Annotated in this window: 49 protein-coding genes and 1 pseudogene (1 of these 50 cut by a window edge); 26 read left to right on the forward strand and 24 right to left on the reverse strand. The window is 68.6% G+C overall.

Annotation, left to right across the window (positions count from 1 at the left end; translation table 11 throughout):
* Positions 1-51: 51 nt before the first annotated feature.
* The 3 genes from SGCZBJ_RS07040 to SGCZBJ_RS07050 all read right to left on the reverse strand — a co-directional run bounded on the left by SGCZBJ_RS07040 (position 52) and on the right by SGCZBJ_RS07050 (position 2,688).
* Positions 52-1,266, reverse strand: a complete 1,215-nt coding sequence (locus tag SGCZBJ_RS07040) for an acyl-CoA dehydrogenase family protein (RefSeq protein ID WP_101717316.1) — start codon at positions 1,264-1,266, stop codon at positions 52-54.
* 122 nt (positions 1,267-1,388) lie between these two features.
* Positions 1,389-2,285: a nicotinate-nucleotide--dimethylbenzimidazole phosphoribosyltransferase gene (locus tag SGCZBJ_RS07045; RefSeq protein WP_101717317.1), complete on the reverse strand. Its 897-nt coding sequence runs from the start codon at positions 2,283-2,285 to the stop codon at positions 1,389-1,391.
* Between the two features lie 73 nt (positions 2,286-2,358).
* Positions 2,359-2,688, reverse strand: a complete 330-nt coding sequence (locus SGCZBJ_RS07050) for a hypothetical protein (RefSeq protein WP_101717318.1) — start codon at positions 2,686-2,688, stop codon at positions 2,359-2,361.
* A gap of 89 nt (positions 2,689-2,777) precedes the next feature.
* Here SGCZBJ_RS07050 and SGCZBJ_RS07055 point away from each other — a divergent pair, with 89 nt between their 5' ends.
* From SGCZBJ_RS07055 to SGCZBJ_RS07065, 3 genes are all read left to right on the forward strand, one after another.
* A complete protein-coding gene (locus tag SGCZBJ_RS07055) occupies positions 2,778-3,005 on the forward strand; it encodes a DUF1289 domain-containing protein (protein ID WP_101717319.1) in 228 nt (75 codons plus the stop codon).
* Between the two features lie 299 nt (positions 3,006-3,304).
* Complete coding sequence (locus tag SGCZBJ_RS07060; protein ID WP_101717320.1) at positions 3,305-3,814, forward strand: TIGR02281 family clan AA aspartic protease; 510 nt, start codon at positions 3,305-3,307, stop codon at positions 3,812-3,814.
* A gap of 98 nt (positions 3,815-3,912) precedes the next feature.
* A complete protein-coding gene (locus SGCZBJ_RS07065) occupies positions 3,913-4,845 on the forward strand; it encodes an AraC family transcriptional regulator (RefSeq protein ID WP_101717321.1) in 933 nt (310 codons plus the stop codon).
* On the opposite strand, the gene SGCZBJ_RS07070 is transcribed toward SGCZBJ_RS07065, so the two are convergent.
* On the reverse strand, positions 4,832-6,190 hold the full coding sequence (locus SGCZBJ_RS07070; protein ID WP_101717322.1) for a dicarboxylate/amino acid:cation symporter: 1,359 nt from the start codon (positions 6,188-6,190) through the stop codon (positions 4,832-4,834). The genes SGCZBJ_RS07065 and SGCZBJ_RS07070 overlap by 14 nt on opposite strands.
* Positions 6,191-6,724: 534 nt before the next feature.
* Here SGCZBJ_RS07070 and SGCZBJ_RS07075 point away from each other — a divergent pair.
* Both SGCZBJ_RS07075 and SGCZBJ_RS07080 read left to right on the forward strand, forming a co-directional pair.
* Positions 6,725-6,982, forward strand: a complete 258-nt coding sequence (locus SGCZBJ_RS07075; RefSeq protein ID WP_101713103.1) for a GlsB/YeaQ/YmgE family stress response membrane protein — start codon at positions 6,725-6,727, stop codon at positions 6,980-6,982.
* 126 nt (positions 6,983-7,108) lie between these two features.
* The gene (locus tag SGCZBJ_RS07080; protein ID WP_101717323.1) at positions 7,109-8,095 is read left to right on the forward strand and encodes a pectinesterase family protein; all 987 of its coding nucleotides are present in this window, start codon (positions 7,109-7,111) and stop codon (positions 8,093-8,095) included.
* A gap of 6 nt (positions 8,096-8,101) precedes the next feature.
* Here SGCZBJ_RS07080 and SGCZBJ_RS07085 read toward each other — a convergent pair whose 3' ends face one another.
* From SGCZBJ_RS07085 to SGCZBJ_RS07100, 4 genes are all read right to left on the reverse strand, one after another.
* A complete protein-coding gene (locus SGCZBJ_RS07085) occupies positions 8,102-9,349 on the reverse strand; it encodes a sugar MFS transporter (protein WP_240621442.1) in 1,248 nt (415 codons plus the stop codon).
* A 307-nt stretch (positions 9,350-9,656) separates the two neighbouring features.
* The gene (locus tag SGCZBJ_RS07090; protein WP_101717325.1) at positions 9,657-10,895 is read right to left on the reverse strand and encodes an FAD-dependent oxidoreductase; all 1,239 of its coding nucleotides are present in this window, start codon (positions 10,893-10,895) and stop codon (positions 9,657-9,659) included.
* Between the two features lie 119 nt (positions 10,896-11,014).
* Positions 11,015-13,180 (reverse strand): xanthine dehydrogenase family protein molybdopterin-binding subunit, encoded by a 2,166-nt coding sequence (locus SGCZBJ_RS07095; protein WP_101717326.1) that lies wholly within the window; start codon positions 13,178-13,180, stop codon positions 11,015-11,017.
* 5 nt (positions 13,181-13,185) lie between these two features.
* On the reverse strand, positions 13,186-13,650 hold the full coding sequence (locus SGCZBJ_RS07100; RefSeq protein WP_101717327.1) for a (2Fe-2S)-binding protein: 465 nt from the start codon (positions 13,648-13,650) through the stop codon (positions 13,186-13,188).
* Between the two features lie 222 nt (positions 13,651-13,872).
* On the opposite strand from SGCZBJ_RS07100, the gene SGCZBJ_RS07105 reads away from it, so the two are divergent.
* The 5 genes from SGCZBJ_RS07105 to SGCZBJ_RS07125 all read left to right on the forward strand — a co-directional run bounded on the left by SGCZBJ_RS07105 (position 13,873) and on the right by SGCZBJ_RS07125 (position 17,323).
* Positions 13,873-14,517 (forward strand): DUF47 domain-containing protein, encoded by a 645-nt coding sequence (locus SGCZBJ_RS07105; RefSeq protein WP_101717328.1) that lies wholly within the window; start codon positions 13,873-13,875, stop codon positions 14,515-14,517.
* 12 nt (positions 14,518-14,529) lie between these two features.
* Positions 14,530-15,531, forward strand: a complete 1,002-nt coding sequence (locus SGCZBJ_RS07110; RefSeq protein WP_101717329.1) for an inorganic phosphate transporter — start codon at positions 14,530-14,532, stop codon at positions 15,529-15,531.
* A complete protein-coding gene (locus SGCZBJ_RS07115) occupies positions 15,528-16,094 on the forward strand; it encodes an NUDIX hydrolase (RefSeq protein WP_101717330.1) in 567 nt (188 codons plus the stop codon). The genes SGCZBJ_RS07110 and SGCZBJ_RS07115 overlap by 4 nt, the downstream gene beginning before the upstream one ends.
* A gap of 63 nt (positions 16,095-16,157) precedes the next feature.
* Complete coding sequence (locus tag SGCZBJ_RS07120) at positions 16,158-16,880, forward strand: endonuclease III domain-containing protein (RefSeq protein ID WP_101717331.1); 723 nt, start codon at positions 16,158-16,160, stop codon at positions 16,878-16,880.
* A 17-nt stretch (positions 16,881-16,897) separates the two neighbouring features.
* Positions 16,898-17,323, forward strand: coding sequence for a hypothetical protein (locus SGCZBJ_RS07125; RefSeq protein WP_101717332.1), 426 nt, complete (start codon positions 16,898-16,900; stop codon positions 17,321-17,323).
* Between the two features lie 6 nt (positions 17,324-17,329).
* Here SGCZBJ_RS07125 and SGCZBJ_RS07130 read toward each other — a convergent pair whose 3' ends face one another.
* The 5 genes from SGCZBJ_RS07130 to SGCZBJ_RS07150 all read right to left on the reverse strand — a co-directional run bounded on the left by SGCZBJ_RS07130 (position 17,330) and on the right by SGCZBJ_RS07150 (position 22,280).
* Positions 17,330-18,292 carry a M15 family metallopeptidase gene (locus tag SGCZBJ_RS07130; RefSeq protein WP_101717333.1) on the reverse strand — a complete coding sequence of 321 codons (963 nt, stop codon included), beginning with the start codon at positions 18,290-18,292 and terminating at the stop codon, positions 17,330-17,332.
* A 16-nt stretch (positions 18,293-18,308) separates the two neighbouring features.
* Positions 18,309-19,805, reverse strand: a complete 1,497-nt coding sequence (locus tag SGCZBJ_RS07135) for a CoA-acylating methylmalonate-semialdehyde dehydrogenase (protein WP_101717334.1) — start codon at positions 19,803-19,805, stop codon at positions 18,309-18,311.
* Positions 19,806-19,894: 89 nt separating this feature from the next.
* Positions 19,895-20,419, reverse strand: coding sequence for a flavin reductase family protein (locus SGCZBJ_RS07140; protein WP_101717335.1), 525 nt, complete (start codon positions 20,417-20,419; stop codon positions 19,895-19,897).
* Between the two features lie 127 nt (positions 20,420-20,546).
* Positions 20,547-21,260, reverse strand: a complete 714-nt coding sequence (locus SGCZBJ_RS07145) for a DUF2786 domain-containing protein (protein WP_101717365.1) — start codon at positions 21,258-21,260, stop codon at positions 20,547-20,549.
* Positions 21,261-21,524: 264 nt separating this feature from the next.
* Positions 21,525-22,280: an SDR family oxidoreductase gene (locus tag SGCZBJ_RS07150; RefSeq protein ID WP_101717336.1), complete on the reverse strand. Its 756-nt coding sequence runs from the start codon at positions 22,278-22,280 to the stop codon at positions 21,525-21,527.
* Positions 22,281-22,399: 119 nt separating this feature from the next.
* Here SGCZBJ_RS07150 and SGCZBJ_RS07155 point away from each other — a divergent pair, with 119 nt between their 5' ends.
* A complete protein-coding gene (locus SGCZBJ_RS07155; protein WP_101717337.1) occupies positions 22,400-23,302 on the forward strand; it encodes a LysR family transcriptional regulator in 903 nt (300 codons plus the stop codon).
* Between the two features lie 11 nt (positions 23,303-23,313).
* Here the strand turns inward: SGCZBJ_RS07155 and SGCZBJ_RS07160 are convergent, their stop codons facing one another.
* The 7 genes from SGCZBJ_RS07160 to SGCZBJ_RS07190 form a co-directional block, all read right to left on the reverse strand.
* Positions 23,314-24,231, reverse strand: coding sequence for a hypothetical protein (locus SGCZBJ_RS07160; protein ID WP_101717338.1), 918 nt, complete (start codon positions 24,229-24,231; stop codon positions 23,314-23,316).
* A 10-nt stretch (positions 24,232-24,241) separates the two neighbouring features.
* Positions 24,242-25,162 carry a glycosyltransferase family 2 protein gene (locus tag SGCZBJ_RS07165; RefSeq protein WP_101717339.1) on the reverse strand — a complete coding sequence of 307 codons (921 nt, stop codon included), beginning with the start codon at positions 25,160-25,162 and terminating at the stop codon, positions 24,242-24,244.
* Positions 25,162-26,301 carry a GNAT family N-acetyltransferase gene (locus SGCZBJ_RS07170; protein ID WP_101717340.1) on the reverse strand — a complete coding sequence of 380 codons (1,140 nt, stop codon included), beginning with the start codon at positions 26,299-26,301 and terminating at the stop codon, positions 25,162-25,164. Before SGCZBJ_RS07170 ends, SGCZBJ_RS07165 begins: the two co-directional genes overlap by 1 nt.
* Before the next feature lie 69 nt (positions 26,302-26,370).
* A complete protein-coding gene (locus SGCZBJ_RS07175) occupies positions 26,371-26,868 on the reverse strand; it encodes a GAF domain-containing protein (RefSeq protein WP_101717341.1) in 498 nt (165 codons plus the stop codon).
* Positions 26,869-26,921: 53 nt separating this feature from the next.
* Positions 26,922-29,249 carry a methyl-accepting chemotaxis protein gene (locus tag SGCZBJ_RS07180; RefSeq protein WP_101717342.1) on the reverse strand — a complete coding sequence of 776 codons (2,328 nt, stop codon included), beginning with the start codon at positions 29,247-29,249 and terminating at the stop codon, positions 26,922-26,924.
* A gap of 239 nt (positions 29,250-29,488) precedes the next feature.
* Complete coding sequence (gene mfd / locus SGCZBJ_RS07185) at positions 29,489-32,953, reverse strand: transcription-repair coupling factor (protein ID WP_101717343.1); 3,465 nt, start codon at positions 32,951-32,953, stop codon at positions 29,489-29,491.
* 170 nt (positions 32,954-33,123) lie between these two features.
* A complete protein-coding gene (locus SGCZBJ_RS07190) occupies positions 33,124-33,417 on the reverse strand; it encodes an FAD assembly factor SdhE (RefSeq protein WP_101717344.1) in 294 nt (97 codons plus the stop codon).
* 89 nt (positions 33,418-33,506) lie between these two features.
* Here SGCZBJ_RS07190 and SGCZBJ_RS07195 point away from each other — a divergent pair, with 89 nt between their 5' ends.
* The 5 genes from SGCZBJ_RS07195 (at position 33,507) to mazG (ending at position 39,213) form a co-directional block, all read left to right on the forward strand.
* Positions 33,507-34,967, forward strand: a complete 1,461-nt coding sequence (locus SGCZBJ_RS07195) for a cobyric acid synthase (RefSeq protein ID WP_101717345.1) — start codon at positions 33,507-33,509, stop codon at positions 34,965-34,967.
* Between the two features lie 72 nt (positions 34,968-35,039).
* The gene (gene nhaA, locus SGCZBJ_RS07200; protein ID WP_101717366.1) at positions 35,040-36,227 is read left to right on the forward strand and encodes a Na+/H+ antiporter NhaA; all 1,188 of its coding nucleotides are present in this window, start codon (positions 35,040-35,042) and stop codon (positions 36,225-36,227) included.
* 29 nt (positions 36,228-36,256) lie between these two features.
* Positions 36,257-36,760, forward strand: a complete 504-nt coding sequence (locus tag SGCZBJ_RS07205; protein WP_240621443.1) for a hypothetical protein — start codon at positions 36,257-36,259, stop codon at positions 36,758-36,760.
* A gap of 271 nt (positions 36,761-37,031) precedes the next feature.
* Positions 37,032-38,429 carry an MFS transporter gene (locus tag SGCZBJ_RS07210; protein ID WP_101717346.1) on the forward strand — a complete coding sequence of 466 codons (1,398 nt, stop codon included), beginning with the start codon at positions 37,032-37,034 and terminating at the stop codon, positions 38,427-38,429.
* Positions 38,383-39,213, forward strand: coding sequence for a nucleoside triphosphate pyrophosphohydrolase (gene mazG, locus SGCZBJ_RS07215; protein ID WP_101717347.1), 831 nt, complete (start codon positions 38,383-38,385; stop codon positions 39,211-39,213). The genes SGCZBJ_RS07210 and mazG overlap by 47 nt, the downstream gene beginning before the upstream one ends.
* Before the next feature lie 15 nt (positions 39,214-39,228).
* Here mazG and SGCZBJ_RS07220 read toward each other — a convergent pair whose 3' ends face one another.
* Positions 39,229-40,335 carry an anhydro-N-acetylmuramic acid kinase gene (locus SGCZBJ_RS07220; RefSeq protein WP_165799268.1) on the reverse strand — a complete coding sequence of 369 codons (1,107 nt, stop codon included), beginning with the start codon at positions 40,333-40,335 and terminating at the stop codon, positions 39,229-39,231.
* A 198-nt stretch (positions 40,336-40,533) separates the two neighbouring features.
* On the opposite strand from SGCZBJ_RS07220, the gene tyrS reads away from it, so the two are divergent.
* The 7 genes and pseudogenes from tyrS to SGCZBJ_RS26475 form a co-directional block, all read left to right on the forward strand.
* Positions 40,534-41,862 (forward strand): tyrosine--tRNA ligase, encoded by a 1,329-nt coding sequence (gene tyrS, locus SGCZBJ_RS07225; protein WP_205685337.1) that lies wholly within the window; start codon positions 40,534-40,536, stop codon positions 41,860-41,862.
* A 107-nt stretch (positions 41,863-41,969) separates the two neighbouring features.
* Positions 41,970-42,434 (forward strand): peroxiredoxin, encoded by a 465-nt coding sequence (locus tag SGCZBJ_RS07230; protein WP_101717350.1) that lies wholly within the window; start codon positions 41,970-41,972, stop codon positions 42,432-42,434.
* A 49-nt stretch (positions 42,435-42,483) separates the two neighbouring features.
* Complete coding sequence (locus SGCZBJ_RS07235; protein ID WP_101717351.1) at positions 42,484-42,735, forward strand: CopG family ribbon-helix-helix protein; 252 nt, start codon at positions 42,484-42,486, stop codon at positions 42,733-42,735.
* On the forward strand, positions 42,735-43,010 hold the full coding sequence (locus tag SGCZBJ_RS07240; RefSeq protein WP_101717352.1) for a type II toxin-antitoxin system RelE/ParE family toxin: 276 nt from the start codon (positions 42,735-42,737) through the stop codon (positions 43,008-43,010). Before SGCZBJ_RS07235 ends, SGCZBJ_RS07240 begins: the two co-directional genes overlap by 1 nt.
* Before the next feature lie 214 nt (positions 43,011-43,224).
* Entirely contained in the window at positions 43,225-44,382 is a 1,158-nt protein-coding gene (locus SGCZBJ_RS07245; RefSeq protein WP_101717353.1) for a peptidoglycan DD-metalloendopeptidase family protein, read from the forward strand.
* Entirely contained in the window at positions 44,363-44,857 is a 495-nt protein-coding gene (locus tag SGCZBJ_RS07250; protein ID WP_101717354.1) for a bactofilin family protein, read from the forward strand. The genes SGCZBJ_RS07245 and SGCZBJ_RS07250 overlap by 20 nt, the downstream gene beginning before the upstream one ends.
* Positions 44,858-44,866: 9 nt before the next feature.
* Positions 44,867-44,953 (forward strand): annotated as a pseudogene (locus tag SGCZBJ_RS26475) (hypothetical protein); the annotation flags it as partial.
* Between the two features lie 81 nt (positions 44,954-45,034).
* On the opposite strand, the gene prfB reads toward SGCZBJ_RS26475, so the two are convergent.
* The 3 genes from prfB to SGCZBJ_RS07265 all read right to left on the reverse strand — a co-directional run bounded on the left by prfB (position 45,035) and on the right by SGCZBJ_RS07265 (position 50,175).
* Positions 45,035-46,157 (reverse strand): peptide chain release factor 2 gene (gene prfB / locus SGCZBJ_RS07255; RefSeq protein WP_101717355.1). Its coding sequence is split into 2 segments (ribosomal slippage): positions 45,035-46,087 and positions 46,089-46,157, totalling 1,122 coding nucleotides; the frame shifts between segments, so codons are not numbered across the junction.
* Positions 46,158-46,360: 203 nt separating this feature from the next.
* Positions 46,361-48,742: a penicillin-binding protein 1A gene (locus SGCZBJ_RS07260; protein ID WP_101717356.1), complete on the reverse strand. Its 2,382-nt coding sequence runs from the start codon at positions 48,740-48,742 to the stop codon at positions 46,361-46,363.
* Between the two features lie 236 nt (positions 48,743-48,978).
* Positions 48,979-50,175: an N-acetylmuramoyl-L-alanine amidase family protein gene (locus SGCZBJ_RS07265; protein ID WP_101717357.1), complete on the reverse strand. Its 1,197-nt coding sequence runs from the start codon at positions 50,173-50,175 to the stop codon at positions 48,979-48,981.
* A 539-nt stretch (positions 50,176-50,714) separates the two neighbouring features.
* Between SGCZBJ_RS07265 and SGCZBJ_RS07275 the strand changes: the two genes are divergently transcribed.
* The 3 genes from SGCZBJ_RS07275 to SGCZBJ_RS07285 form a co-directional block, all read left to right on the forward strand.
* Complete coding sequence (locus tag SGCZBJ_RS07275) at positions 50,715-53,393, forward strand: Rne/Rng family ribonuclease (RefSeq protein WP_101717358.1); 2,679 nt, start codon at positions 50,715-50,717, stop codon at positions 53,391-53,393.
* Positions 53,394-53,544: 151 nt separating this feature from the next.
* Positions 53,545-54,951 (forward strand): M48 family metalloprotease, encoded by a 1,407-nt coding sequence (locus SGCZBJ_RS07280; protein WP_101717359.1) that lies wholly within the window; start codon positions 53,545-53,547, stop codon positions 54,949-54,951.
* 41 nt (positions 54,952-54,992) lie between these two features.
* A protein-coding gene (locus tag SGCZBJ_RS07285; RefSeq protein WP_101717360.1) for a DsbA family protein crosses the window boundary here: on the forward strand, positions 54,993-55,533 show its 5' portion. 197 nt of this gene lie beyond the right edge of the window; the window shows 541 of its 738 coding nt (coding positions 1-541); the start codon lies at positions 54,993-54,995; the stop codon falls past the right edge of the window.

Genomic DNA, 55,533 nt, shown 5'->3' on the forward strand with positions numbered 1-55,533 from the left:
CCTGCCCCCTCCCCGCAAGGGGGAGGGGAACTGCAAATGATCAGGATCAGATCAAAGGCCCAGCACCATCTTGGCGATGATGTTGCGCTGGATCTCATTGGAGCCGCCGTAGATCGAGGTCTTGCGGACGTTGAAATAGGTCGGCGCGGCGCGGTGGGCGAAGTCGGGGCCGATCGGATGGGCGTTGTCGCCGTCCTTCGGGAAGCCGCGGAAATAGGGCGCGGCATAGTGACCCGAGGCCTCCAGGGCCAGTTCGGTGATCCGCTGCTGGATCTCGGTGCCCTTGATCTTCAGGACACTCGACTCCGGACCGGGGCCCTTGCCGGCCGCTTCGCCGGCCAGGGTGCGCAGCTCGGTGTATTCCAGCGCCGTCAGGTCGATCTCCAGGTCGGCGATCTTTCGCTTGAAGTCCGGATCGGTCAGCAGCGGCTTGCCGTCATCGCCCAGTTCTGTCGAAGCGATCTGGCGGATGCGTTCGATGCCACGCTTGGAACGGGCGACGCCGGCGATGCCGGAGCGCTCGTGGGCCAGCAGGAACTTGGCGCAGGTCCAGCCCTTGTTCTCGTCGAAGATGCGGTTCTCGACCGGCACCTTGACGTTCTCGAGCCAGACCTCGTTGACCTCATGCTCGCCGCCCAGGGTGATGATCGGGCGCACGGTCACGCCTGGCGACTTCATGTCGATCAGCAGGAACGAGATGCCTTCCTGGATCTTGGCGTTGGGATCAGTTCGGACCAGGCAGAAGATCCAGTCGCCGTGCTGGGCCAGCGTGGTCCAGGTCTTCTGGCCGTTGACCAGGTAGTATTCCTTGCCGTCGTCGCCGGTGAAGCGCTCGGCCTTGGTCTTCAGGCTGGCCAGGTCGGAACCCGCGCCCGGCTCGCTATAGCCCTGCGACCACCAGATCTCGCCCGACAGGGTCGGCGGCAGAAAGCGTTCCTTCTGCTCGGGCGTGCCGAAGGTGTAAATCACCGGCCCGACCATGTTGATGCCGAACGGCAGGATCGGCACGCAGTCGGCGCGGGCGGTCTCTTCCGACCAGATGTAGCGCTGCACCGAGGTCCAGCCCGGACCGCCGTACTTCTGCGGCCAGGCGGGGGCGACCCAACCCTTCTGGGCCAGGGTGCGGTGCCAGGAGAGGAAGTCCTCCTTGGACATCTCCTCGCCCTCTTCCTGGCGCTCGCGCAGGCCTTCCGGATAGTTCTGCGCGATGAAGGCGCGAACCTCGTCGCGGAAGGCCAGGTCTTCGGGCGAAAAATCGAGGTTCATTGCGCGCTCCCGAACAGGCCGGCTGAGCCGGCGTCTTGTTGTTTCGGGAGGATGATAGGGGTCGAACGAGCGTTTGGAAAGATGACGCGAAGGTCAACGTAAACGTCGTTCACCCATTACGGTCAGCGAACCTCGCAGGCCAGGCGCACCAGGGCCAGGGCCGACACGCCGCCGACGCCCTCCTCGTCATCGATCTCCAGCGAGACCAGCGGCGTCTTGCCCAGCGCCGCCAGCAGCCGCGCATGGCCCGGCCCGCCCACGTGGGCGGCGACGGCGTGGGCGATCAGGTCGGGATCGATCGCGTGAAGGACGGCCCCGGCGGCGGTCGCCGCATAGCCGTCCAGCAGGACCGGGATCTTCTGGACGCGGGCGGCGATGATCGCGCCGGCCACGGCGGCCGTTTCGCGACCGCCCAGCTGGCGCAGCGCTTCCAGCGGATCGGAAAGGTCGCTCTCGCCCCGGGCGCGCTCGACGGCCGCCGCGACGTCGGCGGCGACTTCGCCGGCCGCCCAGTCGGAGGCCTCGCCGCCGAACAGCGCCAAGGCGATGGCGGCGGCGTCACGATGGGCTTCGGCGGCGATGACGCCGGGAATCAGCAGGTCGGGCTGCTTGGCCAGGGCCTCCATGCCGAAGGCCATGGTGGCGGCGCATTCCTTCTCGCTCATCGAGGCCTTCTGGCGCGCGTCGGGCGTCGGGCGATCGATGGCCAGGTCGAAGGCTTCAAGGCCGGCGCCCTGCGAGCCGGCCATGCGGCTGACCGAAGCGCCGCCGGCGGCGATGGTTTCGAGGCGGTCGCGGGCGTAGCCTCGCGGGCCGATCCCCTGGCGCGCGCCGGCGTAAAGCGCCACGACCGGACGGTTGACCGACGGCGGGGTGCGACCGGTCCAGGCGGTGAGCCAGGCCGAGATCTCGGCGAGGCGGCCGCCGTCGGCCGGCGGTACGAAGACGCCCGGCGCCGGAAGATCGGCGGCCAGGCGGCGAATGTCGGCGAAGGGCGAGGCGGCGGCGGAAGCGTTCATGGCCGCCGACTTAAGCCAGTCCGCGCCCGATGCAAGCGCATAGGGCGCGGAACATGGTTCAGAAGGCGCCTGATCAGCTGGCGGCCAGGTCCTTGCAGGTCCCGTCGCGCTCCTGGATCAGGCTCGCCTTGGTGGCTTCGTCGGCCTTGGAGGCGGCGCGCTTGGCGTCGGAGCGGGCGTTGTCGGCGCGGTCCGAGGTGAAGACGTGGCGGCCCGAGCGCTGGTCCTTGATGAACTGCTTCAGGGCGGCCGGGTCGGCCTCGCCAAGGGCCTTGGCCTCGGTCAGGCCCAGGCAGCGGTTGGCCTGGATGAACTGGGCGTCGGTGACGCGCTCGGCGGCCAGGGCCGGAGCGGCGACGGCGGCGATCGAAGCGGCGGCGAGCAGGATGGTGGCGATACGCATGGTTGGTCCCTCTTGATTGAAAATCCGGGCGCAGAGCCGCATCGCGTCTGGCGACTTGCGCCCGACGCCGCGGATGGCGACATTCGGTCATGACTTCAGAAAACCGCCCGCCCCGCCCCATCGTCACGCCTTGCGTCAAGGTGTGCGCCGTGGATGGTGCGTCCGGTTTCTGCCTGGGTTGCCGGCGGACCCTGCAGGAGATCGCCGGCTGGTCGCGCTACAGCGACGAGGAACGGGCGAAGATCATGGCCGCCCTGCCCCATCGTCCCGATCCGATGGAAAGCCTGATGGCCGCCCAGTCGGGTGCGCATACCTGATTGGTCTTCAGGTTCTCGACAGCATTTCTTTGTTCTGCATCTAAGTTATCCCCGAAGCGTTCGTCTGACGAAGATGAAGATGACGCCCTGAGCTCAGGCTTTGAAGTTAAATCCAGTCCATGAACTTTATTACATGTTGCGCCATCAACGTTACGCCGAGTTAATTGGCGCAAAGCGCAGCATATTGTTAACCAAGTAAATTCGCCCTGCCATTCACCGCTTGCAAACGTCTTTCCGGCTAATGTCCCGGACAAGGGTCGTAGAAACGACCGAAAAGCCTGCAAGGCGGGGTGTCTTCGATGTTCAAGTTCACGGCGATCGCGATTGTCGGTGCGCTGTCGGCGGTGGGCGCGGCAAAGGCCGTGACCTCGCTGGACAGCACGTTCCGCCAATCGCCCCAGACCATGCCCGCCACCGCGGCCGCCGCGACGCTGGGCGACGCCGGATCCGCGCAACTGACCAAGGGCCCCGACGGCCATTTCTGGGCCGAGGCCAAGGTCGACGGCCGCGCCGTCCGCTTCCTCGTCGACACCGGCGCCACCGCGGTCTCGCTCAGCAAGGCCGACGCCCAGCGCCTGGGCATCGACGTGACCAAGCTGAACTACGAATACGATGTCGTCACCGCCGACGGCCGCACCCGCGCGGCCTCGGTGAAGCTGGGCAGCGTGGCGATCGCCGGCGCCAAGGTCGCCAATGTCGACGCCCTGGTGATCGAGAGCGGCCTGGAAACCTCGCTGCTAGGCATGAGCTATCTGGGCCGGCTGTCGCGCTTCGAGGCCACGCCGCGGTCGCTGATCCTGCACCCCTGACGTCGACGGGCGCATGATCGCCCGGAATTCTTGCACGATCCTGCAAGAGCACTTCCGCCCGCATGGGCGCCAGCGCGGTTTTGCGCTAACCTAGGGTCATGCTCATCACTTCAGCGCCGGCCCAGGCTGGCTGCCCTCGCCATCCGGCTCTGGCCGAGGCGATTGAACGATCCGTCTCGACCGACGGCGTTCACCCGACCGCGATCGGCGGCATGTGGCTGGCCCGCATGTCGCAGCCCAGCCCGCCGGTGCACGGCGTGCACGAGGCCGCCGTCTGCATCATCGCCCAGGGCCGCAAACAGGTGATGCTGGGCGAAGAGGTCTATGTCTACGACCACGCCCGCTTTCTCGTCGTGTCGGTGGACGTGCCCGTCGTCGGCCAGGTGATCGAGGCCAGCGCCGACGCGCCTTACCTATGCGTGCGCCTCGACATCGATCCGCGCCGACTGAACGAGCTGATCCTCGAGATCGACCCAGGCCCCGTGCGCAACGCGCCTGCCCCCAGCCTGGCCCTCAGCGCGACCACGCCCGAACTGTTCGACGCCGTCGTGCGGCTGGTGCGGCTGCTTGAGACGCCGGGCGACATTCCGGTCCTGGCGCCGCTGATCCAGCGCGAGATCCTCTATCGGCTGCTGCGCACCGACCAGGGCCCGCGCCTGCGAGAGATCGCCGCCTGCGAAAGCCGCCTGGGCCAGGTCTCGCGCGCCATCCACTGGCTGAAGACCAACTACCAGCGCCCATTCCGCATGGAGATCCTGGCCGCCGAGGCCCGGATGAGCCCGTCGGCGCTGCACCAGCATTTCAAGGCGATCACGGCGATGAGCCCGCTGCAGTACCAGAAGCAGCTGCGCCTGCAGGAGGCGCGGCGACTGATCCTGGCCCAGGGGCTGGACGCCGCAACGGCCGGCCACAATGTCGGCTACGACAGCCCCTCGCAGTTCAGCCGCGAATACAGCCGCCTGTTCGGGGCGCCGCCGCTGCGCGACGCCACGCGGCTGCGCACTCGGCCCGAACTCGTCAGGACTGCGTGACCGCGCCCCCTTCTTGAGAAACGGCCGGCGCTACGCCGGCGGCGGCGTCGTAGGCGGTCTGGTCCAGGATGCCTTCCTGCTTGGCCACCAGGGTCGGCACCAGGGCCTGGCCGGCGACGTTCACCGCCGTGCGGCCCATGTCGAGGATCGGATCGATGGCCAGCAGCAGGCCCGCGCCTTCCAGCGGCAGGCCAAGGGTCGACAGGGTCAAGGTCAGCATGACCGTCGCCCCCGTCAGGCCGGCGGTGGCGGCCGAGCCCAGCACCGAGACGGCGACGATCAGGGCGTAGTCGGTCAGCTCCAGCGGCAGGTGATAGAACTGGGCGATGAAGATCGCCGACAGGGCCGGATAGATGGCGGCGCAGCCGTCCATTTTCGTCGTCGCGCCCAGCGGCACGGCGAAGGCGGCATAGGCGCGCGGAACGCCCAGCCCGCCTTCCGTCACGGTCTCGGTCACCGGCAGGGTGCCGATCGACGAGCGCGACACGAAGGCCAGCTGGATGGCCGGCCAGGCGCTGGCGAAGAACTTCAGCGGATTGAGGCCGTGGGCGGCCAGCAGGATCGGGTAGACGACGAACAGCACCAGAGCCAGGCCCAGATAGATCGCGCCGGTGAAGGCGCCGAGCTGGCCCAGGGTGGTCCAGCCATACTGGGCCACGGCGTTGCCCAGCAGGCCCACGGTGCCGATCGGCGTCAGGCGGATGACCCAGCTCAGCACCTTGCGCACGACCGCCAGGGCCGAGGCGTTGAAGGCCAGGAAGCCCTCGCCGGCCGGGCCGACGCGCAGGGCGGCGATGCCGGCCGCCAGGGCGATGACCAGGATCTGCAGCACGTTGAACGACAGCGAGGTGCTGGCGCCGGCCTCGCCGACCTTGGTCGAGGCGTTCAGGCCCAGAATGTTTGACGGCACCAGGCTGGTCAGGAAGTCGAGCCACGAGCCGTTGGTGCGCGGAGCGGCGGCCGCGGCGGCGTCCAGGGCGGCGTGGGCGCCCGGCTGCAAGGTGACGCCCAGGGTGATGCCGATGGCCACCGCGATCAGGGCGGTGATCGCGAACCACAGCAGCGTCTTCCAGACCAGGCGCGCGGCGTTCTGAAGTTCGCGCAGGTTGGCGATGCTGGCGACGATGGCGGTGAAGACCAGCGGCGGCACCAGCACGCGCAGCAGCTGGATGAAGATCGACCCGACCTGGTGCAGGGTCTCGGCCAGGGCATGACCCGCCTGCCCCTCCCCGACGCCCAGGCGCCGAGCCAGCAGGCCGAGGGCCAGGCCGGCGACCATGCCGACGAGGACCTGCACGCCGAAGCCGCTGATGAAGCGGCTGGAAGGAGCTGTCGCCTGGGCCATGGGTCGTTCCTGCTCACATTCGGCGGTGATCAGTCGCCGTTCAACTCAAGAAGCACGCAAAGCCCGGCGACGACACGCACCACCAAGCTTCGAAACTGGAATTTCCTGCTCGCGCATATGAGCGCGGCGGTCGAACCAGTTTTTGTGCGATCCGGCGCCAGCCAAACTGAAAGCTCCACTACTCCGGTCGGAATTAGGGGCGGCGGCGTGTCACATGGTAAACGCGCCGGGGGCTCCCTAGGGTGGCCTCGCCCCCCCCTGCCCCATCACGACTTTCCGGAGCCGCCATGAGTCTCTCCTTCCTGTTCGGCGCGATCATCGGGTCCGGCCTGTTCATCCTGCTCGGTCGCGGCCCGGTGGAAAAGCTGCTGGCGGTGATCCAGGAGCGCGTCGGCAAGCGCTGAGCAGTTCCAAGCGACGCCGGCTGCTATTCGCCGCCGATACACGCGATCGTGTCGGAACGAAGTCTTGGGAAGCGCCTTTCTTCTGCATCGGACGCGCTAAGGCGCGCCAGGAAATGTTCAGGAGGCGCTCATGTCCATTCTCGCCTGGATCGTTCTGGGTCTCGTGGCCGGTTTCATCGCCAGCAAGCTCGTCAGCCGCAGCGGCGGCAGCCTGCTCGTCGATCTGGTGCTCGGCATCGTCGGCGCCCTGGTCGGCGGTTTCGTGTTCAACCAGTTCGGCGCCTCGGGCGTATCGGGCTTCAACCTCTACAGCCTGCTGGTGGCTACGGTCGGCGCGGTGATCGTGCTGGCCATCTATCACCTGCTGGCCGGCCGTCGCGCATTGTAGCGACGCGCTGATCCCAAACAGGAACGACGCCTTCGGCCCCAGGCCGGAGGCGTTTTCTTTTGCGGCGACTAGCGAAATGTCCACCGGTGTCATACTCCTGGCGAAAACACGTCGGGAGGACTACGCATGGCTCACTACAGTCTGGTCGGGCGACTGGCCCTGGCCGCCACCGCCCTGACCGCCCTGATCGGCGCCGCGCCGCTGCGCTTGACGGTGGCTTTGGGCGGCAAGGCCGATCACCGCACCCTCCAGGCCGCCATCGACGCCCTGCCCGACACCGGCGGCGAGATCGCCATCGCGCCCGGCACCTATCGCGAAAAGCTCTCCGTGCCTCGCAACGGCGTGCGCCTGGTGGGCAAGGGCAAGCGGCCGCAGGACGTGGTGCTGGTCTATGGCGACGCCTCGGCCACGGTGGGCGGCACGCTCAAATCCTCCTCGGTAACGGTGTCGGGCGACGATTTCCTGGCCCGCAACCTGACCATCCAGAACGACTATCACCTCCACAGCGACAAGCCTTCGCAAGCCGTGGCCCTGGCGTTGATGGGCGACCGTGCCCAGCTCTACAAGGTGCGCCTGCTGGGCGCGCAGGACACGCTCTACGCCGCCAGCCGCAAGGGCAGGCCGCCCAGCCGGCAGTATTTCCGCGACTGCTACATCGAAGGCCACGTCGACTTCATCTTCGGCGACAGCAAGGCCGTCTTCGACCGCTGCACCATCCATGGCGTCGCCAACGCCACGGTGATGATCACCGCCCAGAGCAAGAACGCGCACGACCAGGACAGCGGCTACGTCTTCGACCGCTGCACGATCACCGCCGACCCGAAGGTGGGCGAGCTGTGGTTCGGGCGGGCCTGGCGGCCCTACGCCACCGTGGTCTTCCTGCGCACCAGGATCGACGCCGATCTCCAGCCCAAGGGCTGGCGCGAATGGACGCCGGGCAAGACCGACACCTTCAAGACCGCCTACTACGCCGAATACGCCTCGACAGGGCGCGGGGCCAATCCGGCCGCGCGCGAGCCCAGCGCCCACGCCCTGGACGCGAAAACGGCGGAGCGCTGGGCGCCCCGCCGCTTTCTGTCGGGGCCGGACGGATGGACGCCCGGCCGGTTCTAGAGCCGGCTATTCAGCTGGAGCCGTCGTCAGTTCGTCCTGGACGAACAGCGCCGGCGCCGGCTTGCGGGCCGACCAGCCAAAGGCGGCGATGACCAGGTAGCAGGCCGCCGGCAGCAGGAAGGCCAGGCCCAGGCCGAAATGGTCGCCTAGGAAGCCGGTGGCCGGCGGGATCAGGGCGCCGCCGACGATGGCCATGCACAGCAGGCCCGAGGCCTGCGGCGTGCGGTGGCCCATCCCCTCGATGCCGAGGGTGAAGATGGTCGGGAACATGATCGAGTTGAAGAAGCCGATCGCGATCAGGGCGTAGCCGGCCTGCGGACCGACGCTGAAGGCCGAGACCAGGATCAGCACGATGGCCGCCAGCGAGGCGACGCTCAGCACCTTGCCGGGCGAGACCTTGGCCAGGACGAACGAGCCCACCAGGCGCCCGACCATGGCGCCGCCCCAGTAAAAGGCGACCATCTTGCCGGCGTTGGCCAGGCTGAGACCCAGGGTGTTCGACTGGGTCAGGTACGAGGTCATGTAGGTGCCGATCGCCACCTCGGCGCCGACATAGACGAAGATGCACAGCACGGCGAAGGCCAGGCGCGGATACTTCAGCATGCCCAGCATCTCGCCCACGCCGACGGCCTTCTCGGCCTGCGGGGCGGCGGTGTTCTTGCGCAGCATCCAGAAGAGGACGGCCAGGGCCAGCAGCACGCCGGCGATGATCAGGTAGGGCGTCTGGACGGCCTGGGCCTGGGTGTGGCGCACGGCCGCCAGTTGGACGGCGGTCAGGGTGGCCGGATCCGGGGCCTTCTCGATGTGGCTGAGGATCAGGGCCGAACCGACGAACGGCGCCAGGAAGGTGCCGAACGAGTTCAGGAACTGGGCGAAGGTCAGGCGGGCCGAGGCGGTCTCGCTCTTGCCCAGGATGGCGACCAGCGGATTGGCGGCCACCTGCAGGATGGTGATGCCCGAGGCCAGCACGAACAGCGCGGCCAGGAAGCCTTCATAGACGCCGGCGTTGGCGGCCGGGGCGAACATCAGGCAACCGACCATCATGATCAGCAGGCCGACGACGACGGTGCGCAGGTAGCCGAGCTTGGACAGCAGGAAGCTGGCCGGGAGGGAGACCACGGCATAGCCGATGAAGAAAGCGAACTGGGTCAGGCCCGCTTCGAAGTTGGTGAGCGAGAACAGCGACTTCAGCGCCGGCGCCACGAGGTCGACCAGGCAGGTCGAGAAGCCCCAGGCGAAGAAAAGAAGAATCACGAAGGGCAGCAGCGCCTGCCCTTTTCCACTCGCGCCGCCGTTTACCGGGGCCGCGCCGCCCATGCCTGCCATCTCTGTTTCTCTCCCCTGTCCGTCTTCGCGGGACGGCGTAGTCACCCCGAACGTGACAACGTTGTCAACCTTGAAGCGGGAGAGTCTATTGTTGGGACCGGTATCAGGGGGACTCTGGAACCTCCTCCTGTGGGGAGGCGATCGCGGCAGCGATGAGTGGGGGCGTTGGGCATAGCGGCAGCTGAGAACGCCCCCCCCTCCGGGCCACCTCCCCAGAGGGTGAGGATCTTGGGGGTCAGGCCGCGATCCGGCTCGGGACGACGACGCGACCCAGGACCGAGGCGGCCGCGGAGAGGCCGGTGCGGATGGACTGGTCCTCGGCGCTGTCGCCGTGGGCGCCGGCGCGACCGGCCAGGTGCAGGCCGGCGAAGTGCAGGCGCAGGTCCAGGCCGATCATCTTCAGGTGCTCGTCGCAGGCTTCGTCGTGGATCGGGTGGACCTTGCGCTGGCGCACGACCTGGGCGTCGCGGACCGAGCCGGCGGCGATCAGGCCAAGGCGGCGGGCTTCGGCCGAGGCCTGGGCGATCAGGGTCTCGTCGTCGGCGGTCCAAAGGGCGTCGCCCTCGAAGCAGTAATAGTCGAGAGCCAGGGCCTCGCCTTCCAGCGCCCGGGCGCGGGCGGCCTTGATCGAGGCGGCGTGGATCTCGGCCAGGGCCGGCGCGCGGCGGCGGCCGGGCGCGGCGGTGAAGGCCACGGTCACCTGGTCGCGATACATCAGCTCGCAGGCGTGGAAGAGGCTGATCGGCGTCGGGGTAAGGGCGCCCATCAACTCGCGCAGGGGCATGGTCGAGATCACCTGGTCGGCGGTGAAGACCTCCTCGCCGCCGTCGGGCGCTTGGGTCGACACGGTCCAGACCCCGGTGGCCCAGTCGCGCCGCAGGCTGCTGACCTTGCGCTCCAGGCGGATTTCGCCGCCGGCCTGGACGACTGCCTCGGCGCAGGCCTTCCACAGCCGGCCCGTTCCCTGCCGAGGCCGCACGCCGGCTTCCGACCGGAAGCTCGGGCAGGCCGGCCGGGCCGGGGTTTCCTCCGGACGCAGGGCCCAGAGCTTTTCGGCATAGGCGCTGAGGCGACGGGCGACGCGACGACCAAACCGCCGGGTCAGCCATTCGCCCAGGGTCTTGGAATTGGCGATGGGACGCAGCTTGGCGCTGATCATGGCGCCCAGGGCGGCGCCCGGCTGGCCGCGGCGCGCGCGCCCCTCGCCTTCCAGGCGCATCGCGCCGGGGGCGATCTCCAACTCGTCAGGCAGCAACGCCGTCCAGAAGGCGCGGATGGCCGGATCGGCCGAGGACAGGCGACGCCCCGAAACGTCGAGGCGGAAGCCTTCGAACGAAAGCGTGCGGGCCGCGCCGCCGACGTAAGCCTGGGCCTCGAGCACCGTCACGGTCCGGCCGGCGCACGCCAGCGCGTGAGCCGCCGACAGCCCGGCGGGCCCGGCCCCGATCACCAGCGTCTCGACGTGTTCGCCCATGTTCCCATTCCCCGAATTCAGGCTCCGAGGATCGGCCGACAAGGTTAAGAACGTGGTTCAGAATTGGCGCTCCCAAGGCCAAAGCGGGGCCTTGGGACGCTATGTCGCGGGGCCCTGGTTCAGGCCAGTTGGTCGCCGACCGGCAGGCTGCGGATGCGCTTGCCCGTCGCCGCGAAGATGGCGTTGCACAGCGCCGCCGGGGCGGGCGGCAAAACCGGCTCGCCCAGGCCCGTAGGGCGGTTGTCGCTGAGCAGGTAGTGCACCTCGATCGGCGGGGTCTCGCTCATCCGCAGAAGCGGGAAGTCGCCGAAATTGCTCTCCACCGCTGCACCGTTCTCGAAGGTGATCTTCTGGCGCAGCGTGCTGCCGATGGCGTCGAGGATCGAACCCTGCACCTGGTGGTCGGCGCCGGTGGGGTTGATGATCTGGCGGCCGACGTCGGCGGCGACCCACACCTTCTCGACCTTGACCTCGCCCTTGGCGACCGAAACCTCCATCACCACGGCGACATAGCCGAGATGGCTGAAGTGGCAGGCCACGCCCAGCCCCCTGCCCTTGGCCAGCTTGCGGCCCCAGCCGGACTTCTCGGCCACGAGGTCGAGCACGCCGCGCATGCGGCCGGTGTGGAAGCTGTCGTTCTGGCCTTCCGGCCCGATCAGGCGCGGCTCGCCTAGCAGCTTGCGGCGGAACTCGACGGGGTCGGTCTTGGCGGCCAGGGCCACCTCGTCGGTAAAGCTCTGGATGACGAAGCCGAAGGCGTTGTTGCCGGGCGCCCGCAGTGGTCCGGTCGGAATGCCCAGCGGCATCACCGAGACCTCGTGCTGGTAGTTGGCCACGGCGCCGGCCGGGAACTGGGTGGAGTTCATGCCGCCCGAGCGCACGAAGGTCTCGCCCTCGCCGAAGCTGACGAAGTGGTCGCGCCAGGCGACGAGATCGCCCTTGGCGTCGAGGCCGGCGGTGAAGTTGTGCCAGCCGCCGGGCCGGTAGAAGTCGTGCTGGATGTCGTCCTCGCGGGTCCAGATCAGCTGAACCGGGGCGTCGACCTTGCTGGCGATGAAGGCGGCCTCGACCATGTAGTCGTTGATCAGCCGCCGGCCGAACCCGCCGCCGCAGCGGACCAGGTGGATGGTGACGCTCTCGGGCGGCACGTTCAGGGTCTTGGCGACCAGGGCGCGGCCAGGCTCGGGGTTCTGGGTCGGGGCCCAGATCTCGACCTTGCCGTCCTTGACCCGCGCCGTGCAGTTCTGCGGCTCCAGCGGCGCGTGGGCGATGAAGGGATAGTCGTAGGCCGCGCTGACGACCTTGGCCGCGCCCTTCAGCGCGGCGGCGACGTCGCCGTCGGCGCGGGCCACGCGCTGGGGACCGGCCTTGGCGAACTCTGCGGCCTTGGCGGCCAGCGAAGCGGTGCTCTGGGCGCTGGTCGGGTGCTCGGCCCAGGCGACGTCCAGCGCGTTGCGACCGCGACGCGCGGCCCACCAGCTCTCGGCGACCACGGCGACCCCGGGCAACAGGCCGTCCAGCGCCGTCCCGCCCTCGACCACGAAGGCGTCTCGCACGCCCTTGACCGCCTTGGCGGCGGCCAGATCGGCCGAGGCGACCTTGGCGGCGTAGGTCGGGGCCTTCAGGAAGGTGGCGTAGACCATTCCCGGCAGGCGCACGTCGATCCCGAACAGCGGCTTGCCGGTGAGAATAGCGTCGGTGTCGGTCTGGACGTGGCTCTTGCCGATGATGCGGAAGGCCTTGGGATCCTTCAGCGCCAGGGTCTTGGGATCGGGCGGGGCGATGGCGGCGGCGGCCTGGGCCAGTTCGCCATAGGCCAGCTTGCGGCCGCTGGCGGCGTGAACCACCTGGCCGGGCTCGGTGGTCAGTTCGGCGGCCGGCACGTTGAGCTTCGCCGCGGCGGCCTGGATCAGCATCCAGCGGCCGGCGGCGCCGACGCGACGCATGCCGTCCCACTCCAGCGTGGTGGCCATCGAACCGCCGGCGACCTGTCGGCCATAGACCTTGGTGTCGGCCAGGGCCTGCTCGACGACGACGTCTTCCCAGGCGACATCAAGTTCCTCGGCGATGATCATCGGCAGGGCCGTGCGCATGCCCTGCCCCACCTCCGGGATTTTCGAGGCGATGGTCGCCTTGCCGCCGGGCGAGACCTTCAGATAGGCGCTCAGCGTCGCCGGACCGGCGGCGCGGGCTTCGCCCTCGAGGTCGAAGGCCAGCATCAGGCCGCCGCCAGCGGCGGTGGACGCGGCCAGGAACAGGCGGCGCGAGAGGATGGGGGCGTTCATGGCGCTCAAGCCTCCGCCTGGCCCGAGGCCGACTTGATGGCCTTGCGGATCCGCGGATAGGTCGCGCAGCGGCAGAGGTTGCCGTCCATCGCTTCGTCGATCTGTGCGTCGGTCGGCTTGGGCGTGGCGGCCAGCAGGGCCGTGGCCGACATGATCTGGCCGGCCTGGCAGTAGCCGCACTGGGGCACGTCGAGGCTCTTCCAGGCTTCCTGCACGCGGGCGCCGACCGGATTGGCGGCGATCCCCTCGATGGTGGTCACCGCCCTGGCGCCGACCCGTGAGACCGGCGTCACGCAGGCCCGCACCGGTACGCCGTCGAGATGCACCGTGCAGGCGCCGCATTGGGCCACGCCGCAGCCGTACTTGGTCCCGACCAGTTCGAGCAGGTCGCGCAAAACCCACAGCAAGGGCGTGCTGGGCTCGGTGTCGACTGTGTGGGGCGATCCGTTGACCGTCAGGGTGTAGGCCATGCGCGCGACTCCGAAGGTGGAGCGTCATCTTGCCGCAACCTTCGCAACCTGCCGAGCGCCATGCGTCGCAGCCGTGGTCCGAGCAGCGATTTGTCACAAAAGTTTCACGCAGGGCTTGAACGCCCGCCGCTTCCGTGGTTCCGGTCCGCCCAATGCGCGGATGCTCCCGATACGGACGTCCGCGTTTTTCGTTCCGCCGCTTCGAACAGAGGATGAAGCGACATGCTGGGTTTGTTCCGGGCGATCATGCCCAAGGAAGACCGGTTCTTCGACCTTTTCTCCCAGCACGCCGCGACGCTGGTGGCCGGCTCCAAGGCGCTCAGCGACCTGATGAGCGGCGCCGACAGCATCGAGGCGGCCACCGCGCGGGTGAACCAGCACGAGGAAGAGGCCGACGAGGTCACCCGCCAGGTGATGCAGGCCGTGCGCCGCAGCTTCATCACGCCCTTCGACCGTAGCGACATCCAGGACCTGACGACGTCGCTGGACGACGCCATCGACCAGATGCGCAAGACCGCCAAGGTGGTCAGCCTGTTCGAGGTCACGACCTTCGAGCCGCAGATGAAGGCGATGGCCCAGATCATCGTCCAGGCCGCCGACCTGACGGCCGAGGCCGTGTCGCTGCTGCCCAAGATGCGCAACAACGCCCAGCGCCTTTCCGATCTGGCCGTGAAGATCACCCAGATCGAGGAACAGGCCGACCAGATGTACGACATCGGCCGCAAGGAGCTGTTCCTGGCCCACCGCGACAAGGACCCGATGGCCTTCATCGTGGGCATCGACATCTACAGTCACCTGGAAAAGGTCGTCGACCGCTTCGAGGATGTGGCCAACCGCATCAGCGGCATCGTGGTCGAGCAGGTCTAAAGGGCCCGCGCCGTGGATCCCACGCTCCTCATCCTGGTGTTCCTGGTGGTCGTCGCCCTGGCGTTCGACTTCCTGAACGGGCTGCACGACGCGGCCAACTCGATCGCCACCATCGTCTCCACCCGCGTGCTTTCGGCAAAGTGGGCGGTGATCTGGGCGGCCTTCTTCAACTTCATCGCCTTCCTGTTCTTCGGGCTGCACGTGGCCAAGATGGTCGGCTCTGGGATCGTTGATCCGCACATCATCAGCGACCGGCTGATCTTCGCGGCCCTGATGGGCGCGATCAGCTGGAACCTCCTGACCTGGTGGCTGGGCATCCCGTCGTCCAGCTCGCACGCCCTGATCGGCGGCCTGGTCGGCGCGGCCGTCGCCAAGGTCGGCGGCCTCGGCGCCATCCAGTGGGCGGGCCTGGGCAAGACCGCGGCCGGCATCGTGGTGTCGCCGACGGTCGGCTTCGTGCTGGCGCTCTTGCTGGTGCTGGTGGTCTCGTGGACATTCCTGAAGAGCTCGCCGTTCTGGGCGGACAAGGTGTTCCGTAAGCTGCAGTTCGTCTCGGCGGCGATGTACAGCCTGGGCCACGGCGGCAACGACGCCCAGAAGACCATGGGCATCATCGCCGCTCTGCTGTTCGCCCACGGCGCAACCAACGAACCGGGCCACATCCCGTTCTGGGTGGTGATCGCCTGCCAGACGGCCATGGGCTTGGGGACCCTGTTCGGCGGCTGGCGGATCGTGCACACCATGGGCAGCAAGATCACCCGCCTGACCCCGATGCAGGGCTTCTGCGCGGAAACCGGCGGCGCGATCACCTTGTTCCTGGCGACGCATATCGGCGTTCCGGTATCGACGACTCACACGATCACTGGCGCTATTGTCGGCGTCGGGGCTTCGCGTCGGGTCTCGGCGGTGCGCTGGGGCGTGGCCAAGAACATCGTCGTCGCCTGGGTGATCACCCTCCCGGCGGCGGCGCTGACCGCGGCGGTGTTCTACTATCTCGGGTTCTGGATGCAGTGACGGACGGGACGGTCAAGCAGACCGGCGGGGCCAAGGGCGGCAAGCGTCGCCAGGTCGCCGCCCTGCCCTGGCGTGGCGAAGGCGACGCGCTGGAGGTCCTGCTCGTCTCCTCGCGCGAGACCCGTCGCTGGGTGATCCCCAAGGGCTGGCCGATGAAGGACCGGCTCGACCACCAGGCCGCCGCCCAGGAAGCCTATGAGGAAGCCGGTCTCGACGGCGTGATCGTCGAGACCCCCTTCGGCGAATACGAGTACCTCAAGCGCCTGAAGAGCGGCGCGGGCCGCCTGGTCAAGGTCGACGTCTTTCCGATGAAGGTCACCGGCGAGCATGCGACCTGGCCCGAGAAGGGCCAGCGGACGCTCAAGTGGATGACGCCGGTCGAGGCCGCGCTCGCGGTGCAGGAGCCGCAGCTGCGCGACCTGATCTCCCGTTTCGCCGGCGTCGGCCTGCCTGAGGAGGAAAGGCCGGAACCCGCGCCCGCCCCGACTCCCGTGCGGATCGCGCTGCAACGCCTTCGTCGCCGCGTGACGGTGCTTTGGGGCCGCGCCCGCCGTCGCGGCTGAGCCCTCTCGACAATCGTGCCGCCGGAACGTAATGTTCTCATTATGTTCACGAGAGGCGAGCGCATGCAGCTGTCCCTTCGCCTGGCCCGATCGCCGCTGGAAGATGCGCGCGACGCCCTGCTCGCCGCCTTCGGCCCGCAACGCCCCAAGGCGCGGATGGACCCGGTTTCGCAGCTGGTGAAGTCGTCGATCAGCCACCGCACGCTCGACGCGGTGTCGTGGGCGGCGTTCCTGCGATTGCAGGCGGAGTTCCGAGCCTGGGAGGATCTGGCCGCGGCGAGCGCAGAACGGGTGCTGCCGCTGATCTCGACCGTCACCCATGCTGAGGACAAGGCCCGCCGCCTGCCGATCGCCCTGCGCATGATCCAGGACCGCATCGGCTGGCTGTCGCTGAGCCACCTGCGCACCCTCACCGTCGAGCAGGCCCGGCACGAGCTGCGCGCCCTGCCCGGCGTCGGCCAGAAGGTCGCCGCCAGCGTTCTCAACTTCAGCACCCTGGCCATGCGCGACCTGGTGGTCGACAGCCATGTCCACCGCACCGCCCAGCGGCTGGGCCTGGTGGGGCCGGGCGACCCGACCCACAGCCATCACGCCCTGATGGCCCTGGCGCCCGACGCCTGGACGGCGGACGACCTCTTCGAGCTGCACTGCCTGATGAAGCACGGCCTGGGACAGCTGGTCTGCACCCACGACGCACCGCAATGCGGGGCCTGTCCGCTGAAGGCCCAATGCCACCGCGTCGGCGTGGAGGGCGCGACGGTGCTGGCCTGGCGACCGCGCGGCTGAGGCTATAAGCACGATCCATGACCGAGCCCATCGCCACGCCCGACACCGCCATGATGGCCGCTCCGGTCGCCCTGGCGCGGTTCCTGGAGACGGCGGACGCATCCCTGTTGAACGGCGTGTTCTCCGGCGGCGACGTGACGATCCTTGAGAACTTCGCGCCGCACGTGTTCCTGGGCCAGGAAGGGCTGGCGCAATGGCGGGCGATCATGACGACGCACGTCGGCGCGATCGGCGAGCTGAAGCATGAATTCGGGACGCCGCAGGACTTCGGCCTGACCGGGCAGACCGTGCACTTCACCCTGCCCACCCGCTGGACCGGCGTGCGCGACGGCCGGCGCTTCACCGAGCTGGGCGGCTGGACCTTCGTGCAGGCGCGCGAGGCCGGCGGATGGCGGGTCCGCTCCTACGGCTGGGCGGTCGTCAGCTTCGAGTGGCTGGACTGAGGCGGCCTACCCCGCCAGCTGCGTGAAGGTCTTCGTGCCGATCGGATAGCGTCGCCAGTCGCCATAGTCGAAGTGCCACCACTCTTCGGGATAGACCTCGAAACCCTGGGCGACCATGGCCTCGCGCAGCATGCTCCGCAGGGCGCGCTGCCTGGCCGTGCCGCCGGCGAAGTCGGCATAGGAGCGGGTCGACATCTCGTCGTAGCGGCTGGGCATGTAGACGACCGCGCCGGTCGCAAGATCGTGCAGCGTCAGGTCGACCGCGCAGCCCCGGTTGTGGCGCGAGCCCTTGGCCGGATCGGCGACGAACACACGGCTGGCCGGCGGGGTCGCCTCCCAGAACATCCAGGTGACGAACCAGGGACGATAGGCGTCGTGAATGGTCAGGCCGTAGCCCTGGGCGGCCAGCGTCTTGGCGGCGCGCCCCAGGGCCTGCGCGGCTGGCCGTTGCAGCCAGGCGGCCGGGCGCTCGTAGAGCTTCAGCCCCATGAAGTTGTCTCGGCCGGCGTAGCGGATGTCGAAGGTGATCGCCTGATCGATCGTGGCCAGGTCGACAAGGTCCGACGGCAGGAAGTCGCCTGTCTCGCTCGGCGGCGTCGCGGCCAGGGCGCGCTCGCGCAGGGTCTTGGGATCGGCCCGGACGGCGCGGCGGATGCCGGCCTGCACCTCAGCCCCGAAGTCGCGGCGCGGCAGGACGGCGCCAGCCAGCCGGACGCCCCGCGCCGTGACCAGCAAGTCGCCGCCGCCCTCGACGGCGTAGCGACCGCTCCCCTGCGCAGATAGCCGGCGAACCGGCCCGCCATGGACGAAGACGGCCAGTCCGCCGTCGTCGGTCTCGAAGACCGTGACCGGAGCCTCGGGCGCGCCGTACTGGGCGACGAGGGCCAGATCGGCGGTCGCCAGGGCCGCGCCGGGCGCCAGGCTCAAGGCCAGCATACTGGCGGCGACGGTTCGACGGGTCTGCCGCATCGTCGCCGCCCCTCGCCTATTTCATGGTCGGGATGACGAAGGCGCTGTCCTCGACATCGCCTTCCGGCCAGCGGGCCGTGACCGTCTTGACCTTGGTGTAGAACTTCACGCCCTCGACGCCGTGCTGGTTGGTGTCGCCGAACGCGCTGCGCTTCCAGCCGCCGAAGGTGTGGTAGGCCACAGGCACCGGGATCGGCACGTTGATGCCGACCATGCCGACATTGACGCGGGCCGCGAACTCGCGGGCGGCGCGGCCGTTGCGGGTAAAGATCGCCACGCCGTTGCCGTACTGGTGCTCGGACGGCAGGGCGATAGCCTCCTCGAAGCTCTCGGCGCGCACCATCTGGAGGACCGGGCCGAAGATCTCTTCCTGGTAGGTCTTCATCCCCTTCTTGACGCCGTCGAACAGCGACGGGCCGATGAAGAAGCCCTTCTCGAAGCCTTGCAGGTGAAAGTCGCGGCCATCGACCACCAGCTCGGCGCCCTCGTCGACGCCGATCTGGATGTAATCGGCGATCTTGGCGCGGTGCTGGGCGCTGACCACGGGGCCGTAGTGGGCGGCCGTATCGGTGGAGATGCCGACCTTCAGGGTGTCGATCTCGGCCACCAGGCGTTCGCGCAGCTCGTCGGCGGTCTTCTTGCCGACCGGCACCACGACCGGCAGGGCCATGCAGCGCTCGCCCGCGGACCCGAAAGCCGCGCCCGACAGGTCCTTGACCACCTGGTCGAGGTCGGCGTCGGGCAGGACGAGGCCGTGGTTCTTGGCCCCGCCCATGGCCTGGACGCGTTTCCCGTGCGCCGTGCCGGTCTGGTAGACGTAATGGGCGATGTCGGAGCTGCCGACGAAGCTGACGGCGCGGATCAGCGGGTGGGTCAGGATGGCGTCGACGGCGCTCTTGTCGCCGTGGATCACGTTGAGCACGCCCTCGGGCGCGCCGGCCTCCATCATCAGCTCGGCCAGCTTCACGGGAACCGTCGGATCCTTCTCCGACGGCTTGAGGATGAAGCTGTTGCCGACGGCGATGGAGATGCCGAACATCCACATCGGGATCATGGCCGGGAAGTTGAACGGGGTGATGCCCGCGCAGAGGCCCAGGGGCTGGCGCATCGAATAGACGTCGATGCCGGGCCCTGCGCCCTCGGTATATTCGCCCTTCAGGATGTGCGGAATTCCGCAGGCGAATTCAATGACTTCCAGGCCGCGTTGAATGTCGCCCTTGCTGTCTGCGATGACCTTGCCGTGCTCGGACGACAGGATCTCGGCCAGGCTGTTCATGTCGCGCTCGATCAGGCGCTTGAACTCGAACATCACCCGGGCGCGGCGCTGCGGGTTGGTCGCCTCCCAGCCGACCTGGGCCTTGGCGGCGGCCTGGACGGCGGCGTCGATCTCGCCGTCGGTGGCGAACTGGACGCGGGCCTGCACCTCGCCGGTGTTGGGATTGAAGACGTCGCAGAAGCGCCCCGAGGCGCCGTTGAAGGCTTGGCCGTTCACGAAATGGGCGATGTCTCGCATGATGCGCTCCCTAACGCTGTTTTTCGGCGTCATTAACATCCGAGAAACGGCGCGTATCGTGGAAAATCTATCCCCGGCCTTTCAGCCACCTACTCCGCATCCACATGCACCCGGCGGAACCGGCCTTGCAGGTAGACCAGCGGCTCGTGGTCAGGGTCGTAGCGCAGCTTGACCACCCGCCCGACATAGACCCGGTGGTCGCCGGCGTCGAAGACGTGGTGGGTCTCGCATTCGAAATTGGCCATGCAGCCGGGCAGGATCGGCACGCCCGTGCGCCAGGTCTCGGTCTCGACGCCGGCGAAACGATCGGTGTCCTTCTGCACGAACTGCCGGGCCAGGGCCTGGTGGTCGGCGTGCAGCACGTTGACGGCGAAGCGGCCCGCGGCGTCCAGGGCCGGCAGGCTGGACGACTTCAGGTCGACGCAGACTAGGGCCAGCGGCGGGTCCAGCGACACCGAGGTGAAGGAGTTGGCGGTCAGGCCGACGCGGCGGCCGTCCTGCCCCAACGTCGTGACGACGGTGACCCCCGTGGTGAAGCACCCGAAAGCGTTGCGCAGGGCGCGGGCGTCGTGCGCGCCGCCCTCCCCCAGTTCGATCGTGACAGCCTGACTCATCTTCCCCTAGCAGTGCGACAAAGCCGGGCCACGGGCAAGGCGGGATGGCGCGCGACGGGGCTGGAGGAGCGAGGACGGGAGCCGTAATGAAGTTTTTGCTTACTTAGTGATCATTGACGACAAGGCGCTACGCGGTCTTCGGGTCGCCGAGATCGATGGCTAGAGACGCGCCCGCGACGCCGCCGGCCCCATATGCCTCCGGCGCCACCATGCGGGCTGGCCGGAGCACGACCCTCAGTTTCAGATCGAGCTTGTCGAGTTCCGCATCAACGACAGCCGACTTGAGAACGACGAGATCACGCCCAGCTTCGCTGTTCACCCGGTCGCGCCCGGCCTTCATCGCTGTCAGCTTGTCTGCGATAGACGCGACCATGCCCAGAGTGAACGAGGCGTTGGCCATATGTCGATCCTTGTGCCGAAATCGCTGATAGTCGGCAGAGGTCTTGTAGCGGCCAAGCTCGAACCGAACAGCGCCGTCGATCAGTTCGGTCAGGTAGTGCGCGACTTCAATATCCGAAGGGAGCCCAAAGAATACGTACCGAGGCTCTCCGGTCGGGCCCTTCTCGCGCCAAACTCGGCAATCACAAAAACTGGCGATGGCGACGATGCAATCGCCCAGCGGTATCCGCTTATTGTGTTGCGTCTCGTATTCGCGCCGCTCACACAGCGTATCGCGGAGTTCAACGTCGGTGAGGGAAAGGTCGTAGCGATCGAGCAGTTCGGCGACCTTCGCGGCGGCCGACATGGCTTCGGCTTCCGTGCAGCCATTGTCCGTGGTCTTGGCTCGGAGCCCTGCGATGCGCGCCCTGAGCTTTTCAAGGTCTGCCAGATGTTCGTTCACGGCTGCGCCCCGAAAGTGTCTCAGCGCCAACCCGCCAAGTTCGCCTGCCCCGCTTTCTAGGCGAAGCCTAAGGCTGATCCCAGCATATCGAAGGGCCCGAGATCGAGCCCCCCCTATATCAGGCGCCGGATACGCGCCCTTGAGCCCCTCCACCAGCACCCCCGGCTGCGCAGCATCCAAACCGAACGTCACCAGCGGTTGCCGCACGTGCGAGGCCGGCTTCCGCTCATCCGAAGCATGCGAATGAGCGGAAGGCCTCTCCGGCTAGACCTGAGCTACGCCGCCGTCGATGGCGAAGTCGGAACCGGCCATGAAGGCGGAGTCGTCCGAGGCCAGGAAGAGCACGGCCTTGGCGATCTCCTCCGGCGCGCCGACGCGGCCGATCGGGGTCTGGCTGGCCATGTAGTCGAGCAGGCCTTGCTGCTGCGCGGGATCCGAGCCGGCAAGTTCGATCAGGCCAGGCGTCTTGATCGGGCCGGGGCTGACCACGTTGACGCGGATGCCGCGGTCCTTGAGGTCGAGGGTCCAACTGCGGGCCAGGTTGCGCACTGCGGCCTTCGAGGCGCTGTAGACGCTGAAGGCGGCCGTACCAGTGGTGGCCGTGGTCGAGCCCGACAGGATCACGCTGGCCCCGTCGCGCAGCAGCGGCAGCGCCTTCTGCACCGTGAAGATCACGCCCTTCACGTTGCGGCCGAAAATGTCTTCGTAGTGCTCCTCGGTGATCGCGCCCAGGGGCAGCATGTCGCCGCCGCCGGCGTTGGCGAACAGGGCGTCGATCTGGGCGTGGCGCTGCTGCACGGCGTCATAGAGGCGGTCGATATCGGCCAGCTTCGACATGTCGGCCTGGACGCCCACCGTCTTGCCGCCGATCGACTTGACCGCCGCGTCGAGTTCGGCCTGGCGGCGGCCGGTGATGAACACATTGGCCCCTTCGGCCGCGAACGCGCGGGCGGTGGCCAGGCCGATGCCGCTGGTGCCGCCGGTGACCACCACCACCTTGTTGTCGAACTTGCCGCTCATCTGAAGTCTCCTTGGCTTGTGCGGCGAACCGTTCGCCGTGGACAAAGAGATGCATCTGGAACGATCTGGCCGGTAGCCAGGCAATGTGGCATTCAGTGTCTCGATAGTGAGACGATGACATGCCCGATCTGAACGACTACCTGCTCTATGCCGAGGTGGTGGCCCATGGCGGTTTCGCGCCGGCTGGCCGCGCCCTGCGCCAGCCGAAGTCGACCCTGAGCCGCCGTATAGCCCAGTTGGAAGCCCGCCTGGGCGTGCGACTGATCGAGCGCACTACGCGCCGGTTTCGGGTCACTGAGGTCGGCCAGGCGTTCTATGAACGCTGCAGGATCGTGGCTCTCGATGTCGAGCAGGCGAACGCCGTCGCCGCCGAGGCCAAGAGCGAGCCGCAAGGCCTGATCCGCTTCAGCTGCCCGACCGGCCTGGTGGAGACCCTGTCAGGAAGCTTGCCGCGGTTCCTGGCGCGGTTTCCCAAGGTACGGCTGCAGGTGATCGCGGTCGACAGGCCCGTGGACCTCATCGAAGAGCGGATCGACGTCGCCCTGCGCGTGCGCACCGTGCTGACGACCGACGCCGCGCTGACCATGCGCACGCTGGGCCGGTCGCGCCGAATTCTGGTGACGGGGCCTCAACTCGCCGCCCGCTGCGCCGACCTGGCGATCGACCAACTGGCCGGCCTGCCCACCCTCAGCCCCACCGACCAGCCAGGCGAGCTCACCTGGGACTTGCTGGGGCCGAACGATGCGACCTGCGCGATCCGTCACGAGCCCCGCATGGCCTGCGGTGACTTCCTGGCCCTGCGCGACGCCGCCGCCGCGAACATCGGCGTCGCCTTCCTGCCCGACCATGTCTGCAAGGCCGACCTTGTGACCGGTCGCCTGGTTCAGGTCTTTCCCGAGTGGCGATCGGAGGACGGGATCGTCCATATCGTCTTCACCACCCGGCGCGGCCTGCCGCCAGCCGTGCGGGCGTTCATCGATCACCTGGCCGCAGTGTTCAGCCAGGATCGGCCGACGCAATAGACGAGGCGCCCCTACGCTCCCTCGACCAGAACGCCAGGCCGGGCCGCGTCGAGACCGAAGGTCACCGGCAGGTGGCGCACGTGAGGGGTCTGGAGATTGAGGGCCTTGGCGCCGCGGGCGACGGCCAGCTTGCCCAGGGCCGTCGGGCCGAAACCGGCCTGGACCCTGGGGTTGGCGCCCAGGCGGCGGCGCAGCACGCCGTTGGCGTAGATGACGTTGGCGCGCATCAGGGCCGGCGGGGTCATGAACTCGATCGAGATCGAGACATTCAGCATCGGGCCGTTTTCGATCCGGTGCGGGGCGTTCTGCTTCCAGGTGACCATGGTCCCGGGCGTCAACTCGACGGCCTGGGCGCCGGCGTCCCAGGCCGGATCGAAGGCGAACTGCTCGGCGGTCTCGCGCAGCACGATCTTCTCCAGCGCCAGCTCGCCCACATAGGGGTCGGCAACCGGATAGACCCAGACCTTCTTGACGCCGCGCACCTGCCACAGCGACACCAGCGGCACGTCGAGATGGTAGAACACCTGGGCGTTGGCGCTGCTGATCAGCATGCCCAGATCGCGCTTGAAGGTCTTCAGGCCCGGAACCTTGCTTTCCTTCTCGGCGAAGATCTCATCGCACAGGGCGGCGTATTCGGGCACGTGGTCGTTGGTGTGGCGCAGGTTCAGCCAGATGCGGCCGGCCTTGGCGGCCTCCAGCAGCTGGTCGCCCGACAGATTGCCCGCCGAGCCCTTGCGCCAGGTGGTCCAGGCCTTGGGGTCCTCGCCCATGGTGAAGACGCCAAGCAGCTCGCGCGGATAGCGATCGAGCAGCCGCGCCAGGCCCTCGTCGTCGAACATCGGCCGCTCGTGCAGGCCGTGCTGGAAGACCAGGTTCTCCTTGCCGAAGGCCTTGGCCTTTTCGGGGGTCCAGTCGTGGATGATGGTCATGCCGCCAGCCTCACGCCGTGTGTCCGTAGAAATGGATCTTGAAGGGACCCCACCAGAGGGTCTTGCCCAGGCCCCGCGCGGCGCGGTCCAGCCATTCGGCCCGGTCGCCGGCGCGGGTCAGCCACTTGAAGCCGGCCACGGCCCCGAAAAGCGCGGCCTGGACCACGCCGACGGCCATCCAGCGGGCTACCCCTGCCCGGTCCGGCGGCACGGCGGCGGCGCAATGGGCCGAGGGGCCCTGGCCGTAGGCGAAGGCGCGGCGGATCGTGTAGTCGAGGGTCAGGCGATCGGGCACGGGGTCTTCCCAGACCCAGGCGGCCGGCTCCCAGGCGAAGACCGCGCCGGCGGCCCGCATGTGGCCAAACAGCATGTCGTCCTCGCCGCCGATATGATTGCGCTCGGCCGCGAAGGGCGCGACCGGGTCGGGCAGGCTCGAGCGCTTCAGCAGGCTGTCGCCGCAGCCGTAATAGTGGTCGATGACGCCGGCCTGCTCGGGGCCGATGCGCGAGAAGAACCGCTCCAGATAGTCGCGGTGCTCGGTGACGGCCTGCGGCGCGCGGGCGCGGACCGGGCCAAAGACCACGTCGGCGGCGTAAGCCTGCTGGGCGGCGAGCAAGGCCGCCAGCCAGCCGGCCGGAGCCTCCTCGTCGTCGTCGAGGAAGGCGATGAACTGCCCCGAGGCCTTGGCCATGCCGGCGTTGCGGGCGTTGGCGACGCCGGCGCGGGGCTCGTGGACGTAGTGGACGGGAAACGAGGCTTCGCCGGCCAGGGTCTGGGCCACGTCCTGGGCGGACGGGACCTGGTCATTGTCGACGATCACGAGTTCCAGCTCGGAATGATCCACGCCGGCCTGGGCCAGCACCGAGCGGGCCGCGACGGCCAGGCCGCCGAGCCGACGCTGGGTCGGGATCATGATCGTCACGCGGGCCATCAGACCTCCATCGTCGCGTTGCGGCGCTTGCCCTGGGCGGCGACGGCGTCGACCAGCCCCTTCACCCGGCCGCCCATGGTCAGCTCGGTGCTGGCGATGATGTCCATGCGGCGGCGCAGGCGCGCGACCGGACCCGCGCCGTTGGCGCCGGCCAGGGCCCAGACGCCTTCGACCGAGCCGGCCACGCGGCCGGCCATGCTGGCGGCCGTGGCCGCGCCATCGGCGATCAGGGTCTGGGACAGGCCATAGGAGTGCTTGTAGTGGTCGGCGCCGGGGCCCAGGTCGTAGCGGGTCAAGCCCAGCTCCGGCATGGCGGCGATCGCGCGCATGAAGAAGATCTGCCCCGGCGACCACGCGCCGAAGGCCGAATTCGTCGAGGCGATCCACGGGTGATAGATCGCGCCCTGGCGCACCCCGAAGTGCCCCGCCACCAGCTGGCCGCCGGCATAGAGGTTGATCATCAGGCCGCGGAAGTCGCCCTCGCGCTGCTCGAACAGCCTCTGGAACAGGTCGCGCGTCCATTGCGGACGCAGGAAGTCGTGGACGCCGGTGCGCTCGATCTGCTCGCGCTTCCAGGCGATCAGCTGGTCGAAGGCCTCCTGGCTGTCGTCGCCGGCCTTCAGCGTCACCTGGCCCATCTCGCGCTCGAGCTTGTTGTCCAGGCGGCGGTAGTTCTTGATCTTCTTGGGGCTGCCGGAGCGCACGGCCTCGAGATAGGCCGTCGCGTCGCCCTGGGTGTCGATGACATAGGCCGGAATCGCCGGCTCGACCTGAAAGGCGTTGGCGGGGTCCACCAGGCCCGTATAGCGGAAGACGGCCAGGTCGGCGGCGCGCAGCACCTGGGCCGCGTCGATCTCGACGCCGGGCTTGGCGACCAGGCCGTGATAGTCCGACAGCGGTGCGCCGATGGGACGCGCCACGCCGCCAGGACGGCGATGATGGGCCAGGAAGCCGATCGTCTCGCCGCCGCGTCGAATCACCGCGACCCGCGCATCCTCGCGCACCGTGCCGACCGCCAGCGCGAAGTCCGGGCCCAGCAAGGGGCCCGCCAAGGCAGGCTGCGCCTGCGCGAAGACGCGCCAGAGGGCGACGTCCGCAGGGGCGAGTTCGGAGGGGTGAAGGGTCTCGACGTCCAACATGTCCACCTCTGTCCTAAACCGGCTCGGTTAGGGAATGATGGAAATGTCACTGCAATCGAGGGGCCAACCCTAGGAAGAAAATGTCGCACCCAGGATGCGTTCCAGCCACTCCTGGTCGATCTCGTCGAAAGCCGCCGGACGGTCGGAATCGACGTCGAAAACGGCCAGCAGACGGCCTTCACCGTCGAACACCGGCACGACGACCTCGCTGGCCGAACGGCTGTCGCAGGCGATGTGGCCCGGGAAGGCGTGCACATCCGGCACAAGCTGGGTCTGGCCGGTGGCGGCGGCCGCGCCGCAGACGCCGCGGCCGAACGGAATGCGCAGACAGCCGAGCGTGCCCTGGTACGGGCCGACGACCAGTTCGCGGTCCTTGGCGGGATCGACGACGTAGAAGCCGGTCCAGAAGTAATGGTCGAAGCTGTTGGCCAGCATCGAGGCCACGGTCGCCATGCGGGCGGTCACATTGGCCTCGCCGTCGAGGACGGAGGCGATTTCCTGCGCGACCTCGGCATAGCGGGCGGCCTTGTCGGCGGAGAGGGTCTTGTCGTTGAAAGCTTCGGCCATGGGCGCGGATATAGCGCGCCCATGGCCGAATGCGAGGGGCCGATTGGCAGGTCCTAGAATTCTTCCCAATCGCCGGGGCGCGACTGCGGGGCGATCTTCAGGGCGTTGCTCCCCTGCACATAGCGCTCGCGGAAGGCTTCGCGACGAGGCGCGGCCGGCTGGCGCTGGGCCTGGCGGGGATGCAGGTCGCGGATCTCGGCGCCGACCTGGAAGCGGCCGATCAGGCGTTCCAGCTCGCCCGCCTCGCTGGAGAGCGCGTGGGCGGCGGCGGTCGACTGCTCGACCATGGCCGCGTTCTGCTGGGTCACCTGGTCCATCTGGTTGACGGCGGTGTTGACCTCGGCGAGGCCCACCGACTGCTCCTTGGCCGAGGACGCGATCTCGCCGACCAGGGCGTTGATCTCCGACACCTGCTCCATGATCTGTTGCAGGGTCTCGCCGGTCTCGCCGACCAGGCGCACGCCCTTGCCGACCTCGTCGGTGGAGGCGCGGATCAGGCCCTTGATCTCCTTGGCGGCGTCGGCGCTGCGCTGGGCCAGGGCCCGGACTTCCTGGGCGACAACCGCGAAACCACGTCCCGCCTCGCCGGCCCGCGCGGCCTCGACGCCGGCGTTCAGGGCCAGGAGGTTGGTCTGGAAGGCGATCTCGTCGATGACGCCGATGATCTGGGTGATCGACTGCGACGACTTCTCGATGCCGCCCATGGCCTGGACGGCCTCGGTGACGACCTTGCCGCTCTTTTCGGCGTTGGCCTTGGCGCTTTCGGTCAGCTGACGGGCGCGCTCGGCGCCTTCCGAGCTCTTCTTCACCGTGGCGGTGATCTGGTCAAGGGCGGCGGCGGTCTGCTCCAGGCCCGCGGCCTGGCGCTCGGTGCGCTGGGCCAGGTCGTCGGAAGCGTGGCTGATCTCGGCGCAGCCGGCGCGGATGCTCTGGGCGGCCGACAGTATGCCGGCCATGGTCTGCTGCAGGCTGTCGACGGCGGCGTTGAAGTCGCGCGGCATCTTGCGCGCCTCGCCCGAGAAACCGTCCTCGCGCATGCGCCAGATCAAGTCGCCGTCGGCCAGCTTCTCCATGCCCTGTCCCAGGGTGGCGACAGCGGCGGCCTGGGCCTTGGCGAAGGCCTCGGCCTCCTCGGCGTGGCGCTGGCGCTCGATCTCGGCGGCGGCGCGTTCGGCCTCCTGCTCGGCGCGGCGGCGCTGGCCGTCGGCCAGGTCGTGGCGGAAGCCGTCCAGCGCGCGGGCGATGGCGCCGATCTCGTCGCCGCCGGTCACGCCGGGCACCGGCTGGTCGTAGCGGCCGGCGCTGAGCGCGTCGACCGACTGGGTCAGGCCCGACAAGGGCTTGCGCACCAGGCTGGCGCTGGCCAGGAACAGGGCCAAGAGCACCGCGCCGGTGATCACCATGCCGCCGATGAACAGGATCATGGCCAAGCGGTCGGCCGGACCGGTGATGGCCGAGCGCGGCACGTCCATGACCAGCGCCCAGGTGGTGTTGAGCTCGGGCATGGCGATGGGACGGATCATCCGCTCCATCTCCTCGTCGCCGACCTTGACCCCCTCGAAGATCGCGGGCTCGCCGCCGCTCAGCACGGCCTTGACCTTGTCGGCGCCGGCGTCGGCATAGGCCGTGGTGCGCAGGTCGGCGTTGGGGTGGGCCACCCACTTGCCCGTCGAGGACAGCAGCATCACGCGGCCGCCGCCCAGGGGCTGCATCTTCTCCAGGCGCTGCGAGACGCCGTCCAGCGACAGGTCGACGCCCTCGGCGCCGAGGAACTGGCCGTTGACCAGCACCGGATAGACCACCGAGGTCATCAGCTGGGTCTTACCGGCCACAGTGTAGGGGTAGGGCTCGAGGATCGCCGCCTTACGAGTGTCGCGCGGGACCGTGTAGTAGGGCTGGCTGTATTCGTTGCCTTCGCTCAGCGGCTCGAAGATCACCTTGCCGTCGCTGTGCACCCAGTACGGGGTGAAGTTGCCCTGGGCGGTCGAGCCCATGGCGGTCTGGCCGGCGAACTCGGCGTCCTTGCCGTCCAGCGCATTGGGGGCGGCCATGAACCAGGCGCCCATGACAATCGGCGTGGCGTCGGCCTGCGGGCGCAGCATCTCGATATAGGCGCGGCGGTCGCGCACGCCGGCGGTGTGGGCCGCGGCGATCGAGCCGGCGGTGGAGCGCGAGGTCGCCTCGACCTTGCCGATCTCGGTGCGGATCTGCTCGATGGCGTCGTCGGCCACGGCGTCGGCATAGCGATGCGTCAGGCCCGCGACGATGCTGGAGGTGTGCATCGACACCGCCACGGCGGCGGCGATCAGCAGCAGGCCGATGGCCAGACCCGCCACCGTCACCAGCTTCCACGCGATGGTCAGCCGACCGAACGCCTTCATAAGAGAATCTCCGCAGCCCGAGCCGTTAACCTCGTTGTGGCTGGCGATTCCTAATCAGCTGTTAACCGTAGTTAAGCTGCGACAATCTGGCGCCCAAGACCCTCCCCCAGAAGGGGGAGGTGGCCCGAAGGGCCGGAGGGGGAAGTTGCTGCGGGCGTCAGTTCAGTCGCCGACACAGCGGTCACTTCCCCCTCAGTCGCTCCGCGACAGCTCCCCCTTCAGGGAGAGCGTTCTGCGCCCTACCCCTTCGCCAGCTTGACCAGCTGAACCAGGATCTTCTCGGCCGCATCGAGCCGCTGGGCGGGGGTGTCCCATTCGCCCTTCACGACGACCTTCTGGTCGGGACGCGCCTTCCAGATCAGGCTGTTCTTGCCGATGAACTGCATCAGCGGCAGCGGGTTGGCGAACTCGTCGTTGCGGAAGCTGAGCACCGCGCCCTTGGGGCCGACGTCGATCTTGGCGACATTGGCCTCGCGGCACATGCCCTTGATGCCGACGACCTTGAGCAAGGAGTCGGTCTCGGGCGGCAGCGGGCCGAAGCGGTCGATCATCTCGGCGGCCAGGGCCTCGCGGTCGGCGGCCTTCTCGGCTTCCGACAGGCGACGATAGAGCGACAGGCGCACGTTCAGGTCGGGCACGTAGTCGTCGGGGATCATCACGGCCGCGCCGGTGTTGATCTGCGGCGACCAGGCGCGGTCTTCCATCAAGGCCTCGGCGCCCTGGCGCTCGCGCAGGGCCGCGACGGCGTCCTCCAGCATCTGCTGGTACAGCTCGACGCCGATCTCCTTGATGTGGCCGCTCTGCTCGTCGCCGAGCAGGTTGCCGCCGCCGCGGATGTCGAGGTCGTGGCTGGCCAGCTGGAAGCCGGCGCCCAGGCTGTCGAGCGATTGCAGCACCTTCAGGCGCTTCTCGGCCGACAGGGTGATCTGCTTTTCGGCCGGCGTGGTCAGGTAGGCGTAGGCGCGGGCCTTGGAGCGGCCGACCCGTCCGCGGATCTGGTACAGCTGGGCCAGGCCGAACATGTCGGCGCGGTGCACCACCAGGGTGTTGGCTGAAGGTATATCCAGCCCGCTCTCGACGATCGTCGTAGCCAGAAGCACGTCGTACTGCCCCTCGTAGAAGGCGGTCATCACCTCTTCCAGCTGGGTCGCGCTCATCTGGCCATGGCCGACGACGTACTTGATCTCCGGCACCTGGGTGCGGAGGAACTTCTCGATGTCCTCCAGGTCCTTCAAGCGCGGCACGACGTAATAGGCCTGGCCGCCGCGATACTTCTCGCGCAGCAGGGCCTCGCGCACGGTGACGGCGTCGAAGGGCGTGATGTAGGTGCGCACCGCCAGGCGATCCACCGGCGGCGTGGCGATGATCGACATTTCCCGAATGCCGCTGAGCGCCATCTGGAGCGTGCGAGGAATGGGCGTCGCAGTCAGGGTCAGCATGTGCACGTCGGCGCGAAGCTCTTTCAGCTTCTCCTTGTGCTTGACCCCGAAGTGCTGCTCCTCGTCGACGATCACGAGGCCCAGGTCCTTGAACGCCACCTGCTTGGACAGCACCGCATGGGTGCCGACCACGATCTCCAGCTGCCCGTTGGCCAGGCCCTCGCGGGTGTCGGCGGCTTCCTTGCCGGTGACCAGGCGCGACAGGCGGGTGACCTTGATCGGCCAGCCCTGGAAGCGCTCCTTGAAGGTCTTGTAGTGCTGGCGGGCCAGAAGCGTGGTCGGGCAGACGATGGCCACCTGCTTGCCGCTCATCGCCACGACGAAGGCCGCGCGCAGGGCCACTTCGGTCTTGCCGAAGCCGACGTCGCCGCAGATCAGGCGGTCCATCGGCTTGCCCGACGACAGGTCTTCCAGCACATCGTGGATGGCGTTGAGCTGGTCGTCCGTCTCTTCATACGGGAAGCGGGCGCAGAATTCGTCGAACACGCCCGACGGCGGATCGGTCTCTTCCACCGACTTCAGCGAGCGGGCGGCGGCGATCTGGATCAGGCCCTCGGCCATGACCCGCAGACGCTCCTTCGCCTTGGCCTTGCGGCCCTGCCAGGCCGCGCCGCCCAGCTTGTCGAGCTGCACGTTCTCGCCGTCGGTGCCGTAGCGCGTGAGCAGGTCGATGTTCTCGACCGGCAGGTAGAGCTTGCTTTCGCCGGCGTACATCAGGTCGAGGCAGTCGTGCGGCGCGCCCTGCACCTCGAGGGTCTTGAGGCCCTCGTAGCGGCCGATGCCGTGGTCGATGTGAACGACGAGATCGCCCGGGGTCAGCGCGGACGCTTCGGCCAGGAAGTTGGCGGCGCGGCGCTTCTTGCGCGGACGGGCCAGGCGGTCGCCGAGGATGTCGGTCTCGGAGATGACCGCGAGGCTCTCGGTCTCGAAACCGCTGTCGAGCGGCAGCACGACGCGCTGCGGGACCTTCGGGTCGTTGGCCTTGGCCGCCTGCCAGTAGCCGGCGAACGGCACCTTCTTCAGGCCGTGGTCCGCCAGCATGGTTCCCAGGCGCTCGGACGAGCCCTCAGACCACGAGGCGAAGAGGACGCGCTTCCCCTCCCCGGCCAGCTTCTTGGCGTGGTCGGCGGTGGCCTCGAACAGGTTGACGCTGTCCTGGGCGCGCTCGGCGGCGAATGTGCGGCCTAGCTTCGCGCCCAGGTCGACGACGTCGAGGCCCTGGGGCTGGAACGGCGTGAACTGACGGTGCGGACGATCACTCACCGCCTCGTTCCACTCCTGGGCGGTCAGGTAGAGGGCGTGCGGCTCCAGCGGGCGATAGGCCGACTTGCGGTCGGCGGCGGCGCGGGCGTCGTAGGCGTCGGCGATCATCGCCAGGCGTTCGTCGCGGGCCTCGGCGGCCTGGTGGTCGACGCCGACCAGGCTTCCGGCCGGCAGGTAGTCGAAGATCGTCGCCATCCGCTCGTAGAACAGCGGCAGCCAGTGCTCCATGCCGGCGCGGCGGCCGCCGTCGCTGACCGCGGCGTAGAGCGCATCATCCCCCGGCGCGCCGAACAGGCGCACGTACGAGCCCCGGAAGCGCGACACGGCGTCGGCGTCCAGCAGGGCCTCGCTGACCGGCAAGAGCTCGATCGAGGTCAGCTGCTTGGTCGAGCGCTGGGTCTCGGGATCGAAGGCGCGGATGCTTTCCAGCGTGTCGCCGAAGAGATCCAGGCGCACCGGCTCTTCCGAGGCCGGCGGATAGACGTCGATGACGCCGCCGCGGATGGCGAACTCGCCGCGCTCGGAGACGGTGGAGGCGCGGACATAGCCGTTGACGGCGAAATAGCGCTCCAGGTCCTTGATATCGACGCTCTGGCCGACCTTGGCGCCGTAGCTGGCGCGCAGCAGCACCTCTTTGGTCGGCACACGCTGCAACAGGGCCGGGGCTGCGACGACCAGCATGGCCGGCTTGGCCTGGCCAAGACCGTTCGCTAGCCGGTGCAGGGTGCACATGCGAGTGGCCGCAACGCCCGCCGAGGGGCCGATGCGGTCATAGGGCAGGCAGTCCCACGAGGGCAGCAGCACCGCCTCGATCTCGGGCGCGAAGAACTTCAGGGCGTCGATGAAGGCGCTGGCCCGGGCCGTGTCGCGTGCGACGAAGGCGGTCAGGCCGCCGCGCGCGCGCGCGACGTCGGCCATCACCAGCGCGTCGAAGCCTTCCGGCGCGCCGGCCAGGGTCAGGCCGCCGGCGGCCTTGGCGATCTGTTTGGCGTCGTAGGCCATGCTGCTCTTCGGATGCTTGGCGACCGATAAGTCGCCGGGACGCTATTGGTTCAAGATCTTGGGCCGGAAACCCCGCCCTTCGACAAGCTCAGGGTGAGGTTTCCTACCGAGGCGTCGCGCCAGCCATGGTCCTCATCCTGAGCTTGTCGAAGGAGAGGACCACGCACGACCTACGCCCCGTCGCCAGGCGGCCTAGAAAGATGCGCTTCGAAGCGGAACTTGCGGATCATCGCCATGATCTCGGTCTCGAACGCCTCGGGCGTCGGCTCCTGGCCGACGATCCAGGCGTAGATCTCGCGATCGGACTGTTCGAGCAGGGTTTCCAGCACGTCGAGCTGGTCGGGGGTCAGGCTCGGGGCATGCGTTTCCGCGAACGGCCCCAGAATGAGGTCCGCTTCACGAAAGCCGCGGTGCCAGGCCCGAAACTTCAGCCGCCGGAGGCGGGCGTCGTGATCGATGGTCATGCGGCCGCCGATATAGAGCGCGCCGAGGCCGTGCGCCAGCGTCGCGGCGTCGATTGACCGAACCTGCTGACGCCTTTAGGCGCGAGGGCATGGCTTCCTTGATGATCCAGGGCTGCGGCTCCGACGTCGGCAAATCGACCCTGGTGGCGGGACTGTGCCGCCTGTTCACCAACCGCGGCCTGGTGGTCAGGCCGTTCAAGCCGCAGAACATGTCCAACAACGCCGCCGTCACCGCCGACGGCGGCGAGATCGGCCGGGCCCAGGCGCTTCAGGCCGTGGCCTGCCGGGTTCCGGCCAGCGTCCACATGAACCCGGTGCTGCTGAAGCCGCAGAGCGACGTCGGCGCCCAGGTCGTGGTCCAGGGCCGCGTGGTGGGGAACTACAAGGCCCGGGCCTTTCAGGGGCTCAAGCCCGACCTCCTGGCCACGACGCTCGACAGCTATCGCCGCCTGACCGCCGAAGCCGACCTCGTGCTGGTCGAGGGCGCGGGCAGTCCGGCCGAGACCAACCTTCGCGCGGGCGACATCGCCAACATGGGCTTCGCCCACGCCGCCGACGTGCCGGTGGCCCTGGTCGGCGACATCGACCGCGGCCACGTGATCGCCGCCCTGGCCGGGGCCCACCTGGTGCTCGACGAGGCCGACAGGACGCGTATCAAGGGCTTTATCGTCAACAAGTTCCGGGGCGATCCGGCGTTGTTCGACGACGGCCGGACCGAGGTCGTGCGCCGGACGGGCTGGCCGGATCTCGGCATGGTCCCGTGGCTTTCGCCGGTGCGCTTCCTGCCCGCCGAGGACGCCGTAGTGCTCGAGCGGCCCGCCGCCGCGTCCATGGGCCGCCGCGCCAAGGTGGTCGTGCCGATGCTGTCGCGGATCGCCAATTTCGACGACTTCGATCCCTTGCGGAACGACCCGGCGATCGATCTTGAGTTCCTGCCGCCCGGCGGCGTGCTGCCGGCCGACGCCGACCTGGTGATCCTGCCCGGGACCAAGGCGACGCTGGCGGATCTGGCCTTCCTGCGCGCCCAGGGCTGGGACGTCGACATTCTCGCCCATGCCCGACGCGGCGGGCGGGTGCTGGGCGTCTGCGGCGGCTACCAGATGCTGGGGCGGACGGTCAGCGATCCGGGCGGCGTCGAGGGCGCGCCGGGTTCGGCGCAGGGGCTTGGCCTGCTCGATGTCGAGACCGTGCTGGCCGGCGACAAGACGGTGCGGCCCGGCACGGGACAACTGGCCGACGGCGCGGCCTTCGAGGGCTACGAGATCCATGTCGGCCGCACCAGCGGTCCCGGAACCGCCCGGCCGCTGCTGGCCATCGACGGCCATGGCCCCGACGGCGCGGTCTCGGACGACGGCAGGATCGCCGGCGCCTATGTCCACGGCCTGTTCGACAAGGCTTCGGCGCGAGCCGCCCTCCTCGCCCCGCTCGGCGTCGCGATCGATGGCCAGGACCAGTCGGCGCGCGTCGATGCGGCGCTGGACGAGATCGCGCAGATCCTGGAGCGCTCGCTCGACATCGCCGCCATCGCCCGCATCGCCGGCCTGCCCTAGTCCGGTTTTCCTGGCTACGGACGTCGCTGACGGTCAAAATCAGGTCCTGACGAATCCGAGTTGGGAGCCTTCATGCCGGCGCGCGCCGTATCCGCCCTGCGCGACTTCCTGCGCAGCGAGTCCGCCGGTGGCGTGCTGCTGATGATTTCGGCCGCGGTCGCGCTGGTCGTGGCCAACTCGCCGCTGGGCGCGAGCTATTTCCACGCCCTGCACGCCTATCTGGGCCCGCTGTCGGTCGAGCATTGGGTCAATGACGGCCTGATGGCGGTGTTCTTCCTGCTGGTCGGGCTAGAGATCAAGCGCGAGGTCGTCGATGGCGAGCTGTCGACCTGGCCGCGCCGCGCCCTGCCCGGCTTCGCGGCCCTGGGCGGCATGATCGCGCCGGCGCTGGTCTATCTGGTCATCGCCCGCGACGCGCCGGACGTGCGCGCCGGCTGGGCCATTCCAGCGGCCACCGACATCGCCTTCGCCCTGGGGGTGCTGTCGCTGCTGGGCCCGCGCGCGCCCGGCGCGCTGAAGATCTTCCTGGCCGCCCTGGCGATCATCGACGACCTGGGCGCCATCCTGATCATCGCCTTCTTCTATACCGACCACCTGACGCTGTGGGCGCTGGGCGCCGCCGCCGGCGTGCTGGCCGTGCTGATCGCGCTGAACCGCCTGAAGGTCGCGGCGCTGTGGCCCTACCTGCTGCTGGGGGCCTTGCTCTGGTTCCTGTTCCTGAAGTCGGGGGTGCACGCCACCCTGGCCGGCGTGCTGCTGGCCATGACCATCCCGCTGACGCCGTCTCCCGCCGCGCCTGAACCCGCCCATTCGCCCCTGCATCGGCTCGAGCACGGGCTCAATCCGTGGGTCGCCTACCTGATCGTGCCGGTGTTCGGCTTCGCCAACGCCGGCGTGGCCCTGGGCGGGCTCGACGCCTCGGCCCTGACGGCGCCCGCCACCCTGGGCGCGGCGCTGGGCCTGTTCCTGGGCAAGCAGGCCGGCGTCATGGCGTTCAGCGCCGGGGCTATCGCCCTTGGCCTGGCGCGCCGCCCCACCGGCGTGACTTGGACCCAGCTCTATGGCGTGGCGGTGCTGTGCGGCGTCGGCTTCACCATGAGCCTGTTCATCAACAACCTGGCCTTCCAGGACGCCCTGCTGCGCGAGGAGACCAAGATCGGCGTGCTGGCCGGGTCGGTGGCCTCGGCCCTGCTGGCCTGGCTGATCTTCTCCCTGCCGCGTCGCAAGACTGGCGCGATCGCCGGCGCAGGTCCAAACTAGAACCAACAGTTCAACGAGGAGCGTCGGCCATGCTGCGTTTCGTCCTCTTCGCCGCCGCCGCGGCGTCCCTCCTGCCGGCCGGCGCCGCCCTGGCCGACACGCCCGCCGTCTCGCAGGTGGAGGTGATCATCGGTCCGGACCTCGCCGCCAAGGCCGACAAGCTGGGCCAGCGCGAGTTCGACTATCTGGCCCGCGACCTCAAGCGGACCGTCGAACGTCGGCTGGAGCGGTCCGGCGGCCTGACCCCCTCGGGCGGCCGCCTGCGCCTGGTGATCGACGACGCCGTGCCCAATCGCCCCACGCCCCTGCAACTGACCAGCAAGCCCGGCCTTTCCATGGAGAGCTTCGGCAATGGCGGGGCGCGGATTTCGGGCGAGTACGTCTCGACCGACGGCGTCAGCACGCCGATCCGCTATCGCTGGTACGAGACCGACATCTGGCAGGCCCAGTACGCCGCCACCTGGAGCGACGCCAGCCTGGCCTTCGATCGCCTGGCCCGCCGCATCGAGGACGGCGAGTTCGTGAAGGACTAGGCCGGAGCTACATCAAGCAGCAGTGACCGGTATCACCGAGCATCCCCGCGAAGGGCGGGGATTCAAGCTGAGTTTCATGAGACGGCGCGGCCGTGAGCGACCCGCAGACTCCGCTTGGGTCCCCGCCTTCGCGGGGAAGAACGGATCTTGGATACGGTCGTCGCGTGAATGTCGATCCTGTCGTGTCGGCGGTCGCTTGCCAGAACCCTCGACGCAGAGTCTGATCGCCGTTCAGTAAGAAGGGGCGTCAGAGGCTCCCCGGGGAGGAAGCATGACCGCTGCGCCGCGACGATCGACCGCCGCCCTGGCCGCCTACGCCTCGCCGACCCTGCCGCTGGCGGGCCTGGGCCTGCCGCTCGTGGTCTACCTGCCCGAATACTATGTCAGCGAGCTTGGCCTCTCGCTGTCGGTGGTCGGGACGGCCTTCCTGCTGGTGCGGCTGGCCGACATCATCCTGGACCCCATACTGGGCGGCCTGATGGACCGCACCCGCACCCGCTGGGGCCGCTTCCGTCCCTGGCTGATGGCCAGCGTTCCGCTGCTGATGGCCGCCTCCTACGCGCTGTTCATGGCCAAGCCCGGGATCGGGCCGGTCTTCCTGTGGTCATGGCTGATCGTCGTCTACATCGGCTTCTCGATGGCGGTGCTGGCCCAGACGGCCTGGGGCGCGGTGCTCTCGTCCGACTACCAGCAGCGATCGCGGATCTACGGCTTCTGGAGCGCCGGCAACGTGGTCGGCATGATCCTGGTGCTGCTGCTGCCGCCGCTGGTGGCTTTCACCCTCAAGGGCGACCACGCCGCCGGCGTCCAGGCCATGGGCTGGTTCATCATCGTGCTGATGCCGCTGACGGCGCTGCTGGCCGGCGCCGTGGTCGGCGAGCCGCCCGCTCCGTCCCAGCGGCACGAGGCGGGCCTGAAACAGTATTTCGACCTGCTCAAGCGCCCGACGGTGCAAAAGCTGCTGATCGCCGACCTCCTGATGGGCCTGGCGCCCGGCATCGGCGGCGCGCTGTTCTTCTTCTTCTTCGAGCGCATCAAGGGCATTCCGAAAGACCAGGCGGGCATCCTGCTGCTGGTCTATTTCGTCGCCGCCCTGGCCGGCGCGCCGCTGTGGCCGTGGATCGCCAAGGTCACGGGCAAGCACACCTCCCTGGCGATCGCCGGGATCATGTACGCCGTGTTCCAGGTCGCCGCGGTGGTCACGCCCAATGGCGTCAACACCTTCGCGATCGCGGTGCTGGTGCTGGCCGGCCTGCCCTATTCGGCCGCGCCGCTGCTGGTGCGCTCGATGATGGCCGACATCGGCGACGAGGAGCGGCTGAACAGCGGCGTCGACCGCACGGGCCTCTTGTACGCCATCGTCAACGGCACGGTGAAGCTGGGCTTCGCCCTGGCCATCGGCGTCTTCCTGGTGCTGGAGAAGCTGGGCTTCGACCCCAAGATCCCCAGCGCCCAGGGCGATACCGCCCTGATCGTGCTCTACACGGTGGTCCCGGCGGCGCTGGGCGTGCTGGTCTCGGTCATCATCGTGCGCTATCCGCTGGACGCCAGACGCCACGCCGAGATCCTCGCCCAACTGGAGGCGCGCGACGCGGCGCAAGCCAACGCCCAAGCGAGCCCGCATGACCGCATCTCCGACCCCGGCCCCTCGCCCTCTACAGCCCGGTGAGGAGCATCCGCTCTTCACCCTGGTGGAGATCATGGCCCGCCTGCGCGACCCGCAGGGCGGCTGCCCGTGGGACATCGAGCAGACCTTCGCGACGATCGCGCCCTACACCATCGAGGAAGCCTACGAGGTCGCCGACGCCATCGAGCGGGGCGACCTTTCGGACCTGAAGGAAGAGCTTGGCGACCTGCTGCTTCAGGTGGTGTTCCATTCCCGGATGGCCGAAGAGCAAGGCGCCTTCAGCCTGGAGGACGTCGCCCAGTCGATCTCCGACAAGATGATCCGCCGCCATCCGCACGTGTTCGGCGACCACGCCTATGACGACCTGGCCGACCAGAAGGCGGGCTGGGAGGAGCTGAAAGCCCAAGAGCGCAAGGCCAAGAAGAAGGGCGGCGTGCTCGACGACGTGCCCGCCGGCCTGCCCGCCCTGACCCGGGCCGTGAAGCTGACCAAGCGCGCCGCGCGCGTCGGCTTCGACTGGCCCTCGACCGACAAGGTGCTGGAAAAGCTGGCCGAGGAAGTCGCCGAACTACAGGTCGAGATCGACGCCGGCGACCAGGCCAAGGCCCGCGAGGAACTGGGCGACATCCTGTTCGTCTGCGCCAACCTCGCGCGCAAGCTCGACGTCGAGCCCGAGGACGCCCTGCGCGCCACCAACGCCAAGTTCGCCCGCCGCTTCGCCTTCATCGAGGCCGAACTGGCCAAGGACGGCCGCACGCCGGACCAATCGGACCTGGCCGAGATGGACGCCCTGTGGGACGCCGCCAAGGCGGCGGAACGCAAGTAGCCCCTATCCTCCGGATCAGGGCCGCGCGATCCGTCCGCCGGTCATCGCCGCGGCCACCCCCGTCGTGCCCGGAAAGCTGATCGGCAGCCCCCGCGCCGTCCGGGCGGCAAGATAGGCGAAGGCCTCGGCCTCGATGGCGTCGCCGCGCCAGCCGTAGTCTTCGGCCGCCTTCACCGGCACGGGAACCCGCTCGGCCAGCGCCGCCATGATCCGTGGGTTATGGCGGCCGCCGCCGCAGACGATCAGGGCGCTGGGCGGGGCGTCGTTCTTGTCGAAGGCCTTGAGCACGGCCGCGGCGGTGAAGGCCACCAGGGTCGCGGCCGCGTCCTGCGCCGACAGGTGCGCCACCGCGTCCAGCGAGAAGTCGTAGCGGTCCAGCGACTTGGGCGCGGGGGCCGCGAAATAGGCGCTGGCCAGGAGCGCGTTCAGCGCCGCCTCGTCCACCTGCCCCGCCGCCGCCAGCCTGCCGCCCTCGTCGAAGCGGCCAAGCCCGCGCTCCTGAAGCATCAGGTCGATCATCCCGTTGCCCGGGCCCGTGTCGAAGGCCAGCAGGGTTCCGTCCGCGCCGATCAGGGTGATGTTGGCCACCCCGCCGATGTTCAGCGCCGCGACCGGCGCGGCCAGGCCCGAGGCGCGGGCCCGGGCCTCGTGATAGATCGGGGCCAGCGGCGCGCCCTCCCCGCCGGCCGCCACGTCGGCGGTGCGGAAGTCGAAAGCCACCGGCCGACCGGTCAGGGCCGCCAGCCGCTCGGCGTCGAGCAACTGCACCGTCCGCCCCACGCGCTCGGCGGTCGGCCGCTCGTGCAGCACCGTCTGGCCGTGCACGCCCAAGAGGTCGAACTCGCCCCAGGCCAGGCCATGCTCGGCCAGGAAGCTCTCGGCGGCGACGAAGTGTTCCTCGGCCACGGCTCGCCGGGCCTCTTCGAAGATCGCCGGCTCGGGCTCGCCGCGCTTCCAGGCCAGGGCCTGGCGCGTGGTTTCCAGCAGCAGCGCGCGGGTCTCCTCGCGCAGCTTGCGTTCGCCGCTGGGGCCAAAGCCCTGGATCGCCTCGCCGTCGGTGTCGAGCACCGCCATGTCGACCGCGTCGAGCGAGGTGCCGGTCATGAATCCAAGAATGCGCATCGCGACGTTGACTGCCACGACCCGCCTCGGGTAGCTAGGCCCCATGACCGCCAAGGCCCTCCAGACCCGAGCCTATTACCGCCCGCTGATCTAGCGGGCGAACGACCGGTCATGTCGACGCACCGCCACTTGGCCGGCGATGCGTCCCTCTCCCTTCAAGACGACGTCTCCGGCGCTCAGCCTTCAAGGAGACTATCGATGAAACCCTCGCCACAGACCGCCCCGCCCGTGCTAGACGCGCGAACCAGCGATACAGAGAGTCGAGCCATGTCCGCGCCGCAGAGCTTCAAGTCCGAATTCCTCAAGACCCTGCAGGCGCGCGGCTACATCCACCAGATCACCCACCCGGACGAACTGGACGCGGCCGCCGCCAGCGGCGTGGTCACCGCCTACATTGGCTTCGACGCCACCGCGCCCAGCCTGCACGTCGGGTCTCTGATCCAGATCATGATGCTGCGCCGCCTGCAGCAGGCCGGCCACAAGCCGATCGTCCTGATGGGCGGCGGCACGACCAAGGTCGGCGATCCCACCGGCAAGGACGAAAGCCGCAAGCTGCTCTCCGACGCCGACATCCAGGCCAACATCGCCGGCATCAAGCAGGTGTTCGCCAGGTTCCTGACCTTCGGCGATGGGCCCACCGACGCCATCATGGTCGACAACGACGAGTGGCTGTCGAAGTTCGGCTACGTGCAGTTCCTGCGCGACTACGGCGTGCACTTCACGGTCAACCGGATGCTGGCCTTCGACTCGGTCAAGCTGCGGCTCGAGCGCGAGCAGCCGATGACCTTCCTCGAATTCAACTACATGCTGATGCAGGCCACCGACTTCCTGGAGCTGAACCGCAAGTACGGCTGCGTGCTGCAGATGGGCGGCTCGGACCAGTGGGGCAACATCCTCAACGGCGTCGAGCTGACCCGCCGCGTCGACCAGAAGGCCGCCTTCGGCCTGACCACGCCGCTCTTGGCCACGGCCTCGGGCGCCAAGATGGGCAAGACCATGTCGGGCGCCGTCTGGCTGAACGCCGAGCAGCTTTCGCCCTACGATTACTGGCAGTTCTGGCGCAACACCGAGGATGCCGACGTGGGCCGCTTCCTGAAGCTGTTCACCGACCTGCCGCTGGAGAAGATCGCCGAGCTGGAAGCCCTGCCGGGCGCCCAGATCAACGACGCCAAGAAGGTTCTGGCCGGCGAGGCCACCCGCATGGCTCACGGCGAGGAAGCCGCCAAGGCCGCCCGCGACGCCGCCGAGAAGGCCTTCGAGCAAGGCGCTCTGTCGGCCGACCTGCCGACGGTCGAGGTCGCCGCCTCGGTCCTGGCCGAAGGCGTGGCCCTGGCCGTGCTGGCGACCGACATCGGCCTGACCGCCTCGCGCGGCGAAGCCCGACGCCTGGCCCAGGGCGGCGGCCTGCGCCTGAATGACGCCCAGGAGAAGGACGGCGATCGCCTGGTGACCAACGCCGACCTGATCGACGGCGTGGTCAAGCTGAGCCAAGGCAAGAAGAAGATCGTGCTCGTCAAACCGGTTTAACCGGACGGCGAAGCCATTAAGTATCGTCATCCCGAAGCGGTCGCGGCCGCTTCGGGATGGCGCGTTCTACGCCCTGACGCTGGGCCCGTGATGTTGGAGAAAGTTCGATGCTGAACCCCGGCGACAAGGCTCCCGACTTCGACCTGCCCACCGACACCGGCCGTGTCAGCTTGGCCGGCCTGAAGGGCAAGAACGTCGTGCTCTACTTCTACCCGAAGGACGACACGACCGGCTGCACCTCAGAGGCCCTGCAATTCTCGGCCGAGGTCGAGGAGTTCGCCAAGGCCGGCGCGGTGGTGATCGGCGTCTCCAAGGACAGCGCCGCCAGCCATGGCAAATTCCGCAAGAAGCATGACCTGACCGTCGAGCTCGGCTCCGACACCTTGGGCGAGACCGTCGAGGCTTACGGCTCGTGGGTCGAGAAAAGCATGTACGGCCGCAAGTACATGGGCATCGACCGCTCGACCTTCCTGATCGACGGCGAAGGCGTCGTCCGCGAGATCTGGCGCAAGGTGAAGGTGCCCAATCACGTCAAGGCGGTGCTCAAGGCCGCGCAGGGCCTGAAGGGCTAGCAATCGCGCCCTGCTGGATTACCATTGCCGCCTTGGCTCGGAGGCGCCCGTGCGCACCAAGGTGTTGACCGTCGAAGTTCCCGCGCCGCTGGCTGATCATATCGATCGGCTGGCTGTTCGCCAGGACCGCTCGCAGGACGCAGTCGTTGGCGAGGCGCTGGCCGCCTGGGCCGATCGCGAGGAGCGCTTGCGCACCCTGACGCTCGAAGGCCTGGCCGATGTCGACGCCGGTCGTCTGGTCCAGCAGGCCGCCATGGAGGCCTGGGCCGACAGTCTCGACAGCGGCTCCTCCTCGCGCTGATGCGCCTGGTCTGGACCGGCAAGGCCGCGTCCGACCTCGCGCGGCTTCATGCCTTTCTGGCTGAAGTGAACCCACGCGCGGCCACACGGACGGCCCGAGAGCTGGTCGCGGCGCCCAGGCGACTGCTGGATGTTCCGAGGCTTGGCGAACGTCCTGAGGAATTCACGCCCCGCGAAGTGCGCCGGCTCGTCGTCGGCGGCTACGAACTCCGCTACGAACTCACGGAGAGTACGATCTTCGTGCTGCGGCTCTGGCATACGCTGGAAGACCGCTAGCGGAGCCTCACTGTGGCGCCGGCGCCGCAAAGCCGCGCTTTTCGGCCACTTCTCCCGTGTCGCGTGTAGCCAGTCCGTTCATGTCGGGTTAATCGACGGGGGCTCATGGTCGAAACTTGGCCATCCGCGCCTTCGCAGGTGCTAAGAGTCTTGCGCATTTCCGCTTTCTCGTTGCATATCCCCCAGACCTTGAAAACTGGGGGGTTTCCTGGGTATGGCGATCGCGCATTTTCACCGCCTACGTAAGACCCTCGAAGGTCTGTTTCCGGAACGCCATCTGTATGTCCGCTCGGGCGGCGAGATGCGCGGCTACGTGCTTTCCACGGGCAAGCAGATGGCCTGCGCCGCCGGCGTCGGCGCCGCGGCGCTGTGGATGGGCGTCTGCACAGCGGCGATGCTGGTCAACACCGTGGCTGTCAGCAACACCGACCAGGTCGTCCTCAAGCAGAAGGCCTATTACGAGCGCCTCAACGCCGACCGCCAGGCGCGCCTGAACAGCGCCGTGGCCCAGTTGTCGGCCACCAGCGGTTCGCTCGACGACCTGGCCATGTCGGTCGAGAAGCGCCACGCGGCCCTGGCCCTGCTGGTCAGCGACTTCAAGGGCGCGCCCGGCGCCGCCCAGGCCCTGGCCCTGGCCGTCAGCAAGCCCGCCATCGGCGACGCCTCGCCCGTCGAGCGCATCCAGGCCACCCGCATGGACCAGGAGCGCCTGATCGACGCCGCCGAGGGCTTCGCCAAGAGCCGGGCCGAGCGGCTGCGCCTGGCCATGCGCATGGCCGGCCTCGACGCCGGCAGCTTCACCGGCCGCGGCGCCTCGCTGGGCGGCCCGCTGATCGAGGCCAAGGACCCGCGCGCCCTGGCCGCCGTGCTGGACGTCGACGAGGAGTTCGCCGCCCGCATCCACCGCGCCGCCAGCGACATGTCGGACATGCGCAGCCTCGGCGCGGCGGCCCAGCGCCTGCCGTTCAACCGCCCGACCGCCAATCCGGCCCTGTCGAGCAGCTACGGCGTGCGCTTCGACCCGTTCACGCACCGCCCGGCCTTCCATTCGGGCCTCGACTTCCCCGGCGCCTTCTACACGCCGATCATGGCCACCGCGCCCGGCGTCATCTCGTTCACCGGCGTCCGCTCGGGCTATGGCAACACCGTCGAGATCGACCATGGCGGCGGCTTCAAGACCCGCTACGCCCACCTGCAAGGCATCGCCGTGCGCGTGGGCCAGCGCGTGGTGATCGGCCAGCGCGTCGGCGCCATGGGCTCCACCGGCCGCTCCACCGGCCCGCACCTCCACTACGAGGTCTGGGTCAATGGTCGCGCCCAGAACCCCAACCGCTTCCTCAAGGCAGGCGAGTATGTTCAGCAAGCCGGCTAAGGGGTCCAAGACCCCCGTCCAGATCGAGCCCCTGCCCCTTCCGGCCGCCGCGCCCGCCGACCAGGTCCGCAAGGCCCCGCCGCGCGTGGCTTCGCTGATCTCGGCCGACATCACCATCGAGGGCGGCGTCAGCGGCGACGGCGAGCTTCAGATCGACGGCGTGGTGCGCGGCGACGTCCGCGTCGGCCGCCTGACCGTCGGCGAGACCGGCCATGTCGAGGGCGGCGTCTACGCCGAGGCCGTCGAGATCCGCGGCCGCGTCGTCGGCGCGATCACCGCCAAGCAGGTTCGCCTCTACGGCACGGCCTATGTCGACGGCGACATCACCCACGAACAGCTGGCCATGGAAACCGGCGCCTTCTTCCAGGGCCGCAGCCTGAAGTTCCAACGCCAGGCCCCGCCGCAGGCGGCGCCCGTGGCCGTCGCGCCCGCTCCGGTCGCCGACCTGACGCTTACGGCCAAGCCGGTCGGCTAAGGCCTCGCCGTCCTCGCCCTTCGACAAGCTCAGGGTGAGGACGAGTTACCAAGGCGCCATTCAGAACCTCATCCTGAGCTTGTCGAAGGACGAGGTTCTGCTTCCAGGTCCGCCCAAAACGAAAAACGCCCCGGATCGCTCCGGGGCGTTCGTCTTTTCAGGATCCACCGAAAGGCCTCAGCCCTCGGAAGCGTCCCGCGTCGCGCCGACCCGCTGGGCCAGCGAGGCGCCCATGAAGGCGTCCAGGTCGCCGTCGAGCACGCCGTCCGTGTCGGAGGTCTCGACGTTGGTCCGCAGGTCCTTGACCATCTGGTACGGCTGCAGGACGTACGACCGGATCTGGTGACCCCAGCCGATGTCGGTCTTCTGGTCGTGCAGCGCCTGCTGGGCGGCTTCCCGCTTCTGCAGTTCGGCCTCATAGAGGCGCGCGCGCAGCATCTTCCACGCCTCGTCGCGGTTCTGGTGCTGCGAGCGCCCCGACTGGCAGGCCACCACGATCCCGGTCGGGGCGTGCGTCAGACGCACGGCCGAGTCGGTCTTGTTGATGTGCTGACCGCCGGCCCCCGAGGCGCGATAGGTGTCGGTGCGCACGTCGGCCGGATTGATCTCGATCTCGATCGTGTCGTCGATCACGGGATAGACCCAGGCCGAGGCGAACGAGGTGTGGCGACGGGCGCTGCTGTCATACGGGCTGATGCGCACCAGGCGGTGCACGCCGGCCTCGGTCTTCAGCCAGCCATAGGCGTTGGGACCCTTGACCAGCAGCGTGGCCGACTTGATGCCGGCCTGGTCGCCGTCGGTCTCTTCGATCAGCTCGGTGGTCATGCCGTGGGCGTTGGCCCAGCGGGTGTACATCCGCAGCAGGATGCCCGCCCAGTCGCACGACTCGGTGCCGCCGGCGCCGGAGTTGATTTCGACATAGGCGTCGTTGCCGTCGGCTTCGCCCGACAGCAGGGCCTCCAGTTCGGCGCGGGCGGCGCGTTCCTTGATGGCCTTGAGCTGGGCGCGGGCGTCGTTCAGCGAGTCCTCGTCGGACTCCATGTCGGCCAGCTCGGCGTATTCGAGCGCGTCCTTGACGTCGCGTTCGATGCTCTGCACGGCCTCGACCTTGGCGGCCAGGTTGGCGCGCTCGCGCGACACGGCCTGGGCCTCGGTCGGACGGTCCCACAGCGTCGGGTCTTCGACCCGCGCGTTCAGTTCATCGAGTTTTCTAAGGGCGACATCCCAGTCAAAGACGCCTCCTGAGCAGTCCAACGGACTGCTCGATGTCGGCCGCGGCGGCCTCGACATCCGGTCTCATCACGTAGCTCCGTGACACAAAGTAAGGGCGCGGGAGATAGCCCGCCACCAGATTCAGCGCAACCGCGCCGGCTGCTCGAAAGTGGAAACGGCGACTCTTCAGCCGATAACCTCGTCCTTCGACAGGCTCAGGATGAGGTTTTCCACGGCCCGAAACAGGGTCCTCATCTTGAGCTTGTCGAAGGACGAGGACCCCGCACAGTTCTAGTAAAGCCCGCTGATGTCCGGCGTCTTGGGCTGTTGCTTGGGCTGCGGGTCGGACGGCGAAGGCTGGCCGGTCGGCACGCCGTTGGGCCAGGCGTCGCCGTACGAGATCGGTCCGCCGGTGGGCGTCGGCGCGGCGACCTTGGGCTCGGTGCCGGGGCGGAAGGCCTCGCGGATGCCGCGCACCATGGCGAACTTGGCCGTCTTCGGCGGCTTGAAGTCGGTCTTGGGCTTGTCCTTCAGCGCCACCTTCATGAAGTCGATGAACACCGGCACGGCGTCCTGCGAGCCGGTTTCGCCGGCCCCCAGCGAGCGGTTGTCGTCGAAGCCGACGAACACGCCGACGATCAGGTCGGGCGAATAGCCGATGAACCAGGCGCTGCGGTACTCGTTGGTGGTGCCGGTCTTGCCGGCCAGCGGATAGCCCAGCTGGCTGACCGAGGCGGCCGTGCCGCGCTGGACCACGCCCTGCAGCATCGAGGTGATCTGGTAGGCCGTGACCGGGTCCATAACCTGCTCGCCCGGCGCGGTGACGCGCGGGCTTTCGTCGCCGTTGAAACCGGCGGTGCAGCGCGGGCAGTCGCGCTTGTCGGCGCGGAAGATCACCTTGCCCTCGCGGTCCTGCACCAGTTCGATCAGGTGCGGCTCGATGCGGCGGCCGCCGTTGGCGAACGGCGCATAGGCGGCCGTGATCTTGAACGGCGTGGTCTCGCCGGCCCCGAGCGCCATGGCCAGCACGGGCGCCATGTCGCGCGTCACGCCGGTCTTCTTGGACATCTCGATGATCTTCTTCATGCCCACGCCCTGGGCCAGGCGCACGGTCATGGCGTTGACCGACCGCTCCAGGCCCTTGCGCAGCGGCAGGGCGCCGTAGAACTTCTTCTCGTAGTTCTCCGGGCTCCAGTCCTGGCCGTTGGCGCCCTTGAAGGTGATGGCGCTGTCCAGGATCACGCTGGCCGGCGTGTAGCCGTTCTCCAGCGCGGTGGCGTAGACGAACGGCTTGAACGACGAACCGGGCTGGCGCATCGCCTGGGTCGCCCGGTTGAAGTTCGACAGCGAGAACGAATAGCCGCCCACCAGGGCCACGACGCGGCCGGTATAGGGCTCGATGGCCACCAGCGCGCCGTTGACGGCCGGGACCTGCTTGAGGCGATAGGACGAGGTTCCGGCCACCTGCTCGACGAACACCAGGTCGCCGACCTTCAGGCCCTTGCCGGCCTTGGCCCAGGCGATGTCTTCACCGGTGAGGCTGCCCTCCCCTTCGTCCTTGACCAGCCGCACGCCGCCGCCGGCCGAGGTGACGACGGCCGCGCGCCAGCCGCGACGCTCCGAGGGCGGACGCTTGGCCTGGGCGGCCTTCTCCCAGCCCTCGTCCAGGCTCTCGACATGGCCCCAGGCCCCGCGCCAGCCGTGGCGGCGGTCGTATTTCTCCAATCCGTCCATCAGCGAGGCCCGCGCCGCCGTCTGCAGCGTCGGGTCCAGCGTGGTGCGCATGTAGTAGCCGCCCTCGCTGATCCGGTCGCCCAGCGTGGCCATGCCGCGCTGGCGCACTTCCTCGACGAAGTAGTCGGCGTCGGCATAGGCCGCGCGCTTGGGCGCGGGCTGCACCACCAGGTCCTCGGCCTTGGCCTTCTCGGCCTCGGCGCGGCTGACCCAGCCAAGGTCGGCCATCTGGTCGAGGATCCAGTTGCGGCGGGCGATGGCTTTGCCCTTGTTGCGGATCGGATGGTAGTTGTCGGGCCCTTTGGGCAGGGCGGCCAGATAGGCGGCTTCCGACAGCGAAAGCTCGGGCAGCGACTTGCCGAAATAGTTGTAGGCGGCCGCGCCGACGCCGAACGAGCGGTAACCCAGCCAGATTTCGTTGAGGTACAGTTCCAGGATCTGCTGCTTGTCGAGCGACTGCTCCAGGCGCCGCGCCAGGATCGCTTCCTTGAACTTGCGGCCGACCGTGGCGTCGCTGGTCAGGAGGACGTTCTTGGCCACCTGCTGAGTGATGGTCGAGCCGCCTTCCAGGCGACGGCCGCGCATGGCGTTGCCGACGTTCTTGAGCATGGCGCGCGAGAAGCCGCCCACGTCGACGCCGCCGTGCTTGAAGAAGTTGCGGTCCTCGGCGGCCATGAAGGCCTGGGCCAACTGCGGCGGGATCTGGTCGTAGGGCACGAAGATCCGGCGCTCTTTCGAGTATTCGCCGATCAGGGTGCCGTCCCAGGCGTAGACGCGCGTCGCCGTCGGCGGACGATAGTCCTGCAGTTCGCCGGCGTCGGGCATGTCGTGGAACAGCCACGCGGCATAGATGGCGATGGCGAACCCCGCCACCGCGATCGTCGACAGCACCGCGACGCCGGCTATGGCGATCCATCTTTCGGCGGGCTTCAAGTCCACACGGCCTCCGTCGAACGGCGCAACGCGCGCACGTTCAAATCATCCAGAGGATGGCTGTAACCCGCATCGGGCGAGGCGCCAACTTGGTGCGGTTGGAGTTTCTGCCGACGCCCTGCGTGGTCCTCGCCCTTCGACGGGCTCAGGATGAGGACCAGATACACGCACAGACAGATGAGAAACCTCACCCTGAGCTTGTCGAAGGGCGGGGTTTCCGCCCTCGAAACTCAAGAGCCCCCTCAGCGAGCGCTGATCCGGGTCTGGGCCGCGAAATAGGTTTCGATCGAGCTGGCCACGGCGTTCATCAGCCGTTCGCGACCGGCCGGGCTCTTCAGCAGCTTCTCGTCGTCGACATTGGTCATGAAGCCCATCTCGAGCAGCACAGCCGGCACGTCCGGCGCCAGAAGCACGATGAAGCCGGCGTCGCGGTGGCTGCGGCGCAGCAGGACGGTCTCGTCGCCGACCTTTTCCAGCAGGGTCTCGGCGAAGGCGGCCGACCGGTTCTTGGTGGCGCGCTGCGACAGGTCCAGCAGGATCTGGCCGACGGCGCGGTCGCGGCCCGGCAGGCTGGCCTTCATCAGCCAGTCGTCTTTTTCCAGCACCCGGGCGGCGCGCTCGGCGCCCTTCTCCGACAAGGTGTAGACGCTGGCGCCGCGGGTGCCGACATCGGGCCCTGAGTCGGCGTGCAGCGAGATGAACAGGTCCGCGTCGGCGCGGCGGGCGATCTGCACGCGCGATTCCAGCGGGATGAAGGTGTCGGTGTCGCGGGTCAGCACGACGATGAAGCGGCCGGACTTCTCCAGCTTGGTCTTCAGCGCCTTGGCCGCGGCCAGGGTGACGTCCTTCTCGTTGGTGTTGGCGCCGGCCGAGCCGGGATCCTTGCCGCCGTGGCCGGCGTCGATGACGATCGTCTTCTTCAGCTTCAGCGTCGCGGGCTTGACCGGGGTCGAGACGGTGGTCGGACGCATCACCGACGCGCCGGCCGAGGCCGGATCGGCGGCGGCCAGGTCGATCACATAGCGGAAGGCGGTCGCGCCGTCGGCCGGCGGCAGCAGGAAGCGGCGCTTGACCACGGCCTTGGAGGACAGATCCAGCGACAGCCGGGCGCCGCCGGCGGCCTCGTCGATGACCCAGCGGTCGACCAGGCCATGGCCCGCGCCCTGCAGGTCGCCGGAAACCGTCACGTTGGGCAGGCCCACCACGACTCGGCTGGCCGCGGCGCCGTCGCCGATCAGCTTGCCCACCGCCGCGCGGTCCAGGTCGATGACGACTCGGGTCTCGGCGCGGTCGCCGCCGAAGCGGACCTTCTGGACGCCGGCGGCCGGCGCGGGGCCTTGAACGGTCGCGACGGCCACACCGGCGAGCGCCAGGGCGCCGACGATCAAGGCCGCCTTCGCCCAACCCGTTCTCGCTGCTCCGATGACGACCTTACGCATTACCGCCCAGCCAATGGCGTTACCTGAAAAACCAATGACGGATATCGCCCGGGGCCGGTAGAGAAACCGTTAAGGAAACCGTCGACTTCATCAATTTCGTCGGTTGCTCCACGGCGCTTTTCATTTGTCTTCCGATGTTGCTAAAGTGGCGCCGTGCGCGGAGCGACGTCGTCAGACATGGCGCTTTGCGTGAGTGGTTCCCAAATGACGGACGCGTCCATAGCGCCCTCATGCCGGAGCCGCCGGACTTTGGAGTTTGCGGGCGATGGTCGGCGCGGGGCGGATGTCTCGACGGCCAAAGCCCAAAAGGGCCCGCGTCGGGCCCTGGCCGTTCCCGGCGACGACGCGTCATCCGATCCGCGCCACCCGGCGCGTCAAAGGAAACAAACGAAACCCCATGGGCTGCGCCGCACCCGATCGCCTCTGGCAACCGCCCTTCGAACTTCGCTTCGGCGAAGTCGCGGTCTGCGATGCGCGCGCCCTCCTTTCATATCGGCGCCCGGGCCTCGCGCCCGCCGCGCGCCGTGGAGATTCCCTGTATGTCGAAGAAGATGTTGATCGACGCCGCCCACGCCGAAGAGACGCGTGTGGTGGTCGTGGACGGTTCGCGGGTTGAAGAATTCGATTTCGAGAGCCAGACCCGCAAACAACTTCGTGGAAATATCTATCTCGCCAAGGTGACCCGCGTTGAACCCAGCCTCCAGGCTGCGTTCATCGAATACGGCGGCAACCGCCACGGTTTCCTCGCCTTCAACGAGATCCACCCGGACTACTACCAGATCCCGGTCGCCGACCGCGAAGCGCTGATGCGCGATGATTCGCACGACGACGAGGACGACACCCCCGTTTCGCGCCGCGCCACCGGCGGCGAGGACGAGGACGACGCCAACGATCACGCCATCGACGACGACGAAGACGACGTCGAAGAGGAACTGGCGCGCCGCAAGCGCCGCCTGATGCGCAAGTACAAGATCCAGGAAGTGATCCGCCGCCGGCAGATCATGCTGGTCCAGGTCGTCAAGGAAGAGCGCGGCAACAAGGGCGCGGCTCTGACCACCTACCTGTCGCTGGCCGGCCGCTACGGCGTCCTGATGCCCAACACCGCCCGCGGCGGCGGCATCAGCCGCAAGATCACGGCCGTGACCGACCGCAAGCGCCTCAAGAGCGTGGTGCAGAGCCTGGACGTGCCGCAGGGCATGGGCCTGATCGTCCGCACGGCCGGCGCCAAGCGCACCAAGGCCGAGGTCAAGCGTGACTACGAATACCTGCTGCGTCTGTGGGAGAACATCCGCGACAACACGCTGCACTCGGTGGCGCCGGCGCTGATCTACGAGGAGGAAGACCTCGTCAAGCGCGCCATCCGCGACATGTACGACAAGGACCTGGACGGGATCTGGGTCGAGGGCGAGGCGGGCTACCGCGAGGCGCGCGACTTCATGCGCATGCTGATGCCCAGCCAGGCCAAGAAGGTCTTCCCGTACCGCGAGCCCACGCCGCTGTTCGTCAAGCACCGGATCGAAGACCACCTGGCGCAGATCTACTCGCCGGTCGTGCCGCTGCGTTCGGGCGGCTATCTGGTGATCAACCAGACCGAGGCCCTGGTCGCCATCGACGTCAACTCGGGCAAGGCCACGCGCGAGCGCAACATCGAGGCCACGGCCCTCAAGACCAACATCGAGGCCGCCGAGGAAGCCGCCCGCCAGCTGCGCCTGCGCGACCTGGCCGGCCTGATCGTCATCGACTTCATCGACATGGATGAAGCCAAGAACAACCGCACGGTCGAGAAGGTCCTCAAGGACGCTCTCAAGGACGACCGCGCCCGCATCCAGATGGGCAAGATCTCGGGCTTTGGCCTGATGGAGATCAGCCGCCAGCGTCGCCGCACCGGCGTCCTGGAAGGCACCACCCACGTCTGCGAGCACTGCGAGGGCACCGGCCGCGTCCGCTCGGTCGAATCGAGCGCCCTGGCCGCGCTGCGCGGCGTCGAGGTCGAGGCCCTGAAGGGCAGCGGCGCCGTGACCCTGAAGGTCAGCCGCGCCGTCGGCATCTACATCCTCAACGAAAAGCGCGGCTACCTGCAGCGCCTGCAGCTGAACCACGGCGTGTTCGTCACCGTGCTGGTCGACGACGGCCTGCGCCAGGCCGAGCACGAGATCGAGCGGACCGAGCTGGGCGAGCGCATCGCCCCGCCGGCCATCGCCTACGAGCCCGATCCGGTGTTCGACGAGGTCTTCGACGACGAGGACGAAGACGAGGAAGAAGAAATCGTCTCCGACGAAGGCGACGAGGACGAAGACGAGGACGAGGCGCCGCGCAAGGCCCGCTTGGACGACGATCGCGGCGGTCGCCGCAACAACAAGCGCCGTCGTCGCGGCCGTCGTGACGAGGAGCCCGCGGACGAAGCCGCCGAAGACGGTGAAGGCGCCGAGTTCGACGCTGAGGCCGACGCCGACGGCGACGACGAGGATTCGCGCCGCCGCCGCCGCCGCCGTGGCCGTCGAGGCGGTCGCCGCGGGGGTCGCGAGGACGGCGATCGCGCCGCCGACGTCTATGTCTGGAACCGTCCGCGCGTTCCGTTCGGCGACAACCCCTATGTCTGGCACGATCCGGAAGCCCTCGAAGCCCGTGGCGGCGAAGGCCGTCGCGACCGCGGCGAGCGCCAGGACCGCAGCGAGCGCACTGAGCGCCAGGAGCGCCCGGAAGCCGCCGAGCGTCCCGAGCGCTCTGAGCGTCGCGAGCGCCGTCGCGGCGGTCGTGACCGCCAGCCGGCCGCCGAGGCCCCGATCGCTCCGGTCGAGGTCGAGGACGTCGCTCCGCTGGTGCTCGAGCCGCCGGTGATCGAAGGCCCGCCCGCCGACGTCTGGGTCGAACTGCCGACGCCGGAAGAAGCCGCCCCGACCAAGAAGCCGCGCCGCTCGCGCAGCCGTGGCCGCAAGGCCGAGGTCGAAGCGACCGAAACCGTCGAAGCGGTCGTTGAACCGGCCGCCGAGCCTGTCGTCGAGACCGTCGTCGAGGACACCCCGATCGTCGCCGCCGACGTCGAGATCGCCCCTGAGCCGGCGGCTGAACCAGCCCCCGAGCCGGTGGTCCAGGCTGCGCCGGTGGTGGTCGAAGCCCCGGTCGAGCCCGAGCCCGCCCCCGTGGCGGCCGAGCCCGATCCGAACGAGATCGGCGCCCCGCCGGCCCAGCCCAAGCGCGGCTGGTGGCGCCGCGGCTGATCCGACAGCAAAGGACCGCGGCGGCGCCATGGCGTCGCCGCGGTTCGCGCCTATATCCCCTCCTAGACAAGCCACGCCCTTGCGATTTCCAGCCGTGCTTCGGGCACGCTAGACTGCCGGACGGCGCGGGGGCGCGACCAGGAGACCATCGATGACGTCCCGCAAGAGGACCGTCGGCAAGACGTTCGGCGCCGGCCTTTCCGCCCTCGCCCTGCTGGCCTCCGCAGCCGCCCCGATCGCGGCCAACGCCCAGGGCCTGTCGCTGATCCGCGACACCGAGATCGAAGAGATCCTGCACCGCGATTCCGACCCGATCTACGCGGCGGCGGGCCTGGATCCCAAGACGGTCCGCATCCTGCTGGTCGGCGACAAGGAACTGAACGCGTTCGCGACCCAGGGCCTGATGATGGGCCTCAACACCGGCCTGATCCTTCAGACCGAGACCCCCAACCAGCTCAAGGGCGTCATCGCCCACGAAACCGGCCACCTGGCCGGCGCCCACCCGCTGCGCTCCGACGAGATGATGAAGGCCGGTCTGCGGCCGATGATCCTGACGATGGGCTTAGGCGTCCTGGCGGCGCTCGCCGGCGCGCCCGACGCCGGCGCGGTGCTGATGGGCAACGCCAGCTATTTCGGCACCCTGGGCGCGCTGGGTTACAGCCGCGAGCAGGAGTCCCGCGCCGACCAGGCCGGCGCCAACTTCCTGGAGGCCACCGGCCAGTCGGGCCGCGGCCTCGTCGAGTTCTTCGACAACTTCCGCTACCAGGAGGTCTTCGACCAGTCGCGGCGCTTTGCGTACTTCCGCAGCCACCCGCTGTCGTCCGACCGCATCGAAGCCCTGCGAGCCAAGGTCGAGCGCCTGCCGCACTACGACGCCGTCGACAGCCCCGACGAACTGGCCGAGCACGAGATCATGAAGGCCAAGCTGGAGGGGTTCATCAATCCCCAGACGGCCCTGATGAAGTACCGCGAGACCGATCGCAGCTTCCCGGCCCGCTACGCCCGCTCGATCGCCTACTACCAGATGAAGGAGCCCGACCGGGCCCTGAAGATCCTCGACGACCTGATCGCCGAGAACGACAAGAACCCCTACCTCTGGGAGCTCAAGGGCCAGATCCTGTTCGAGTTCAACCGCGTGGCCCAGGCCGAGGAGCCCCAGCGCCGCTCGGTGGCGCTCAAGCCCGACGCGGCGCTGCTGCGCATCAATCTGGGCCAGACCCTGATCGGCCTCGACGATCCCAAGAAGATCGAGGAAGGCATCGCCGAGCTGAAGCGCGCCCTGATCAACGAGAGCGACAACGCCGTCGCCTGGCGCCTGATGGCCCAGGCCTACGACAAGCAGGGCAAGGACGGCGAAGCGCGCCTGGCCACCGCCGAGCAGTATTTCAACCTGGGCGCCGTGCAGGAAGCCCGGGTGTTCGCCATGCGCGCGCGCGAGCTCCTGAAGAAGGACACGCCCGACTGGCGGCGCGCCACCGACATCGTGCTGGCCTCCCGCCCCAGTGACCAGGACCTCAAGGCCCTGGCCAAGGAAGGCCTTACGGCGTCCAATCCCTGATCGCCGATTCCCCCTGAGACCGAGCTGAGACCGAGATCCGAATGCCCTTTCGCCGTCCCCTCGCCCTGGCCGCCGCCGCCCTCGTCCTGACGACCGGCATGGCCGCCTGCAGCCAGCCCAAAAGCGACGAGGAATTCGGAAAGAAGGTCCGCGCCTATCTGCTGGAAAACCCCGAGGTCCTGCTCGAAGTCAGCGCCAAGCTGCAGGAAAAGCAGCTGGCCCAGGCCGCCTCGAAGTCGCAGGGCGCGATCGCCAAGCATCGCCAGGCCATCGAGCGCGATCCGCGCGACTTCGTGGCCAACCCGAACGGCACGATCACGGTCACCGAGTTCTTCGACTACAAGTGCGGCTACTGCAAGATCGCCGCGCCTCAGGTGCTCGAGATCATCGAGAAGAACCCCGACATCCGCTTCGTCTTCAAGGAGTTCGTGATCTTCGGGCGCGACTCCGAACTGGCCGCCCGCATGGCCATCGGCGCCCAGGCCCAGGGCAAGACCCTGCCCGTCTACAAGGGCATGATGACCGAGAAGAGCCTCGACGAAGCCGCAATCGCCCGTATCGCCAAGGCCGCCGGCGTCGACG

The organism is Caulobacter zeae (assembly GCF_002858925.1).
GTDB classification, from domain to species: Bacteria; Pseudomonadota; Alphaproteobacteria; order Caulobacterales; family Caulobacteraceae; genus Caulobacter; species Caulobacter zeae.

Excerpts from the sequence above, each read along its gene's own strand:
- SGCZBJ_RS07180 (WP_101717342.1), bottom strand. The coding sequence starts at position 29,249 with ATGAAGGCGTTCGGTCGGCTGACCATCGCGTGGAAGCTGGTGACGGTG.
- SGCZBJ_RS07040 (WP_101717316.1), bottom strand. The coding sequence starts at position 1,266 with ATGAACCTCGATTTTTCGCCCGAAGACCTGGCCTTCCGCGACGAGGTT.
- nhaA (WP_101717366.1), top strand. The coding sequence starts at position 35,040 with ATGCCGGCGCGCGCCGTATCCGCCCTGCGCGACTTCCTGCGCAGCGAG.
- SGCZBJ_RS07125 (WP_101717332.1), top strand. The coding sequence starts at position 16,898 with ATGACCGAGCCCATCGCCACGCCCGACACCGCCATGATGGCCGCTCCG.
- SGCZBJ_RS07250 (WP_101717354.1), top strand. The coding sequence starts at position 44,363 with ATGTTCAGCAAGCCGGCTAAGGGGTCCAAGACCCCCGTCCAGATCGAG.
- SGCZBJ_RS07075 (WP_101713103.1), top strand. The coding sequence starts at position 6,725 with ATGTCCATTCTCGCCTGGATCGTTCTGGGTCTCGTGGCCGGTTTCATC.
- SGCZBJ_RS07065 (WP_101717321.1), top strand. The coding sequence starts at position 3,913 with ATGCTCATCACTTCAGCGCCGGCCCAGGCTGGCTGCCCTCGCCATCCG.
- SGCZBJ_RS07130 (WP_101717333.1), bottom strand. The coding sequence starts at position 18,292 with ATGCGGCAGACCCGTCGAACCGTCGCCGCCAGTATGCTGGCCTTGAGC.
- SGCZBJ_RS07175 (WP_101717341.1), bottom strand. The coding sequence starts at position 26,868 with ATGGCCGAAGCTTTCAACGACAAGACCCTCTCCGCCGACAAGGCCGCC.
- SGCZBJ_RS07060 (WP_101717320.1), top strand. The coding sequence starts at position 3,305 with ATGTTCAAGTTCACGGCGATCGCGATTGTCGGTGCGCTGTCGGCGGTG.
- SGCZBJ_RS07170 (WP_101717340.1), bottom strand. The coding sequence starts at position 26,301 with ATGTTGGACGTCGAGACCCTTCACCCCTCCGAACTCGCCCCTGCGGAC.
- SGCZBJ_RS07245 (WP_101717353.1), top strand. The coding sequence starts at position 43,225 with ATGGCGATCGCGCATTTTCACCGCCTACGTAAGACCCTCGAAGGTCTG.
- SGCZBJ_RS07080 (WP_101717323.1), top strand. The coding sequence starts at position 7,109 with ATGGCTCACTACAGTCTGGTCGGGCGACTGGCCCTGGCCGCCACCGCC.
- mazG (WP_101717347.1), top strand. The coding sequence starts at position 38,383 with ATGACCGCATCTCCGACCCCGGCCCCTCGCCCTCTACAGCCCGGTGAG.
- SGCZBJ_RS07140 (WP_101717335.1), bottom strand. The coding sequence starts at position 20,419 with ATGAGTCAGGCTGTCACGATCGAACTGGGGGAGGGCGGCGCGCACGAC.
- SGCZBJ_RS07120 (WP_101717331.1), top strand. The coding sequence starts at position 16,158 with ATGCAGCTGTCCCTTCGCCTGGCCCGATCGCCGCTGGAAGATGCGCGC.
- SGCZBJ_RS07135 (WP_101717334.1), bottom strand. The coding sequence starts at position 19,805 with ATGCGAGACATCGCCCATTTCGTGAACGGCCAAGCCTTCAACGGCGCC.
- SGCZBJ_RS07265 (WP_101717357.1), bottom strand. The coding sequence starts at position 50,175 with ATGCGTAAGGTCGTCATCGGAGCAGCGAGAACGGGTTGGGCGAAGGCG.
- SGCZBJ_RS07090 (WP_101717325.1), bottom strand. The coding sequence starts at position 10,895 with ATGGGCGAACACGTCGAGACGCTGGTGATCGGGGCCGGGCCCGCCGGG.
- SGCZBJ_RS07165 (WP_101717339.1), bottom strand. The coding sequence starts at position 25,162 with ATGGCCCGCGTGACGATCATGATCCCGACCCAGCGTCGGCTCGGCGGC.
- tyrS (WP_205685337.1), top strand. The coding sequence starts at position 40,534 with ATGAAACCCTCGCCACAGACCGCCCCGCCCGTGCTAGACGCGCGAACC.
- SGCZBJ_RS07240 (WP_101717352.1), top strand. The coding sequence starts at position 42,735 with ATGCGCCTGGTCTGGACCGGCAAGGCCGCGTCCGACCTCGCGCGGCTT.
- SGCZBJ_RS07070 (WP_101717322.1), bottom strand. The coding sequence starts at position 6,190 with ATGGCCCAGGCGACAGCTCCTTCCAGCCGCTTCATCAGCGGCTTCGGC.
- SGCZBJ_RS07095 (WP_101717326.1), bottom strand. The coding sequence starts at position 13,180 with ATGAACGCCCCCATCCTCTCGCGCCGCCTGTTCCTGGCCGCGTCCACC.
- SGCZBJ_RS07160 (WP_101717338.1), bottom strand. The coding sequence starts at position 24,231 with ATGACCATCATCCACGACTGGACCCCCGAAAAGGCCAAGGCCTTCGGC.
- SGCZBJ_RS07190 (WP_101717344.1), bottom strand. The coding sequence starts at position 33,417 with ATGACCATCGATCACGACGCCCGCCTCCGGCGGCTGAAGTTTCGGGCC.
- SGCZBJ_RS07275 (WP_101717358.1), top strand. The coding sequence starts at position 50,715 with ATGTCGAAGAAGATGTTGATCGACGCCGCCCACGCCGAAGAGACGCGT.
- SGCZBJ_RS07045 (WP_101717317.1), bottom strand. The coding sequence starts at position 2,285 with ATGAACGCTTCCGCCGCCGCCTCGCCCTTCGCCGACATTCGCCGCCTG.
- mfd (WP_101717343.1), bottom strand. The coding sequence starts at position 32,953 with ATGGCCTACGACGCCAAACAGATCGCCAAGGCCGCCGGCGGCCTGACC.
- SGCZBJ_RS07230 (WP_101717350.1), top strand. The coding sequence starts at position 41,970 with ATGCTGAACCCCGGCGACAAGGCTCCCGACTTCGACCTGCCCACCGAC.
- SGCZBJ_RS07205 (WP_240621443.1), top strand. The coding sequence starts at position 36,257 with ATGCTGCGTTTCGTCCTCTTCGCCGCCGCCGCGGCGTCCCTCCTGCCG.
- SGCZBJ_RS07210 (WP_101717346.1), top strand. The coding sequence starts at position 37,032 with ATGACCGCTGCGCCGCGACGATCGACCGCCGCCCTGGCCGCCTACGCC.
- SGCZBJ_RS07220 (WP_165799268.1), bottom strand. The coding sequence starts at position 40,335 with ATGCGCATTCTTGGATTCATGACCGGCACCTCGCTCGACGCGGTCGAC.
- SGCZBJ_RS07150 (WP_101717336.1), bottom strand. The coding sequence starts at position 22,280 with ATGAGCGGCAAGTTCGACAACAAGGTGGTGGTGGTCACCGGCGGCACC.
- SGCZBJ_RS07100 (WP_101717327.1), bottom strand. The coding sequence starts at position 13,650 with ATGGCCTACACCCTGACGGTCAACGGATCGCCCCACACAGTCGACACC.
- SGCZBJ_RS07280 (WP_101717359.1), top strand. The coding sequence starts at position 53,545 with ATGACGTCCCGCAAGAGGACCGTCGGCAAGACGTTCGGCGCCGGCCTT.
- SGCZBJ_RS07050 (WP_101717318.1), bottom strand. The coding sequence starts at position 2,688 with ATGCGTATCGCCACCATCCTGCTCGCCGCCGCTTCGATCGCCGCCGTC.
- SGCZBJ_RS07195 (WP_101717345.1), top strand. The coding sequence starts at position 33,507 with ATGGCTTCCTTGATGATCCAGGGCTGCGGCTCCGACGTCGGCAAATCG.
- SGCZBJ_RS07155 (WP_101717337.1), top strand. The coding sequence starts at position 22,400 with ATGCCCGATCTGAACGACTACCTGCTCTATGCCGAGGTGGTGGCCCAT.
- SGCZBJ_RS07105 (WP_101717328.1), top strand. The coding sequence starts at position 13,873 with ATGCTGGGTTTGTTCCGGGCGATCATGCCCAAGGAAGACCGGTTCTTC.
- SGCZBJ_RS07055 (WP_101717319.1), top strand. The coding sequence starts at position 2,778 with ATGACTTCAGAAAACCGCCCGCCCCGCCCCATCGTCACGCCTTGCGTC.